55 protein-coding genes, 1 tRNA gene and 1 pseudogene (2 of these 57 cut by a window edge) are annotated in these 55,123 nt (G+C 68.4%); 33 read left to right on the forward strand and 24 right to left on the reverse strand.

Annotated features, from left to right (window positions below; all coding sequences use genetic code 11):
* The 6 genes in view from R1Z03_RS05445 to R1Z03_RS05470 are tightly spaced (at most 20 nt apart) and all read right to left on the reverse strand, a layout consistent with a single transcriptional unit that may run on beyond the window.
* A protein-coding gene (locus R1Z03_RS05445; protein WP_284429556.1) for a response regulator crosses the window boundary here: on the reverse strand, positions 1-681 show its 5' portion. It extends 1,299 nt beyond the left edge of the window; 681 of the gene's 1,980 nt are visible here — the first part of the coding sequence; the start codon lies at positions 679-681; the stop codon falls past the left edge of the window.
* Between the two features lie 4 nt (positions 682-685).
* On the reverse strand, positions 686-1,669 hold the full coding sequence (locus R1Z03_RS05450; RefSeq protein WP_317357528.1) for an ATP-binding protein: 984 nt from the start codon (positions 1,667-1,669) through the stop codon (positions 686-688).
* A 20-nt stretch (positions 1,670-1,689) separates the two neighbouring features.
* A complete protein-coding gene (locus tag R1Z03_RS05455) occupies positions 1,690-2,745 on the reverse strand; it encodes an anti-sigma regulatory factor (protein ID WP_317357531.1) in 1,056 nt (351 codons plus the stop codon).
* Positions 2,736-3,140 (reverse strand): anti-sigma regulatory factor, encoded by a 405-nt coding sequence (locus tag R1Z03_RS05460; RefSeq protein ID WP_272563946.1) that lies wholly within the window; start codon positions 3,138-3,140, stop codon positions 2,736-2,738. Before R1Z03_RS05460 ends, R1Z03_RS05455 begins: the two co-directional genes overlap by 10 nt.
* Positions 3,130-3,504 (reverse strand): STAS domain-containing protein, encoded by a 375-nt coding sequence (locus R1Z03_RS05465; protein WP_284409314.1) that lies wholly within the window; start codon positions 3,502-3,504, stop codon positions 3,130-3,132. Before R1Z03_RS05465 ends, R1Z03_RS05460 begins: the two co-directional genes overlap by 11 nt.
* Positions 3,505-3,517: 13 nt before the next feature.
* Positions 3,518-4,360: an STAS domain-containing protein gene (locus R1Z03_RS05470; protein WP_284428716.1), complete on the reverse strand. Its 843-nt coding sequence runs from the start codon at positions 4,358-4,360 to the stop codon at positions 3,518-3,520.
* Positions 4,361-4,930: 570 nt separating this feature from the next.
* On the opposite strand from R1Z03_RS05470, the gene R1Z03_RS05475 reads away from it, so the two are divergent.
* The 15 genes from R1Z03_RS05475 (at position 4,931) to hutG (ending at position 20,242) form a co-directional block, all read left to right on the forward strand.
* The gene (locus tag R1Z03_RS05475) at positions 4,931-5,896 is read left to right on the forward strand and encodes an ABC transporter substrate-binding protein (RefSeq protein WP_272563943.1); all 966 of its coding nucleotides are present in this window, start codon (positions 4,931-4,933) and stop codon (positions 5,894-5,896) included.
* A gap of 20 nt (positions 5,897-5,916) precedes the next feature.
* Positions 5,917-6,795 carry an ABC transporter permease gene (locus R1Z03_RS05480; protein WP_317357542.1) on the forward strand — a complete coding sequence of 293 codons (879 nt, stop codon included), beginning with the start codon at positions 5,917-5,919 and terminating at the stop codon, positions 6,793-6,795.
* Positions 6,792-7,577: an ABC transporter ATP-binding protein gene (locus R1Z03_RS05485; protein WP_284428715.1), complete on the forward strand. Its 786-nt coding sequence runs from the start codon at positions 6,792-6,794 to the stop codon at positions 7,575-7,577. The genes R1Z03_RS05480 and R1Z03_RS05485 overlap by 4 nt, the downstream gene beginning before the upstream one ends.
* Before the next feature lie 23 nt (positions 7,578-7,600).
* Positions 7,601-8,386 (forward strand): histidine utilization repressor, encoded by a 786-nt coding sequence (hutC, locus tag R1Z03_RS05490; RefSeq protein ID WP_284401831.1) that lies wholly within the window; start codon positions 7,601-7,603, stop codon positions 8,384-8,386.
* Positions 8,387-8,450: 64 nt separating this feature from the next.
* Positions 8,451-10,037 carry a histidine ammonia-lyase gene (hutH, locus tag R1Z03_RS05495; protein WP_284409322.1) on the forward strand — a complete coding sequence of 529 codons (1,587 nt, stop codon included), beginning with the start codon at positions 8,451-8,453 and terminating at the stop codon, positions 10,035-10,037.
* Between the two features lie 13 nt (positions 10,038-10,050).
* A complete protein-coding gene (gene hutU / locus R1Z03_RS05500; RefSeq protein WP_317357546.1) occupies positions 10,051-11,781 on the forward strand; it encodes a urocanate hydratase in 1,731 nt (576 codons plus the stop codon).
* Between the two features lie 123 nt (positions 11,782-11,904).
* Positions 11,905-12,654 (forward strand): IclR family transcriptional regulator, encoded by a 750-nt coding sequence (locus tag R1Z03_RS05505; protein ID WP_272563939.1) that lies wholly within the window; start codon positions 11,905-11,907, stop codon positions 12,652-12,654.
* A gap of 70 nt (positions 12,655-12,724) precedes the next feature.
* Complete coding sequence (locus R1Z03_RS05510; RefSeq protein ID WP_284401839.1) at positions 12,725-13,501, forward strand: glutamine ABC transporter substrate-binding protein; 777 nt, start codon at positions 12,725-12,727, stop codon at positions 13,499-13,501.
* 50 nt (positions 13,502-13,551) lie between these two features.
* Positions 13,552-14,220 (forward strand): amino acid ABC transporter permease, encoded by a 669-nt coding sequence (locus R1Z03_RS05515; RefSeq protein WP_284401841.1) that lies wholly within the window; start codon positions 13,552-13,554, stop codon positions 14,218-14,220.
* Positions 14,217-15,011: an amino acid ABC transporter ATP-binding protein gene (locus R1Z03_RS05520; protein ID WP_284428712.1), complete on the forward strand. Its 795-nt coding sequence runs from the start codon at positions 14,217-14,219 to the stop codon at positions 15,009-15,011. Before R1Z03_RS05515 ends, R1Z03_RS05520 begins: the two co-directional genes overlap by 4 nt.
* 40 nt (positions 15,012-15,051) lie before the next feature.
* Positions 15,052-15,915, forward strand: a complete 864-nt coding sequence (locus R1Z03_RS05525) for a phytanoyl-CoA dioxygenase family protein (protein ID WP_317357552.1) — start codon at positions 15,052-15,054, stop codon at positions 15,913-15,915.
* Complete coding sequence (locus tag R1Z03_RS05530; protein WP_317357555.1) at positions 15,912-16,532, forward strand: HutD family protein; 621 nt, start codon at positions 15,912-15,914, stop codon at positions 16,530-16,532. The genes R1Z03_RS05525 and R1Z03_RS05530 overlap by 4 nt, the downstream gene beginning before the upstream one ends.
* Before the next feature lie 47 nt (positions 16,533-16,579).
* A complete protein-coding gene (hutI, locus tag R1Z03_RS05535; protein WP_317357558.1) occupies positions 16,580-17,842 on the forward strand; it encodes an imidazolonepropionase in 1,263 nt (420 codons plus the stop codon).
* A 58-nt stretch (positions 17,843-17,900) separates the two neighbouring features.
* Positions 17,901-19,367, forward strand: coding sequence for a formimidoylglutamate deiminase (locus R1Z03_RS05540; protein WP_317357561.1), 1,467 nt, complete (start codon positions 17,901-17,903; stop codon positions 19,365-19,367).
* Between the two features lie 50 nt (positions 19,368-19,417).
* Positions 19,418-20,242 (forward strand): N-formylglutamate deformylase, encoded by an 825-nt coding sequence (hutG, locus tag R1Z03_RS05545; protein WP_284428708.1) that lies wholly within the window; start codon positions 19,418-19,420, stop codon positions 20,240-20,242.
* Positions 20,243-20,308: 66 nt separating this feature from the next.
* Here hutG and R1Z03_RS05550 read toward each other — a convergent pair whose 3' ends face one another.
* The gene (locus tag R1Z03_RS05550) at positions 20,309-22,255 is read right to left on the reverse strand and encodes a phosphatase PAP2 family protein (RefSeq protein ID WP_317357564.1); all 1,947 of its coding nucleotides are present in this window, start codon (positions 22,253-22,255) and stop codon (positions 20,309-20,311) included.
* A 157-nt stretch (positions 22,256-22,412) separates the two neighbouring features.
* Between R1Z03_RS05550 and R1Z03_RS05555 the strand changes: the two genes are divergently transcribed.
* Positions 22,413-22,667: a hypothetical protein gene (locus R1Z03_RS05555; protein WP_317357566.1), complete on the forward strand. Its 255-nt coding sequence runs from the start codon at positions 22,413-22,415 to the stop codon at positions 22,665-22,667.
* Positions 22,668-22,734: 67 nt separating this feature from the next.
* On the opposite strand, the gene asd is transcribed toward R1Z03_RS05555, so the two are convergent.
* Positions 22,735-23,586 carry an archaetidylserine decarboxylase gene (gene asd, locus R1Z03_RS05560; protein WP_317357567.1) on the reverse strand — a complete coding sequence of 284 codons (852 nt, stop codon included), beginning with the start codon at positions 23,584-23,586 and terminating at the stop codon, positions 22,735-22,737.
* Positions 23,587-24,037: 451 nt separating this feature from the next.
* Between asd and infA the strand changes: the two genes are divergently transcribed.
* A complete protein-coding gene (gene infA, locus R1Z03_RS05565) occupies positions 24,038-24,286 on the forward strand; it encodes a translation initiation factor IF-1 (protein ID WP_092739728.1) in 249 nt (82 codons plus the stop codon).
* A 73-nt stretch (positions 24,287-24,359) separates the two neighbouring features.
* A tRNA-Pro gene (locus R1Z03_RS05570) sits at positions 24,360-24,436 on the forward strand.
* A 110-nt stretch (positions 24,437-24,546) separates the two neighbouring features.
* Here R1Z03_RS05570 and R1Z03_RS05575 read toward each other — a convergent pair.
* A complete protein-coding gene (locus R1Z03_RS05575; RefSeq protein WP_317357569.1) occupies positions 24,547-24,828 on the reverse strand; it encodes a hypothetical protein in 282 nt (93 codons plus the stop codon).
* 145 nt (positions 24,829-24,973) lie between these two features.
* On the opposite strand from R1Z03_RS05575, the gene R1Z03_RS05580 reads away from it, so the two are divergent.
* Entirely contained in the window at positions 24,974-25,771 is a 798-nt protein-coding gene (locus R1Z03_RS05580) for a heparan-alpha-glucosaminide N-acetyltransferase (RefSeq protein ID WP_317357571.1), read from the forward strand.
* Between the two features lie 110 nt (positions 25,772-25,881).
* On the opposite strand, the gene R1Z03_RS05585 is transcribed toward R1Z03_RS05580, so the two are convergent.
* The 5 genes from R1Z03_RS05585 to R1Z03_RS05605 form a co-directional block, all read right to left on the reverse strand.
* The gene (locus R1Z03_RS05585) at positions 25,882-26,667 is read right to left on the reverse strand and encodes a peptidylprolyl isomerase (RefSeq protein WP_284428702.1); all 786 of its coding nucleotides are present in this window, start codon (positions 26,665-26,667) and stop codon (positions 25,882-25,884) included.
* A gap of 67 nt (positions 26,668-26,734) precedes the next feature.
* Positions 26,735-27,004 (reverse strand): BolA family transcriptional regulator, encoded by a 270-nt coding sequence (locus R1Z03_RS05590; protein ID WP_284428701.1) that lies wholly within the window; start codon positions 27,002-27,004, stop codon positions 26,735-26,737.
* A complete protein-coding gene (locus R1Z03_RS05595; RefSeq protein WP_317357575.1) occupies positions 27,001-27,588 on the reverse strand; it encodes a septation protein A in 588 nt (195 codons plus the stop codon). Before R1Z03_RS05595 ends, R1Z03_RS05590 begins: the two co-directional genes overlap by 4 nt.
* Positions 27,589-27,625: 37 nt before the next feature.
* Positions 27,626-28,039 carry a peptide-methionine (R)-S-oxide reductase MsrB gene (gene msrB, locus R1Z03_RS05600; protein ID WP_317357578.1) on the reverse strand — a complete coding sequence of 138 codons (414 nt, stop codon included), beginning with the start codon at positions 28,037-28,039 and terminating at the stop codon, positions 27,626-27,628.
* Positions 28,036-29,520, reverse strand: coding sequence for a protein adenylyltransferase SelO family protein (locus R1Z03_RS05605; RefSeq protein WP_317357581.1), 1,485 nt, complete (start codon positions 29,518-29,520; stop codon positions 28,036-28,038). The genes msrB and R1Z03_RS05605 overlap by 4 nt, the downstream gene beginning before the upstream one ends.
* A 187-nt stretch (positions 29,521-29,707) precedes the next feature.
* Between R1Z03_RS05605 and R1Z03_RS05610 the strand changes: the two genes are divergently transcribed.
* From R1Z03_RS05610 to R1Z03_RS05640, 7 genes and pseudogenes are all read left to right on the forward strand, one after another.
* Positions 29,708-31,348: a 3-(methylthio)propionyl-CoA ligase gene (locus R1Z03_RS05610; protein ID WP_317357583.1), complete on the forward strand. Its 1,641-nt coding sequence runs from the start codon at positions 29,708-29,710 to the stop codon at positions 31,346-31,348.
* Positions 31,349-31,497: 149 nt separating this feature from the next.
* A complete protein-coding gene (locus R1Z03_RS05615; RefSeq protein WP_284401886.1) occupies positions 31,498-32,733 on the forward strand; it encodes a branched-chain amino acid ABC transporter substrate-binding protein in 1,236 nt (411 codons plus the stop codon).
* Between the two features lie 85 nt (positions 32,734-32,818).
* On the forward strand, positions 32,819-33,772 hold the full coding sequence (locus R1Z03_RS05620) for a branched-chain amino acid ABC transporter permease (protein WP_284409351.1): 954 nt from the start codon (positions 32,819-32,821) through the stop codon (positions 33,770-33,772).
* A gap of 4 nt (positions 33,773-33,776) precedes the next feature.
* On the forward strand, positions 33,777-35,087 hold the full coding sequence (locus R1Z03_RS05625; RefSeq protein ID WP_284409352.1) for a branched-chain amino acid ABC transporter permease: 1,311 nt from the start codon (positions 33,777-33,779) through the stop codon (positions 35,085-35,087).
* Complete coding sequence (locus tag R1Z03_RS05630; protein ID WP_317357587.1) at positions 35,084-35,878, forward strand: ABC transporter ATP-binding protein; 795 nt, start codon at positions 35,084-35,086, stop codon at positions 35,876-35,878. The genes R1Z03_RS05625 and R1Z03_RS05630 overlap by 4 nt, the downstream gene beginning before the upstream one ends.
* A 3-nt stretch (positions 35,879-35,881) precedes the next feature.
* Positions 35,882-36,577, forward strand: a complete 696-nt coding sequence (locus R1Z03_RS05635) for an ABC transporter ATP-binding protein (RefSeq protein WP_272563916.1) — start codon at positions 35,882-35,884, stop codon at positions 36,575-36,577.
* Between the two features lie 104 nt (positions 36,578-36,681).
* Positions 36,682-36,876: pseudogene (locus R1Z03_RS05640) on the forward strand (aromatic alcohol reductase); the annotation flags it as partial.
* A 56-nt stretch (positions 36,877-36,932) separates the two neighbouring features.
* On the opposite strand, the gene R1Z03_RS05645 reads toward R1Z03_RS05640, so the two are convergent.
* The 10 genes from R1Z03_RS05645 to R1Z03_RS05690 form a co-directional block, all read right to left on the reverse strand.
* Positions 36,933-37,718: a nucleotidyltransferase domain-containing protein gene (locus R1Z03_RS05645; RefSeq protein ID WP_317357591.1), complete on the reverse strand. Its 786-nt coding sequence runs from the start codon at positions 37,716-37,718 to the stop codon at positions 36,933-36,935.
* 53 nt (positions 37,719-37,771) lie between these two features.
* Positions 37,772-38,161 carry a GNAT family N-acetyltransferase gene (locus tag R1Z03_RS05650; RefSeq protein ID WP_317357593.1) on the reverse strand — a complete coding sequence of 130 codons (390 nt, stop codon included), beginning with the start codon at positions 38,159-38,161 and terminating at the stop codon, positions 37,772-37,774.
* Positions 38,162-38,263: 102 nt separating this feature from the next.
* Positions 38,264-38,737: a GNAT family N-acetyltransferase gene (locus R1Z03_RS05655; protein WP_317357596.1), complete on the reverse strand. Its 474-nt coding sequence runs from the start codon at positions 38,735-38,737 to the stop codon at positions 38,264-38,266.
* A 186-nt stretch (positions 38,738-38,923) separates the two neighbouring features.
* Complete coding sequence (locus tag R1Z03_RS05660) at positions 38,924-39,724, reverse strand: amino acid ABC transporter permease (protein ID WP_317357598.1); 801 nt, start codon at positions 39,722-39,724, stop codon at positions 38,924-38,926.
* Positions 39,721-40,383 (reverse strand): ABC transporter permease subunit, encoded by a 663-nt coding sequence (locus R1Z03_RS05665; RefSeq protein ID WP_317357600.1) that lies wholly within the window; start codon positions 40,381-40,383, stop codon positions 39,721-39,723. The genes R1Z03_RS05660 and R1Z03_RS05665 overlap by 4 nt, the downstream gene beginning before the upstream one ends.
* A gap of 6 nt (positions 40,384-40,389) precedes the next feature.
* Positions 40,390-41,292, reverse strand: a complete 903-nt coding sequence (locus R1Z03_RS05670; RefSeq protein ID WP_317357603.1) for a glutamate ABC transporter substrate-binding protein — start codon at positions 41,290-41,292, stop codon at positions 40,390-40,392.
* Between the two features lie 160 nt (positions 41,293-41,452).
* Entirely contained in the window at positions 41,453-43,879 is a 2,427-nt protein-coding gene (locus tag R1Z03_RS05675; protein WP_317357606.1) for a molybdopterin-dependent oxidoreductase, read from the reverse strand.
* Complete coding sequence (locus R1Z03_RS05680) at positions 43,876-44,904, reverse strand: NrtA/SsuA/CpmA family ABC transporter substrate-binding protein (RefSeq protein WP_284428687.1); 1,029 nt, start codon at positions 44,902-44,904, stop codon at positions 43,876-43,878. The genes R1Z03_RS05675 and R1Z03_RS05680 overlap by 4 nt, the downstream gene beginning before the upstream one ends.
* Before the next feature lie 63 nt (positions 44,905-44,967).
* The gene (locus R1Z03_RS05685; protein ID WP_317357608.1) at positions 44,968-45,696 is read right to left on the reverse strand and encodes an ABC transporter ATP-binding protein; all 729 of its coding nucleotides are present in this window, start codon (positions 45,694-45,696) and stop codon (positions 44,968-44,970) included.
* Positions 45,693-46,565 carry an ABC transporter permease subunit gene (locus R1Z03_RS05690; protein WP_317357611.1) on the reverse strand — a complete coding sequence of 291 codons (873 nt, stop codon included), beginning with the start codon at positions 46,563-46,565 and terminating at the stop codon, positions 45,693-45,695. The genes R1Z03_RS05685 and R1Z03_RS05690 overlap by 4 nt, the downstream gene beginning before the upstream one ends.
* 243 nt (positions 46,566-46,808) lie before the next feature.
* Between R1Z03_RS05690 and R1Z03_RS05695 the strand changes: the two genes are divergently transcribed.
* The 7 genes from R1Z03_RS05695 to R1Z03_RS05725 all read left to right on the forward strand — a co-directional run.
* Complete coding sequence (locus R1Z03_RS05695) at positions 46,809-48,908, forward strand: 3-hydroxyacyl-CoA dehydrogenase NAD-binding domain-containing protein (protein WP_317357614.1); 2,100 nt, start codon at positions 46,809-46,811, stop codon at positions 48,906-48,908.
* 49 nt (positions 48,909-48,957) lie between these two features.
* The gene (locus tag R1Z03_RS05700; RefSeq protein WP_284428683.1) at positions 48,958-50,133 is read left to right on the forward strand and encodes an acetyl-CoA C-acyltransferase; all 1,176 of its coding nucleotides are present in this window, start codon (positions 48,958-48,960) and stop codon (positions 50,131-50,133) included.
* 17 nt (positions 50,134-50,150) lie between these two features.
* Positions 50,151-50,621, forward strand: a complete 471-nt coding sequence (locus R1Z03_RS05705; protein ID WP_317357618.1) for a PaaI family thioesterase — start codon at positions 50,151-50,153, stop codon at positions 50,619-50,621.
* 84 nt (positions 50,622-50,705) lie between these two features.
* A complete protein-coding gene (locus R1Z03_RS05710) occupies positions 50,706-52,556 on the forward strand; it encodes an acyl-CoA dehydrogenase (RefSeq protein WP_317357621.1) in 1,851 nt (616 codons plus the stop codon).
* 133 nt (positions 52,557-52,689) lie between these two features.
* Positions 52,690-53,481 carry an SDR family oxidoreductase gene (locus R1Z03_RS05715; RefSeq protein ID WP_317357624.1) on the forward strand — a complete coding sequence of 264 codons (792 nt, stop codon included), beginning with the start codon at positions 52,690-52,692 and terminating at the stop codon, positions 53,479-53,481.
* Positions 53,482-53,657: 176 nt separating this feature from the next.
* A complete protein-coding gene (locus R1Z03_RS05720; RefSeq protein ID WP_284427144.1) occupies positions 53,658-54,101 on the forward strand; it encodes a PaaI family thioesterase in 444 nt (147 codons plus the stop codon).
* 106 nt (positions 54,102-54,207) lie between these two features.
* A protein-coding gene (locus tag R1Z03_RS05725; RefSeq protein WP_317357627.1) for an NADP-dependent oxidoreductase crosses the window boundary here: on the forward strand, positions 54,208-55,123 show its 5' portion. The gene runs 101 nt beyond the window's last position; 916 of the gene's 1,017 nt are visible here — the first part of the coding sequence; it begins with the start codon at positions 54,208-54,210; its stop codon lies off the right edge, out of view.

Below are 55,123 nucleotides of genomic sequence, written 5' to 3' on the forward strand. Positions count from 1 at the left end.
GTCCGGGCGTTGCAGCGGAAACTCTCCCTGCCAGGGGTCGCCACGCTCGCCCCCCACGGTTTTTTCGGTGATGAAGTCCAGCCAGCCGGGCGGCGCAAAGTCGCTGATGGGGTGGCCCAGCAGTTCGTCGCGCGAGCGGTCCAGCAGCCGCATCATGGCGGGGTTGACATCGGTGAAACGGCCGTCGGGCTGGATCAGGCCGATACCCGCCAGCGCCTGGCTGTAGATGGCGCGAAAGCGCCGGTCGCTGCGGCGCAGGCCGTCTTCGGCCATGCGCGCACGGATCAGCGCCTGCAGCGTGCCCACCAGCAGCGCGGGCTCCACCGGGTGCGTGAGGTAGGCGTCGGCCCCCGCGTTCAAACCGGTCACCCGGTCTTCGCTGTGCACGTGGGCAGCGGACAGGTGCGTGACCGGCAGCAGGACCGTGGCTTCCTGCTGGCGGATGATGCGGCAGACCTCGAAGCCGTCGATGTCGGGCAGGTGCACGTCCAGCACCACGGCCGACACGCCGGTGGCCGCCAGGCGGATGGCCTCGGTGCCGTTGTCGGCCTCCACGGTCTGAAAGCCGGCGGCGCGGATGATCCGGACGGTGGAGTAGCGTGTGACCGGGTTGTCGTCCACCACCAGCACCGTGTGCGCGGCGCGGTCGATGGTCGTGTGGATGGCACTGACGTCCTGCATGCCGTTACCCATGGGCGCCGTCCTCGTTGGTTGCGGAGGCCCCAGTGGCCGCGGCTTCGTTGCCCGGCAGCCGCAGCGGCAGCGTCAGCGAGAACACCGAGCCGCTGCCCAGCGCGCTCTCCAGCGTGACCGTGCCGCCCAGCAGTTCGGCCAGCTGGCGGCTCACGGCCAGCCCCAGGCCGGTGCCGCGCAGACGCTTTTGCAGCGACGAGCCGATCTGCGTGTAGTCGTCAAACACGCTGGAATGGAATTCGGGAGCGATGCCGATGCCGGTGTCGGTCACCGAAAATCGCACCCGGTCTCCATCCACGACGCGGGCCGACACGCGCACCTCGCCCCGGGGCGTGAATTTGAGCGCGTTGGAGATGAAATTGCGCAGGATCTGCGACAACTTGCGGTCGTCCGTGTACAGCGGCGCGATACCCTGAGGCTCGTCGAAGAACAGGTTGACGTCCGGGTTGGTCAGCACCGGCCGGAACATCCCGCGCAGGGCCTGGAACAGATCCAGCATGTCGAACCAGGCAGGCGAGATTTCCACGCGGCCGGCTTCGATCTTGGCGAGATCGAGCAGGTCGTCCACCATGTCGGCAAACTCGTTCGCGGTGCTCTGGATGAATCCCACCTGGCGGGCCTGCTCGGTGTTGAGGGGCCCGTCCACATGGTCGGCCAGCAGCCGGGCGATGCTGCGAATGGAGTTGATGGGCGTGCGGAACTCGTGGCTCATGTAGGCCAGGAAACGGCTTTTCATCTCCGTGGCTTTTTGCAGCTGCTCGGCCTGCGCGTCCAGCTCGGAATACAGCGCGACCACGCCGCGGTTGGTTTCCTCCAGCTCGGCGCTCAGCTCCTGGACTTCCCGCTGGCTTTCGGCCAGGGCGGCGCGCAGCGCCTCGATGGATTCCTGGGGCGCAGCGGCGGTGGGCGGCGTCGGTGCCGGCGTGTCGGATGCCTGGAAGGTGCGGTCGGAAATGAGGTCGGAGGTGCCGTCCATGGTGTCTTTCGTGCTTCGGGTCACTCGATGCACTGCACCACCACCACGGTCGCGTCGTCGCGCGCCCGGTGGTGATCGCGCAGCAGCACGGCGGCCACCAGGGTGGGATCGCTGCCCAGCAGGCGCTGGATGCTGGCGGGATGCCAGCGGGTTTCGATGCCGTCGCTGTGTACGACCAGCAACGCATAGGAAGGCAGCTCGGTGGTGGTCTCCTGCGGCCGGCGCATGGTCAGGCCCACCGTGCCGTGCTGCGTGACGACCGAGCGGTCCGACAGGCCCGTGACCACGCGGGCCACCACGTTGCCAACGCCGGAACTGCGCACGGTGGCGGCCGTGGCATCCAGCCGCAGGCTGCACACTGCGGCGCCCCGCGTGGACTGCAGCTCGGCATGCATGCTTTCGATCTGCTCGCGCAGGTCGCCGAAGGGGGCCTGCAGGAACAGGTCCGCCGCCGCGCCGGACGCCTTGGCGGCCTCGCTGCCGTGGCCGAGGCCATCGGCCACGAACAGCGCGGCCCGGGGGCCGTCCAGGGCCGCGGCCCAGGCGTCGCCGCACACGGTCTCGCCCGCCAGCGGCAACCGGATAGCACCCACCCGCAGGGTCTGGGGCGGGGCGGCTGGCGCATCGCCGGCCTCGCGGTGCTGGCGCACGCGGGCCACGCACACCGTGCCCTGCGGTACGGAGGAGTGGATGTCGAAGTCGTCCGCCAGCCGCCGGACCGCGCCCAGCCCGGCGCCCTGCGTGCCGCCGGTGGAGTAGCCGTCGCGCATGGACAGCGGCAGGTCCTGGATGCCTGGCCCGTGGTCGATGGCAATCACCTCCACCAGGCCGAGCGCCGGCACGGCCGCGATCAGCAAGCGGCCTTCGCGGGCGTGCAGGTGCAGGTTGTTGGCCAGCTCGGTCACCACGATGGACAGGCGCCCGCTGTCGGTGTCGCCCCATTCCATCTCGGCGCTCGCGTGGGCGGCGAAGCGCCGGGCTTCGCCCACGCAACTGGTGTCGCCCATCGCGAAGGCCGTGTGCGTCCATCCCATCAGCAACTGGGGGGCGTTGCCCGTGGGGGCGGCTACTTCCATTTGGTGATGCTCACGCGGGTCCCTTCGCCGGGGGCCGTGTGGATGTCGAACTCATTGACCAGGCGCCGGCTGCCCGGCAGTCCCAGGCCCATGCCGCCGCCCGAGGTCCAGCCGTCGGTCAGGGCGAGCTTCAGGTCGGAAATGCCCGGCCCCTCGTCTTCGAAATGCAGTTGCAGGCCATGGCGGCCCTGCCGCTCCAGCGTTTCCCAGCGCATGCGGCCGCCGCCACCGTGCACCAGCGTGTTGCGCGACAGCTCGCTGGCCGCCGTGATGAGTTTCGTCTGGTCCACCAGCGAGAATTTCAGCTGAGTGCACAGGACGCGGACCGTCTGCCGGCAGGCGACGATGTGCTGCTCCGACGCGATGGGCAACGTGCCGGCGGGATCAGCGGACAAGGGATGGCTCCTGGCGGATGCGCTCCAGCAATTGCATTCCGCGCTCCACGTTGAGTGCGGTGCGAACGCCTTCCAGGGACAGGCCCAGTTCCACCAGGGTGATGGCCACGGCGGGCTGCATGCCGACCACCACCGTGTGGGCCGAGAGAATGCGCGCGATGCCGGAGATGCTGCTCAGCATGCGCCCGACGAACGAGTCCACGATTTCCAGGCCCGAGATGTCGATCATGACGCCGGTGGCGCCCGTCTTGGCGATGCGGTCAGCCAGGTCGTCCTGCAACTGCATGGCGGTGCGGTCCTGCATGTCCACCTGGATGGTGACCAGCAGGGTTTCGCCCATGCGAAGAATGGGAATGCGGTCCATGGGGTGCTCCGGATCAGGCGGCGCGCGTGATGCGCCAGCCGGTCTTCTGCAGCGCCAGCGACAGCGCGTCCGCCAGATTGGCGCGCGTGTAGATGCCTTGCAGGTCGATGCCCAGGTGCACGATGGTCTGTGCGATCTGCGGGCGGATGCCGCTGATGATGCAGTCCGCGCCCATGAGCCGGATGGCCGCCACGGTCTTGAGCAGATGCTGCGCCACCAGCGTGTCCACGGTGGGCACCCCGGTGATGTCGATGATGGCGAGTTCCGATTCGGTCTCCAGGATGCGCTGCAGCAGCGTTTCCATGACCACCTGCGTGCGGTTGCTGTCCAGGACGCCGATCATGGGGACGGCCAGCACGCCGTCCCAGAGCTTCACCACGGGGGTGGACAGCTCCAGCAGCTCTTCCTGCTGGCGGCGGATGATGTCCTCGCGCGCCTGCTGGAAGGTGTTGGCCGTGCGCTGGGCCAGCTGGTCGACCAGCGCCGTGGCGGACCACAGGGCCGGAACCAGGTCGGCGGCGGCGGGCACCGTCTGCTGCAGCAGCGTGAAGAGGGGCTTTTTCATGGCCTGGACGAACACGCTGGTGTCGCCCGCCGTCTGGCCGCGCGAGGCGCGCGAGCGCGAAAGCGCTTCGAGCGCCTCGTTCATGCCTTGCCAGGCCGGGCCATTGGGGCCTTGCGCGTCGCCGCCAGCCTGCAGCGCGCTGCGCAGCAGCTGCAGCAGTTCGCGCGCCTGCGCCGCCGTGGCGCGCTGGTGGGTGGGGTCTTGGGCGCCTGCCTCGGCCAGCCACTCGTCCAGGATGGCGGATTCGTGGGTTTCCAGAAGGGAAAGAAGGGCCGGGTGTTGCTGCTTCATGGCAGGGCGCTTTTCTAGATAAAAACAAATTCTAACGGGCGGGGCTGCACCGCCACGCGGGCTTGCCCTGCGCGGGCACCGGGCTTGTACCTACTTTCCGCTGGGCCGCGCCTGGGACGCACAGCGCTGGGGCAGTCGGTGGGGTGGCGATGCGCGGGATGCACCAGTCCGGGCCGTCGATGCGGGTCGCCGCCCGTTGCCGCACCGGGGGCTCCAGTGGCGGTGTGCCACCAAAGATAGAGGCTTTTGGATCGAAACAGGGCCGTTGCCGGGATATTTCCTTCCTTTGATGCTATGAAAATAATAGCATTGGCCGCAATGCCAGCGGAACGGGTCGCCACCGCGCCGGCCGGGCCCCGATCTTGCAAGCCCGCTTGTCACCCGGACCGGCGCGAGAAGTCGCCCGCCTCCGGGGCTCCCGCCCGGTGGGAATGTGTGTGCAAATGGGGCCCTGTGCGTAGTAACCCTGTATAGACAGGCCTGTCGCACCGCCATCATTCCGGGCGTCGGAGCAATGCGGCGCGTGCCTTCCAGGTGCGCGACTCGATCTTTTCTTGTGAGGAGCAGATGATGGGCCGATCGGTTTTGAAAATGGTGTCGCTGGCGGTGGCGGGCGTTTGTGTGGCGGGGCTGTCCCTGCAGGCCCAGGCGCAGAACGTGAAGATTGCGCTGGGCATGTCGGGCTGGACGGGCTTCGCGCCGCTCACGCTGGCCGACAAGGCGGGCATTTTCAAGAAGAACGGCCTGGATGTGGAACTCAAGATGATTCCGCAGAAAGACCGCCACCTGGCCCTGGCCTCCGAGGCGATCCAGTGCGCGGCCACCACGGTGGAAACGCATGTGGCCTGGAACGCCAACGGCGTGCCCATCGTGCAGATCTTCCAGATGGACAAGTCCTACGGCGCCGACGGCCTGGCCGTGCGCAACGACGTGAAGGGCTTCGCCGACCTGAAGGGCAAGACCATCGGCGTGAGCGCGCCGGGCACCGCGCCGTACTTCGGCCTGGCCTGGATGCTGAACAAGAACGGCATGACGCTCAAGGACGTGAAGACCGTCTCGCTCGAACCCCAGCCCGCTGCGCAGGCCTTCGTGTCCGGCCAGAACGATGCCGCGATGACCTACGAGCCCTACCTGTCCACCGTGCGCGCCAACCCGCAGGCCGGCAAGATCCTGGCCACCACCATCGACTACCCCATGGTGATGGACACCGTGGGCTGCGCGCCCACCTGGCTCAAGGCCAACGCCAAGGCGGCGCAGGCCCTGGCCAACTCGTATTTCGAGGCGCTGGAGATGATCAAGGCGGACCCCGCCAAGGCCAACGAGATCATGGGCTCGGCCGTCAAGCAAAGCGGCGAGCAGTTCGCCAAGTCGTCGGCCTACCTGCGCTGGCAGGACAAGGCGGCCAACCAGAAGTTCTTCGCCGGCGAGCTGATGCAGTTCATGAAGGAGTCGGTGCCCATCCTGCTGGAGGCCGGCGTGATCCGCAAGGCGCCTGAAAAACTCGAGGCCACCTTCGACGCCAGCTTCATCCAGTGATGGCACGGGAGCCCGCCACCATGCCCGCCACGACTGCCGCCCGCCACCCTGCCGCAGGGCCGTCCGCCAGCGCCCCCGCCGCGCTGCGGTCGGGGCCTGCCCCTGATCCCGTTCGCCGCCGCGCCATGGCGCCGCTTGAGCCCGTCAGCCCACGCGTCCGCTGGGTGCTGGGCCTGGCGTTCTTCGTGGTGTTCATCGCCGTGTGGTCGTTCTTCACGCTGGGCGGCTTCGTGTCGCCCACGTTCCTGGCCAGTCCGGCCACCATGCTCAAGGAAGGAGGCCTGCTGTTCACCGAATGCGGCTTTCACAAGGACATCGGCATGACGGTGTGGCGCGTGCTCGGCGGCTTCCTGCTGGCGGCTGTCGTCGCGGTGCCGCTGGGCATCGCCATGGGTGCCTGGAAGCCGGTGGAGGCGTTCTTCGAGCCCTTCGTGTCGTTCTGCCGCTACCTGCCGGCCTCGGCCTTCATTCCGCTGCTGATCCTGTGGGCGGGCATCGGCGAGGCGCAGAAGCTGCTCGTCATCTTCATCGGCTCGGTGTTCCAGATCACGCTGATGGTGGCCGTGACCGTGGGCGGCGCGCGGCGCGATCTGGTCGAGGCGGCCTACACGCTGGGCGCGGGCAACACGGGCATCGTGCGCCGCGTGCTCATTCCCGGCGCGGCGCCCGGCATTGCCGAAACGCTGCGCCTGGTGCTGGGCTGGGCCTGGACCTACGTCATCGTGGCCGAGCTGATCGGCTCGTCGTCGGGCATCGGCCACATGATCACCGACAGCCAGGCGCTGCTGAACACGGGGCAGATCATCTTCGGCATCATCGTGATCGGCGTCATCGGGCTGGTGTCCGACTTCGCCTTCAAGGCGGTCAACCGCCGCCTCTTCGCCTGGAGCACGCTATGACCGCACCGATGCTTTCCGTTCGCGGCGTATCGCGCACCTTCGCCGGTGCGCGCGGCCAGGCCACCCAGGCGCTGCTGCCGGTGGATTTCGAGGTGCGCGAGAACGACTTCGTCACCATCCTCGGGCCGTCCGGCTGCGGCAAATCGACGCTGCTGCGCATCGTGGCGGGGCTGGACTTTCCCACCGCGGGCGAGGTGCTGCTGGACGGCCAGCGCATCGACGGCCCCGGCGCCGACCGCGGCATGGTGTTCCAGAGCTACACGCTGTTTCCGTGGCTGACCATCGAGCAGAACATCCGCTTCGGCCTGCGCGAGCGCGGCATGCCCGAGACGCAGCAAAAGGAGCGGGCGGCGTACTTCATCGCCAAGGTCGGCCTGCGCGGCTTCGAGCAGCACTACCCCAAGCAGCTATCGGGCGGCATGCAGCAACGCACGGCCATTGCCCGGGCCCTCGCCAACGACCCCAAGATCCTGCTGATGGACGAACCCTTCGGCGCGCTCGACAACCAGACCCGCGTGCTCATGCAGGAGCTGCTGCTGGGCATCTGGGAGGCCGAGCGCAAAACGGTGATGTTCGTCACCCACGACATCGACGAGGCGATCTTCATGGCCAATCGCGTGGCGGTGTTCAGCGCCCGGCCGGGCCGCATCAAGACCGAGCTGGCGGTGGACCTGCCTCACCCGCGGCACTACCGCGTGAAGACCTCGCCCGAGTTCATGGACCTGAAGGCGCGGCTGACCGAGGAGATCCGCGCCGAGTCCATGGCGGCGGACCTGCATTGAGCCGCGGCAAGAAACCCGCCGACATGAACGCCGCCGCCCTCCGTGCCAACGCCGAAGCCGAATCCGCTGCCGCGGCGCCGGTGGAGCCCGCGCTGGCGCTGTACCAGCAGGTCAAGGAGTTCATCGCCCGCAAGATCCAGGACGGCTCCTGGCGCGCGGGCGACCGGCTGCCCTCCGAGAGCGAATTGGTGCTGCAGTTCGGCATGTCGCGCATGACCGTCAACCGCGCGCTGCGCGAGCTGTCCGAGCAGGGCCGCATCGTGCGCGTGGCCGGGGTGGGCAGCTTCGTGGCGGAGGACAAGCCGCAGTCCACGCTGCTGCAGATCGCCAACCTGGCCAGCGAGATCCGCCAGCGCGGGCACGACTACCGCTGCGACGTGCTCACGGTGGAGCGCGTGTCGGCCTCGATGGAGGTGGCCGCGGCGCTGGACCTGCGCACGGGCGAGTCGGTGTTCCATGCCGTGTGCGTGCACCGCGAGGACGGCGTGGCCGTGCAGCTGGAAGACCGCTACGTGAACCCGCGCGTGGTGCCCACCTTCGCGCAGCAGGACTTCACGCAGCTGCAGCCCTCGGAATTCCTGGTGCGCAACGTGCCGTTCGACCAGGTGGAGCACGTGGTCGATGCCGTGCTGCCCACGCCGGAGCAGGCGCAGCTGCTGGGCATGGAGCCCGCCCAGCCGTGCCTGCTGCTCACCCGCCGCACCTGGAGCCGCGGCGTGCCGGTGACCCTGGTGCGCTGCCTGCACCCCGCCTCGCGCTACCGTCTGGGCAGCCGCTTCCGGGCCGACGGCAATCCGGTGTTCGGATAGCGGGCCGCTGCTTTCATTGGCTTCCTTTTCGCTCGAACCTACTTGTATATACAGGATGAACTTGATGACCGATTCCTCCCCTGAAACCCTGGTGCTGCACCCCGGCCGCGTCACGCTGGGCGAACTGCGGCGCTTGAGCGCGGGCGGCGTGCGCCTGTCGCTGGACCCGGCCGCGCAGGCTGGCATGCAGGCCTCGCTGGCCACGGTGCAGCGCATCGTCGAAGAAGACCAGGTGGTCTATGGCATCAACACCGGCTTCGGCAAGCTCGCCAGCACGAAGATCGCCCACGGCCGGCTGGCCGAACTGCAGCGCAATCTGGTGCTGTCGCACAGCGTGGGCACCGGCGATCCGCTACCCGACCCGGTGGTGCGCATGGTGCTGGCCACCAAGGCGGTGAGCCTGGCGCGCGGCCACTCCGGCGTGCGGCCCGCCATCGTCGATGCGCTGCTGGCCCTGGCCAATGCCGACGTGCTGCCCGTGATCCCGGCCAAGGGCTCGGTCGGCGCCTCGGGCGACCTGGCACCGCTGGCCCACCTGGCCTGCGTGCTGATCGGCGAGGGCCAGGCCAAGGTGCAGGGCCGCACGGTGCCGGGCCGAGAGGCCATGGCGGCCATCGGTTGCGAGCCGTTCGTGCTCGGCCCCAAGGAAGGGCTGGCCCTGCTGAACGGCACGCAGGTGTCCACGGCCCTCGCACTGGCCGGGCTGTTCGGCGCCGAGAGCGTGTTCGCGGCCGGGCTGGTGTCGGGCGCGCTGTCGCTCGAAGCCATCAAGGGCTCAGTCAAGCCGTTCGATGCGCGCATCCACGAAGCGCGCGGCCAGCCGGGGCAGATCGCCGTGGCGGCCGCGGTGCGCGCGCTGCTGGAGGGCAGCGAGATCGATCCGTCGCACCCGCACTGCGGGCGCGTGCAGGACCCGTATTCGATCCGCTGCGTGCCGCAGGTGATGGGTGCGTGCCTCGATAACCTGCAGCATGCCGCGCGCGTGCTGCAGATCGAGGCCAATGCCGCCTCGGACAACCCGCTCGTGTTCTCCGAAACGGGCGACGTGATTTCGGGCGGCAACTTCCACGCCGAGCCAGTGGCCTTCGCTGCCGACATCATCGCGCTGGCGGTGGCCGAGATCGGCGCCATCTCCGAGCGGCGCCTGGCGCTGCTGCTGGACACCGGCCTGTCGGGCCTGCCGGCCTTCCTCATCCGCGACAGCGGCGTGAACTCAGGCTTCATGATCGCGCAGGTCACGGCCGCGGCGCTGGCGTCCGAGAACAAGTCGCTGGCCCACCCGGGCAGCGTGGACAGCCTGCCCACCTCGGCCAACCAGGAAGACCATGTGTCGATGGCCACCTACGCCGCGCGGCGCCTGACCGACATGGTGCGCAACACGGCGGTGGTGGTCGGCATCGAGGCCATGGCCGCCACCCAGGGCATCGACTTCGACCGCGTGCCCGCACCGGGCGCCGCCGCCACCCCGTGGCTGAAAAGCTCGCCGCTCATCGAAGCGCAGATCGCCGCCATCCGCGCGCGCGTTGCCTTCCTGGAGCAGGACCGCTTTCTCGCCACCGACATCGAGGCCATGCGCGGCTGGGCCCAGGAATCCGCCTGGCCCGCGCCCGTGACCGCCCACCTGCCCAGCTTCGTTTCCCAGATTTCGTGAAGGAGCCTTTGCCATGAACGCCAACGACGCCATCCTCTCCACCGCCGCAGCCCCGCTCGCCGACCCCCGCCATGACCCCACGCGCGTGATCCGCGCCCCGCGCGGCAGCCAGCTGAACTGCAAGAACTGGTTGGCCGAGGCCGCCTACCGCATGATCCAGAACAACCTGGATGCCGAGGTGGCCGAGCGCCCGCAGGATCTGGTGGTCTACGGGGGCATCGGCCGCGCCGCGCGCGACTGGGCCTGCTACGACCAGATCCTGTCGTCGCTCAAGGTGCTGGAGGCCGACGAAACCCTGCTGATCCAGTCCGGCAAGCCGGTGGGCGTGTTCAAGACGCACGAGAACGCGCCGCGCGTGCTGCTGGCCAACTCCAACCTGGTGCCGAAGTGGGGCACCTGGGAACACTTCAACGAACTGGACCGCAAGGGCCTGTTCATGTACGGCCAGATGACGGCCGGCAGCTGGATCTACATTGGCAGCCAGGGCATCGTGCAGGGCACGTTCGAGACCTTCGTGGAAGCCGGCCGCCAGCACTACGACAACGACCTCTCCGGCAAGTGGATCCTCACGGCGGGCTTGGGGGGCATGGGCGGCGCGCAGCCCCTGGCCGCCACGCTGGCCGGCGCCGTGTCGCTCAATATCGAGTGCCAGCAAAGCAGCATCGACTTTCGCCTGCGCACGCGCTACGTGGACAAGCAGGCGCGCGACATCGACCACGCGCTGGAGTTGATCCGGCAGCACTGCGACGCGAAGGAGGCCGTCTCCATCGCACTGCTGGGCAACGCGGCCGAGGTGCTGCCCGAACTGGTGCGCCGCGCGAAGGCGGGCGGATTGAAACCCGACCTGGTGACCGACCAGACCTCCGCCCACGACCTGATCCACGGCTACCTGCCCGCCGGCTGGACAGTGCCGCAATGGCAGGCCGCGATGAAGGACCCGGCGCAGCATGCCGCCCTGACGAAGGCCGCCGCCCAGTCGTGCGCGGTGCACGTGCAGGCCATGCTGGACTTCCAGGCCATGGGCATTCCCACGGTGGACTACGGCAACAACATCCGCCAGGTAGCGTTCGACGAGGGAGTGAAGAACGCCTTCGACTTCCCCGGCTTCGTGCCCGCCTACATCCGCCCGCTGTTCTGCGAGGGCAAGGGGCCGTTCCGCTGGGTGGCGCTGTCGGGCGACCCGGAGGACATCTACAAGACCGATGCCAAGATCAAGGAGCTGTTCCCCGACAACCACCACACGCACCGCTGGCTGGACATGGCGCGCGAGCGCATCGCCTTCCAGGGCCTGCCCGCGCGCATCTGCTGGCTGGGCCTGGGCGAGCGCCACAAGGCGGCGCTGGCCTTCAACGAAATGGTCAGGAGCGGCGAACTCAAGGCGCCCATCGTCATCGGCCGCGACCACCTGGACACCGGTTCGGTGGCCAGCCCCAACCGCGAGACCGAGGCCATGAAGGACGGCACCGACGCGGTGAGCGACTGGCCGCTGCTGAACGCGCTGCTCAACACGGCGGGCGGCGCCACGTGGGTGAGCCTGCACCACGGCGGTGGCGTGGGCATGGGCTACTCGCAGCATGCCGGTGTGGTCATCGTGGCCGACGGCACCGATGAGGCGGCCGCGCGCCTGGGCCGCGTGCTGTGGAACGACCCGGCCTCGGGCGTGATGCGGCATGCCGACGCGGGCTACGACATCGCGGTGGCCACCGCACGCAGGCAGGGCCTGAACCTTCCCATGGTGCGCTGAGGCCTGCGCAGGGCCGCCGGAAAACGGAATTTCGCCATTCCGCGAGAAAAAAGGGGAACCCCATTCCCAATGGCCGGGAATGGGGGCGTGTGCTCCCGGGCCGCTTCCTTCGATACTGAACGCATGACCCGAAGTGCATTGCCCAGCGCCGTTGCGACGTCCGACCGAGTGCTCCAGGTGCTGGCCGTGCTGGCCCAGCAGGGCAGGGCGATGGCCGCGACCGAGCTCATGGAGCACACCGGCATGGCGCGCAGCACGCTGTACCGCCAGCTCGCGCGCCTCAAGCGCTGGGGCTTCGTGCTGGAAAGCGATGGCGGCTATGCGCCGGGCCCTTTGAGCCTTCAGCTGGCCCTCGGCTTCGACCTGGCTTCGCACCTGGTGCGGCAGGCGCGCCCCGGCATGGTGGAGCTGTCGCAGCAGTCGCAGGAAAGCGTCGGCCTGATCGTCGCGGTGAACGACCAAGCCATCTGCCTGGACATGGTGGAAAGCCACCATTCGCTGCGCTGCTCGTTCGAAAAGGGTCGCAGCGTGCCGCTGCGCACGGGCGCTTCGGCCAAGTGCGTGCTGGCCCATCTGCCGCCCGCCGCGCGCGATGCGGTGCTCGACAGCCAGTGGGGCACGGGCACGCCCGAGCGCGAGGCCGCCCAGCAGGCGCTGGAGGCGATTCGCAAGGCCGGCTTCGCCACCAGCGAGAGCGAGGTGGACCCCGGCGTCTGGGGCTGCAGCGTGCCGCTGTTCGGCGCGTCCCGCCAGGCCGCGGGCGCCATCACGCTGATGGCGCCGGTGATGCGGGCCCAGGGGCAGGAGGCCGCGCTGATCCGCATGGTGGTCGTGGCGGCTGCCCGCATCTCGCGCCAACTCGTTCTGCACTGAACCCGGCCGCATCGTTTTTCTTTTCCCCTCGAGTGCCTTTCCCTTCCTCCCACCCCCACCGGAAACTCCCATGAACATCCGACGCAATCTCCTCCTGGCCAGCCTGGCCGCCGTGTTCGCCCTGGGCGCCGGCGCCGCCCGCGCGCAAGACAACGTGCTGCGAGTGGCCACCGATGCCACCTTCCCGCCGATGGAGTTCGTCGAGAACGGCAAGCGCACCGGCTTCGACGTGGAGCTGGTGGAGGCCGTCGCCAAGAGCATGGGCAAGCAGGTCGAGTGGGTGGACATCGACTTCAAGGGCCTGATCCCCGGCCTGATCTCGCGGCGCTTCGACATGGCCGTCTCGGGCATCTACATCACCGACGAGCGCAAGAAGGTCGTCGATTTCACCGAGCCTTACTACGCCGGCGGCCTGGTCGCCATGGTCAAGGAAGGCAATACCACCATCCGCAAGCCGGCCGACCTGGACGGCAAGAAGATCTCGGTGCAGGTGGGCACCAAGTCGGTCGCCTTCCTCACGCAGAACTACCCCAAGGCGCAACGCGTGGAGGTCGAGAAGAACCAGGAAATGTTCAACCTGGTGGACATCGGCCGCGCCGACGCCGCCGTCACCGGCAAGCCCGCGGCCTACCAGTACGTGCGCACCCGGCCCGGCCTGCGCGTGATCGAAGAGCAGCTCACCACCGAGGAATACGGCATGGCGCTGCGCAAGGACACGCCCGAGCTCACCCGCGCGGTGAACGCCGCGCTGGCCAAGCTCAAGGCCGACGGCACCTACGCGGCCATCGTGAAGAAGTGGTTCAGCGGCAGCGCCGCCACCACCGCGGCCACGCCGGCTGCCAAGTGAGCCGGCGGACCACCGCCGCCGACCGAATCGACAAGCACTGAATCCGAGCGATGGAACTCGACTTTTCCCCCGTGTGGGCCGGCTGGCCCCAACTGCTGGAGGGCGCGCTGGTGACCGTGGAGATCACGGCCGCCTCGCTGCTCCTGGGCTGCGTGATGGGGTTGCTGGTGGGCATCGGCCGCCTCGACCCCCGGCGCCGCATCGTGTATGGCCTGTGCACGGCCTATGTGGCGGCCATCCGCGGCACGCCGCTGCTGGTGCAGCTGTTCATCCTGTTCTTCGGGCTGCCGCAGTTCGGCATCCTGCTGCCGGCGTTCCTGTGCGGCGTGATCGGGCTGGGCATCTACTCGGGCGCGTACGTGTCCGAGATCGTGCGCGGCGCGATCCAGTCCATCGACCGAGGCCAGATGGAGGCCGCGCGCTCCATCGGCATGTCCTCGGGCGTGGCGATGCGCTGGGTGGTGCTGCCCCAGGCCGTGGTGCGCATGATTCCGCCGCTGGGCAACGAGTTCATCGCGCTCATCAAGAACTCGGCGCTGGTGTCGCTGCTGACCATCCACGACCTGATGCACGAGGGGCAGAAGATCATCAGCGTGTCATACCGCTCGCTGGAGGTGTACCTGGCCATCGCGGTCGTGTACTTCCTGCTCACCGGCGCTACCACGCTGGTGCTGCGCCACATCGAGTTGCGCCTGCGCGCCGGGGGGATGGTGCAATGACGCAGTCCCCATCGACCCAGGCATCCGCTGCGGATGCGGCACCCATCGTGCGCATCCGTGGCCTGCGCAAGGCCTTCGGCGAGCACGTGGTGCTCAACGGCATCGACTTCGACGTGCAGCCGTCGCAGGTGGTGGTGGTGATCGGGCCCAGCGGCTCGGGCAAGAGCACCTTCCTGCGCTGCTGCAACGGGCTGGAGCAGCCCCAGGGCGGGCGCATCGACATCTGCGGGCGCACCCTGGTGGACGAGGGCCGCATGCTGCCCGAGCGCGAGCTCAACGCGCTGCGTGAAGAGGTGGGCATGGTCTTCCAGTCGTTCAACCTGTTCCCGCACCTGTCGGTGCTCGACAACGTCACCCTGGGCCCGCGCAAGCTGCGCGGCGCTTCCCGCGCCGAGGCCGAAAGCCAGGCGCGCGCCTTGCTGGACAAGGTGGGCCTGGGCCACAAGGCCGCGGCCATGCCGGCCAGCCTGTCGGGCGGCCAGAAGCAGCGCGTGGCGATCGCCCGCGCCCTGGCCATGCAGCCGCGCGTGATGCTGTTCGACGAACCCACCTCGGCCCTGGACCCGGAGCTGGTGGGCGAGGTGCTGCAGGTCATGAAGCTGCTGGCGCGCGAGGGCATGACCATGATGGTCGTCACGCACGAGATGGACTTCGCGCGCGAGGTCGGCGACACCGTGGTGGTGATGGACGGCGGCGGCATCATCGAATCGGGCCCGCCCGCCAGGATCTTCACCGAGCCCACGCAGGAGCGCACCCGCGCGTTCCTGCAGGCCGTGCTGTCGCGCACTTGAGCGCCGCCCCCACCGAGCCGCCGAGAGTGAGGCCTTCGCCATGACGCTTTCCACCCCCCTGGTGCCCCCGCCCGACCTGCAGCAGCGGCTGCGCGAGCGCGTGACCGACGCCCTCGTGGCCGACTTCGCGCGCGACGGCGCGGTGTGCATCCGCCAGTTGCTCACGCCGGGCGAGGTGTCGCTGCTGCGCAGCGGCATCGACACCAACCTGGCCGCGCCCAGCCCACGCGCCAAGGTGGCGAGCCGCCCGGACGATCCGGGCCGGTTCTTCGAGGACTTCTGCAACTGGCAGGACATTCCCGCCTTCGGCCGCTTCATCGCCGAGACGCCCGTGGCCTGGGCCGCCCAGCGGCTCATGCAGTCGGCCAGCGTGCGGCTGTACCACGACCATGTGCTGGTCAAGGAGCCGGGCACGCGCCAGCGCACGCCCTGGCACCAGGACCAGCCCTACTACAACATCGACGGCACCCAGAACGTGAGCCTGTGGATTCCCGTGGACCCGGTGGCACGCGAGGCCACGCTGGAGTTCGTGGCCGGCTCGCACCGGGGGCCGTGGCGCATGCCGCGCACCTTCATGGACCAGCAGGCGCGGTGGTTTCCCGAAGGCTCGCTGGCCGAGCTGCCCGACATCGAGGCCGACCGCGCGGCGTTTCCCATCCTGGGCTGGGAGATCGCGCCCGGCGACGTGGTGTGCTTTCACATGCTGGCCCTGCATGCCTCGGGCGGTGTGCCCGGGCCGCAGCGTCGCCGCGTGTTCTCGGTGCGCTTTCTGGGCGACGACACGCGCCATGCGCCGCGCGCCTGGAAGACCTCGCCCGACTTCCCGGGCCTGGCCGACACGTTGCCGGCCGGCGCACCCATGGCGCACCCGCTCTTTCCGCTGCTGGTGGGGGAGGCGGGATGACGGCGGCGCTGCAGTGGTTCGACCTGTCGGCCATCGCGCCCACGCCGTGGAAGAACGGCGGCGGCGACACGCGCGAGCTGGCCTGCTGGCCGCCGGGCGCCGGCATGGACGCCTTCGAGTGGCGCGTGAGCGTGGCCACCATCGCGGCGCCCGGGCCGTTCTCGGCCTTCCAGGGCGTGCAGCGCCAGATCATGCTGCTGGACGGGGCCGGCGTGCGCCTGCGCGCCGAGGACGAGGGCATCGACCATGCGCTGGACGAGCGCTGGCAGCCCGTGGCGTTCGCGGGCGACCAGGCCATCGACTGCATCCCGCTGGGCGGCGCCTCGACCGACTTCAACCTGATGCTGCGGCATGGCCGCTGGCAGGGCGCAGTGCAGGTGCTGCAGAACGCGTGCGTGCCGGGCAGCACGCCCGCCGGCCTGTGCATGGTGCTGTCGGGCCGGTGGCATCGGGGCGGCGAGGTCTTCGGGCCAGGGCAGGGCCTGTGGTGGGCCGCCGCCGCGCCTGCCGGCGCCTGCGCCTCGCTCCAGCCGCAGGCCGGCGGGACCGATGCGCCGGCCATCGCCTGGGTGGCGCTGGTGCCGGGGTTTCAGCCAAATCGGGCGCTGGCACAATAATCACTAGGGCATACTGCTATGCATTTAATAGCAAAAGGGAGAATCGCATGACCGTGCCGCACCAGGACTTCGCCCACGCCCCCAGCGCCGACGGGGTCTGGCACACCCTGCACCTGGCGCCCGGGCTGGCGGTGGCCGACGTGCCGGTGCCCGACGGTGTGCCGGCGGCGCTGGTGGTGGAGCAGGGCGTGGTGCGCTGGGTGGGCCCGGAGGCCGCCGTGCCCGCGGCCCATGCCGCGTTGCCGCGCCACGCCGCGCGCGGCGCGCTGGCCACGCCCGGGCTGGTGGACTGCCACACCCACCTCGTCTACGGCGGGCAGCGCGCCAACGAGTTCGCCATGCGGCTGGCCGGCGCCTCGTACGAAGAAGTCGCCCGGGCCGGCGGCGGCATCGTCGCCTCGGTGCGGGCCACGCGCGAGGCCAGCGAAGACGAATTGTTCGACCTCGCCCTGCCGCGCCTGTCGGCGCTGCTCGACGAAGGCGTGTGCGCCATCGAAATCAAGTCCGGCTACGGCCTGGCGACCGCGCACGAGCGCAAGCAGCTGCGCGCGGCCCGGCGCCTGGGCGAGGCCACCGGCACCACGGTGCGCACCACGTTCCTGGGCGCGCACGCGCTGCCGCCCGAATACGCCGGCCGCAGCCAGGACTACATCGACGACGTGTGCCAGGAGATGCTGCCCGCGCTGGCCGCGGAAGGGCTGGTCGATGCGGTGGATGTGTTCTGCGAGCGCATCGCCTTCACGCTGGCCGAAACCGAGCAGGTCTTTCAGGCGGCGCAGCGGCTGGGCCTGCCGGTCAAGCTGCATGCCGAGCAGCTCTCCGACATGGGCGGTGCGGCGCTCGCCGCGCGCTATGGCGCCTTGTCGTGCGACCACATCGAGCACCTGTCCGCCGAGGGCATCTCCGCCATGCGGGCCGCCGGCACGGTGGCCGTGCTGCTGCCCGGCGCCTACTACACCCTGCGCGACACGCACCTGCCACCCATCGCGCTGCTGCGCGAGGCCGGCGTGCCCATGGCCGTCTCCACCGACCACAACCCCGGCACCTCGCCCGCTTTGAGCCTGCTGCTCATGGCCAACATGGCGTGCACGCTGTTTCGCCTGACCGTGCCCGAGGCGCTGGCCGGCATCACCACCCATGCCGCGCGCGCGCTGGGGCTGCAGGACTCGCACGGACTGATTGCCGCGGGGCGGCCGGCGAACTTCGTGCTCTGGCCCTTCAAGGAGGCGGCGGAGTTGGCCTACTGGTTCGGGCACAAGCCGGCGCACACCATCGTGCGGCAGGGGCGCATCGCCCGGGCGGCGGCTTGATGCACCGGTGGCCCCAATCCTTTTTCTCTTTTCCCATCTGCCCCGAGGCCATTGACTGATGCGCACCACCGTTCCATCCCCGCTTGCCGAGTCCTCTGCGCCGCGGACGCCTCCCGCTGGCGCCCTGTTCGCGCAGGACGCCTTGCTGCCCGGCGGCTGGGCGCGCGACGTGCTGCTGCAGTGGGATGCCGCGGGCCGGCTCACCGCGGTGGCGCCGGGCAGCGCCGCCGGCACCGCGCCGCGTGCGCCGGGCCCGGTCCTTCCCGGCATGCCCAACCTGCATTCGCACGCCTTTCAGCGCGCCTTCGCCGGGCTGACCGAATACCGCGCGTCCCAGCCCGACGGCGGGCAGGACAGCTTCTGGAGCTGGCGCAACCTCATGTACCGCTTTGCCGCGCGAACCACGCCCGAGCACCTGGAGGCGATCGCCACCTGGCTCTATGTCGAGATGCTGGAGGCGGGCTACACCGCGGTGTGCGAGTTCCACTACGTGCACCACGACGCGGCAGGCCAGCCCTATGCCGACGATGCCGCCATGTCGCTCGCGCTGCTGCGCGCCGCCCAGGCCGCGGGCATCGGCATCACCTTGCTGCCGGTGCTCTACCAGGCCAGCGGCTTCGGCGGCCGCGCGCCGCGCGAGGACCAGCGCCGCTTCATCCGCAGCACCGACAGCATGCTTGCGCTGCTGGAGCGCGTGGCGCCCGTGGTGGCCGCGCAGGGCGGCATCCTGGGCCTGGCCCCGCATTCGCTGCGCGCCGTGCCGCCCGACAGCCTGCGCATCGCGGTCGAAGGCCTCACGGCCCTGAGCCCGGCGGCGCCGGTGCACATCCACATCGCCGAACAGACGCAGGAGGTGGACGACTGCATCGCCTGGAGCGGCCAGCGCCCGGTGCAATGGCTGCTGGAGCATGCGCCGGTCGATGCGCGCTGGTGCCTGGTGCATGCCACCCACATGACGCCCGACGAATACGCGGGCGCCGCCCGCACCGGCGCGGTGGCCGGCCTGTGCCCCACCACCGAGGCCAACCTGGGCGATGGCCTGTTCGACCTGCCGCGCTGGCTGGCGGACGGCGGCCGCTGGGGCGTGGGCTCCGACAGCCATGCCTGCGTGAACGCGGCGGAAGAGCTGATGCTGCTCGAATACGGCCAGCGCCTGTCCCTGCGCCAGCGCAACGTGCTGGCCAGCCGCGCCCACCCCGAGGTCGCCACCGCCATGGCGCTGCAGGCAGTGCAGGGCGGGGCGCAGGCCAGCGGCCGGTGCACGCCCGGCGCTCCGGCCGGCATCGCGGTGGGCGAGCGTGCCGATCTGGTGGCGCTCGATGCGCAGCACATCGCGCTGCAGGGCCTGCCGCCCGACAGCATGCTGGGCGCGCACGTGTTCGGCAGCCATCGCACCTCGGCGCTGCACAGCCTCTGGACCGCCGGCACGCCGCGCGTGGTCGCGGGGCGCCACGCGCTGCACGACCGTGCCGCCGCCGCCTTCGTGGCGGCCCGCACGGCCACCATCACCCGCGCCGGGCATTGACCGACCGGCCGGCCCTCGGCTTTCGAAGCCCCCAACGCAGACCCGATCGCATGACCGCCACCCATTCCCCGCCACCCTTCACCTTCCACCAGGGCACCGCGCCGCTGCTCGTGTCCATGCCCCACGTGGGCACGCATGTGCCCCCGGACATCGCCGCGCGCTTCACCGACGAGGCCCGCCAGGTGCCGGACACGGACTGGCACCTGGAGCGGCTCTACGGCTTTGCCCGCGACCTCGGCGCCTCGATCCTGGTGGCCACGCACTCGCGCTATGTGATCGACCTGAACCGGCCGCCGGACGGCGCCAGCCTGTACCCCGGCCAGAGCGTCACCGGCCTTTGCCCGGTGGACACCTTCGACGACACGCCGATCTACGCGGAGGCGGGCGATGCGCCGGACGACGCCGAGATCGCCGCGCGCCGCGATGCCATCTGGGCGCCGTACCACGCGCAGCTGGCCGCCGAGCTGGAGCGCCTGCGCGCCGCCCATGGCGTGGCCATGCTGTGGGATGCGCATTCCATCCGCTCCGTGCTGCCGAGGTTCTTCGCGGGCAAGCTGCCGGACCTGAACCTGGGCACGGCCGAAGGGGCCAGCTGCGACCCGGCGCTGGCGCAGGCGCTGCTGCGCATCGGGCAGTCCGATCCGGCGTACACCGCGGTGCTCAACGGCCGGTTCAAGGGCGGCCACATCACGCGGCACTACGGCGATCCCGCGCGCAACGTGCACGCGGTGCAGCTGGAGATGACGCAGTGCAGCTACATGCAGGAAGCCTTGCCGTTCCACTACCTGCCCGAGGTGGCGGCCGGCGTGCAGCCCGTGCTGCACCGCATGCTGGAGGCGGCGCTGCAATTTGCCCGCACCCGGGTGCGGGCGTAAGGCCCGCCAGCAGCTGCCGGTCCGCGCCCGCCGCACCGGGGGAAGGGCGGCGGGGCGCCCGCGGCGTCAGGCCGCCGCGTCGATCCGAAGCTGCACGGAATCGTCCAGATAGATGGGCGTGACCTTGAAGCCGTTGACCGTGATGCTGCCGAACGTCCCGCGCACCGGGGCGCCACGCACCAGCGTGAGGGTCGATCCGACCGTCGGCGTGAAGCCCGAGCGGAAGGCGATGCGCAGGGTGCCCGCCAGCGTGACCGGGCCGGCGGCCTGCAGCTGGCCGGCGCCGTTGGCGCCCACGCGCAGTTCCAGCGTGCTGCTGCTGCCCAGGGTGAAGGCGCCGCCGATGGCCAGCTCCGCCGACGTGTTGCCGATCAGCGTGCCGCCGCTCAGGTACACGTCGCCTTGCCCCAGCGCGCTGCTGCTGTCGGCCCGCACGGCGCCCGCGGCCACTTCCGTGCCCCCGGTGTAGCGGTTCGCGCCCGCCAGCACGAGCGTGCCGCTGCCGCGCTTGGTGAGCTTGCCGGCGCCCGCGATGGGATTGCGCCAGGCGTCCAGTGCGTTGAAGCCGCCCTGCGCCGCGTCCATGGTCACTGCCACGTCGCCATTGAAGGCGCCGTAGCCGTCGCCGGCCGCGAACAGGTTCAGGCGCCCCCAGCCTTCGGCGTCGTCCAGCACCGGGTAGCCCGAGGCGATCGCGGTGGTCTTGAGCACCACGCGGCGCTGGCCCGCATCCAGGTAGGGGAAGCGTGTTTCCAGCAGCACCTCGGCGCTCTTGGGCACGACGGCCAGGCGCGTGGTGTCGCCGATGGGGGCGAAGCCGAACGTCATGCGGCGCAGGTACTCGGCCTGGTTGGTGGCGCGGTCGGCGAAACGGTCGGCCGTGGTGGCCTGCGAATGGGCGATCTGCAGGAATTCCTCCGGCGTGCGCGCACCCACCGCCGCCATCAGCGTGCTGCGGGCCTGGGCCACGGCAGCGGCCTTGCGCGGCGCGTTCACGCCGGTGGCGATGCTGGCGGCGGCCACGGCCTGGCCGTGCACGCGGCCGCTGATCACATCCAGGGGCGAGTGCATGCCGGCCAGGATGCGGCTTTCGCCCAACTCCAGCCCGCGCGCCAGCATTTCCTGGAACCGCTCCGGCACCAGGTAGGCCATGGCGATGGCATCGCGCACACCCTCGGCGGTGTGGCCGCTGGTGAAGCCGCCGTCGGTGGCTGGGGTGGTGCTCTTGGCGGGCACCAGGGCCGGCACGATCTGCACATTGGCGCTCCAGCGCCACGGGCGGGCGTATTTGTAGAAGCGCTTGGCTGGCTCGGTCGAGCCGTTGTCGCCGATGCCGCCGATGAAGTCCACCACCGTGCCGAAGCCCGCATTGGCGCTGCCGCCCACGCCAGCGTTGTTGCCGGTGTCGTTGTAGAGCACCGTGGTCGCATCCGCGGGAATGCCCGAAATGCTGGTCTTTTGCTGCGCCGCGGTGCGCCATGCATTGGTCAACGGGCCCAGGCCATCGGTCACGCTGTAGGCCTTGCCGCGCCGGTCGTCTTCGTAGGCCAGGCGTTCCTGGGCCGCGGTGCGGCGCGCCGTGGCGTCCACCACGTACTGGATGTTGCGGGTGTGCACCTGCGCGTTCAGCACCGTGCCGTCGGTCGCGTCGCCGGGAATGCCGGTCCAGGCCGCTGGCTTGATCGCGGGGAAGGCGCCGTTGGCATCGGCCGTGACGCCGGCATCCACCAGCAGCGTGCTGGGCTTCCAGATGTCGAGAAAGCCTGACAGCACCCGAACGCCGGCGTTGGTGGCCAGCGTGGCGTAGCGGGCATCGCCGCGCTGGTTGGTGAAGGCGAAGTCCACGAACGGGGGCGTGGTCGACTCATTGGGCACCGGCGCCGAATCGGCATACCCCAGGCCGCGCGGCGCATCCGGTGGTGCGGCATCGGAACCCCCGCCGCCACAGGCGGAGAGCGCGAATGCGGCGGCAAGCGCCAGGATCAGGGTGCGTCGGGGCAGGGGCAGCGTCATGGGGAGCAGGCAGGTTGGAAAGGCGAGGGCGAAAACGGGTGCGCGCAGGCCGCTCGCGGCCTGCTGCGGCTGCACTCTAGGGTCGCGCTGTGACAGCGCCATGACGCCGCACGCCAATCATTTCCCCGCAAAGGGCCGCAGCGGAGTAGCATGCGCCATGGACATCGCCCCCACCCTCGCGCCTGCGGTCGCGGAAAAGCCCGCAGCCCTGCCTGGATGGGGAGAGTTCTTTCACATGCCGCTGTTTCGGCCCGGCACCGCGGTGCGCATGGGCGACCAGTGGGAAACCGTGAGCCACGTGGCCCTGCGCCGCCAGGAACTGGCCATCTACCTCGTGGGCCACGAGGCGTCCGTCTCCCCCAGCCGGCTCTTCCTGGAACCCAGCGCGTTCACCACCGTGCGCAAGCGCTGAAGTCTCCCGGTATCCCGCTTCATGCAGGAGCCGGGCAGGCCGACTCAGGCCTGGGTCATCCAATCGCTCAGCCGGCCGACTGCTCGGCCATCGCCTCGCCCAGCCGCACGGGCCGGGCAGGGGCCCATTGCTCCGAAAACCGCACCGCACCGCGCTGAAACAGAAGCACCACGGTGGAGCCCAGCAGGAAGCGGCCCATTTCTTCGCCCTGGCGCAGCACGATCTGCCGGTCGGCATAGTCCCAGTGGCGCAGCTCGCCGCTGCGCGGCGGGTTGACCTGACCGTGCCACACCGTGGCCATGCTGCCCACGATGGTCGCGCCCACCAGCACGAGCACCATCTTTCCCAAAGGCGTGTCGAACACGCACACCACGCGCTCGTTGCGCGCGAACAGGCCGGGCACGCCCCGCGCCGTGACCGGGTTCACCGAAAAAAGGTCGCCCGGCACATGCACCATGCGCAGCAAGGTGCCGTCGCAGGGCATGTGGATGCGGTGGTAGTCGCGGGGGCTCAGGTAGATGGTTGCGAAGCTGCCGTTGTCGAACTGCGCGGCCAGCGCCGCATCGCCGCCCACCAGGGCCGTGGTCGAGTAGCGATGACCCTTGGCCTGGAAGATCTGGTCCTGGTCGATGAGACCGAACTGGCTGATCGCCCCATCCACCGGGCAGACCGCGGCCGCCGCGGCGAGCGGACGCACACCGGGACGCAGGGCGCGGGTGAAGAAGTCGTTGAACGTGGCGTATGCGGCCGGGCGGGGCTCGACCGCCTCGCTCATGTCCACCCGGTAACGGGCGATGAAACGCTCGATCGCGGCCGTGGTGCGGGGGCCGCCCTGCGCCCGTGCAAGCCGCCCCGCCAGCGCCGTCAGCGCCTGTTTGGGAAGTAGATATTGAGGCAGTACGGCAAGGCGGTCTGACAAGGTGGACTTCCTGAGCGGTTGGGGTGCGAGGCATTCTACCGAGCGCGCCTGCGGGGCCCGGCCGTGCGCCTTGACGCTGCATGCGCAGGCCATCTGGCGCCAGATGCCGAAACGAAGTCAGTCGGGGCTGCTGTCAAATCGATGCCATAACCACGGGGTGCAACCGGCCCGGTGCATCGGCCGGCGAGCGGCGCAGTGGTGTATCGGCACTATTCCACACGATTCCTTACTACGTTACAATGGTGCGGTTTTGCGCAGCGCCTCGCTGCCGCTGCTGTGTGTGGAAGCCGCCCCGCCGGCCTTTTCCGACCGATGCGCCATGGGGCGCAGTGACCACCCCCGCTTGCTGTGCACCGCGCCTGGATCTCTTGCGAGATGGGCCGACATTCCGGTTGCAGTTTCGCGCAGGCCCCGATACCTCCTATTACTGTTTGAAGATTGACTTGAAATCATGGCCAAAGAAGAACTGATTGAAATGCAGGGCTCCGTGACGGAAGTCCTGCCCGATTCCCGCTTTCGCGTCACGCTGGACAATGGCCATCAACTGATCGCCTACACCGGCGGCAAGATGCGCAAGCACCACATCCGCATTCTTGCCGGTGACAAGGTCTCGCTGGAAATGTCCCCCTACGACCTGTCCAAGGGCCGCATCACCTTCCGCCACCTCCCAGGCCGTGGCCCGGGCCCCTCGTCGCGGTGATTTGGAAAAAAACTGGCAAATTTCCTTGAATCTTCCAAATACGGCTGTGATGCAGGGTTAGAATACTAGTTGTCGGAGCGTAGCGCAGCCTGGTAGCGCATCTGCTTTGGGAGCAGAGGGTCGCGAGTTCGAATCCCGCCGCTCCGACCATTGATTCAAGGGGTTAGGTCATTTGACCTGACCCCTTTTGTCTTTTTGAATTTCCCTCTCCAGTATTTCCTTTGCTGCAGTTTCCCGCGTCCATGGCAGGCGCGAGAAGGTCAGCCCCGGGTGCGGAGCAGTCTCAGGATCCATTCGCGCTGGTGTGCCAACCGCTCCGCTTCTTCCTCTTCCATGAGGAAGGGTAAATCCGGCGCGCTGGCTTCGGGAATCGCATGCTCGAACACCATGCGCAATGCGGCAGGCTCTTGGTGCAATATCACCAGGGCCTGGGCCAGCATATTCAGCGGTTGCACCTGGGTCGTGACGTTGGCGAGTGCGCTTTTGAGCGTTCTGATTTCCTCGCGCAGCAGTTCTATTTCTGCTTGTGGATGATTGTCCATAATGCCTCCTCGGTCCCATGCTAGAAGGGGGCCATAAGGCCAACAAGCTGAAATTGCCTCCAGCACCACGGTAGGCCCACCCTGAGGCTCAGCCATGGCAGCGCCTGGACCGATCGCTCCACCATTTCCCACTCTTCCAAAGCACATGGCAACGTCCCGTCCGTTTTCCCCCTTTGGCTCTTCTACGCGCACCGGCGGCGCGCGCATGGAGGGCGTGGACGCCTTGCGGGGCGTGGCCATGGTGTGGATGACGGTCTTCCATTTCTGTTTCGACCTCAGCCACTTTGGGTACTGGCCGCAGAATTTCCGTGCCGATCCTTTCTGGACGACCCAGCGGACGGCCATCGTGGCGCTCTTTCTCTTTTGCGCGGGGCTAGGGCAGGCACTGGCCTCGCAGCAGGGTCTCGGATGGGCCCGCTTCTTCAAGCGCTGGCTACAGATCGTGGGATGCGCCCTGCTGGTCACCGCAGGGTCATCCCTGATGTTTCCGCAGAGCTTCATCCATTTCGGCGTCTTGCACGGGATGGCCGCCATGCTCCTCGTCGCGCGATGCACGGCGGGGTGGGGCGCCTGGCTCTGGCCTGCCGGCGCGATGGCCGTGGCACTTCCCTCTATCGCAGGGTGGGCGCTGACGGAGGGGCCGCTGGCGGCCGGGGCCCCCACGTTCAACGGCTATGCGCTCAACTGGCTGGGACTGGTGTCGCGCAAGCCTTTCACCGAAGACTACGTGCCGGTGCTGCCCTGGCTGGGCGTGATGTGGTGGGGCCTGGCGAGCGGGCAATGGGTACTGCAACAGCGCCCACAATGGATGATCGCCACTCTGCCCCGGGTGCTGTCGCCGCTGGCGGTGCTGGGGCGCTGGAGCTTGAGCTATTACATGCTGCACCAGCCAGTCATGATCGGCCTGCTCATGGCGGCATCCTGGGTACTGGGCCGTTCCTAGGAAAAGGGGAAAAGGCCCGGCCCCAAAAGTAGAACGCGGCCCGTGAGGCCGCGTCGAGACGAAAGCGTGTCGGCTTGGCAGGTGACTGCCAATCCGCCGGCTAAGAGCGATTATTCGATCTTGGCCTTCGTGCGCAGTTCTTCCTGGAACTTTGCCAGCTTCTGCTGCTGCAGTTGCTGCGCCACCTGGGGCTTCACTTCTTCCAGCTTGGGCAGCTTGGCTTCGCGCACATCGTCCAGGCGGATGATGTGCCAGCCGAACTGGGTCTTGACCGGCGTCTGGGTCATCTGGCCCTTGTTCAGCTTGACCAGCGCTTCGGTGAACTCGGCCACGTAGCTGCTCGGAGCCGACCAGTCCAGGTCGCCGCCACGGGCGCCGGATCCGGGGTCCTTGGACTGCTTCTTGGCGATGTCTTCAAACTTGGCGCCCTTCTTGATGGACGCGATGATGGCCTTGGCCTGGTCTTCCTTTTCCACCAGGATGTGGCTGGCCTTGTATTCCTTGCCGGTGTTGGCGGCAACGAACTTGTCGTATTCGGCCTGGATTTCGGCGTCGGTGACGGGGTTGGCCTTTTGGTAGTCGGCGAACAGTTCGCGGATCAGGATGGTCTGGCGGGCCAGTTCCATCTGGACCTTGTAGTCGGGCGAGGCTTCGAGGCCGCGCTTTTGGGCTTCCTGCAAGAAGATTTCGCGGGCGATCACTTCTTCCTTGATCTGGCCTTCGACCTCGGGGGTCACGGGGCGGCCGGAGCGTTCCACTTGCTGCTTCAGGACCTCGGCACGTTCCTTCGGAACGGCCTTGCCATTCACAACGGCGAGGTTTTGAGCGTAGACGGGAAAGGCCGTCGCGCCCAGCACGGCAGCGGCCACGAGGCCGGACAAGAGCTTTTTCTTCATTGGGGAGTCCACAAAAAGGAAATGAGTTGCAGCCGTTTGGGCCGCAAGTCCGACAAATAGGGCCGGATCAAAGAACTTCAATGGCTATGGCGTGAGCGCCCTGGTCAATAAATTCTTGCAGCGCATCATACACAAGGCGATGTTGTGCCACGCGGGGTTTGCCTGTAAACAAAGGTGACGAAATCCGCACCCGGAAATGGGTGCCGAAACCCGTTCCATTGGCCCCCACATGGCCTGCATGGGCGGCGCTTTCGTCCAGCACCTGCAGCGCGGAAGGGTTCAGCCGCTCCCGCAGGCGGGCCTCCATGGCCTCGGCGGTGATGGCCAGCGCCGTCATGGCTGCACGTCCTTGCGGGCCGCCTCGGGCGTGGTCTTGGGCACGGCCTTGGTGTCGTCTTCCTTCATATAGCGGCTCAGGTACAAAGCCTGGCCGATGACGAACACCGCCATCAGCCCGATGCCGCCGAACAGCTTGAAGTTGACCCAGGTGTCGGTGTCGAAGCGGTAGGCCACCCACAGGTTGACCAGACCCATCACGGCGAAGAAGCCGGTCCAGCTCCAGTTCACGGTGCGCCAGGCGGCGTCGGGCAATTCCATCTGCGCGCTCATCAGGGAGCGGATCAGGTTCTTGCGGAAGAACAGCTGGCCGATCAGCAGCGCCGAGCCCATCAGCCAGTACAGCACGGTGGGCTTCCACTTGATGAAGGTTTCGCTGTGCGAGAGCAGCGTGGCGCCGCCGAATACCACGATCACGCCCAGGCTCACCCACTGCATGGGCTCGACCTTGCCGTTCTTGTACCGCAGGTAGCCGATCTGCAGCACGGTGGCGGCGATGGCCACGGCCGTGGCCGTGTAGATGCCCCACAGCTTGAAGGCCGCGAAGAACAGGATGATGGGAAAGAAGTCGATCAGCAGTTTCATGGGGGAGGGCTGGAGCGTGGGCGGCCGTTGCCGCCGTTCAGGAGGAGCCGGGCTCGAAATCGAGCGATGCGGAGTTCATGCAGTAGCGCAGGCCGGTGGAGGCGGGGCCGTCCTCGAACACGTGGCCGAGGTGGGCCCCGCATTGTGCACAAACCGTCTCCGTCCGGACCATGCCATGGCTGCGGTCCACGATCTCCTTGATCGAGCCCGGCACCGCCTCGGAAAAGCTGGGCCAGCCGCAGCCGGCGTCGAATTTGGTGCCGGAGTCGAACAGCTTGGCGCCGCAGCACACGCAGTGGTAGCTGCCGTCGGCCCAGTGCGCTTCGTACTTGCCGGTGAAGGCGCGCTCGGTGGCGGCGTGGCGGGTGACTTGCCAGGCGACGGGCTCGGCGCCTTTGCTCTGCAGCAGGGCCTGCCATTCGGCATCGGTCTTTTTGATGGGAAAGGTCATGATGAGCAGCTGATTTCGATGGAGGAAGCCCAGTCGGGCGGGAAGTCGGCCCAGGCGTCGTGGCCCGGGTGTTCGTCGAACGGTTCGGCCAGCAGGGCCTGCAGGGTGTGAAGCGGCGCGAAGTCGCCTTGCGTGGCCGCGCGGATGGCCTGCTCGCCCAGGTGGTTGCGCAGCACGAATTTCGGATTGCATTTCAGCATCGAATCGGCCATATGCCGGGGATTTGATTGCCCTGGGTGCTCTGAAAATGATAGCAGCCACGCCTCCCAGCCCGCCCGGTCGATGAACAGGTCGCGCACGGGTTCGAAGTCGCCGCTGGCCACGGCATGCGACAGGCGCCGCCAGAAGATGGGGTAGTCGACCCCGCCTTGGGCGAGCAGGTTGAGCAGGCCGTCCACCAGCGCAGCGTCGCCGTCGTGGACGGCCTGCAGCCCGAGCTTGCCGCGCATGCGCTGCAGGAACGCGGCCGGGAACACGGTCTGGTAGGACGCGAGCGCTGCCTGCGCCAGCGCCACGTCCTCGATCAGCGGCAGCAGCGCCTGGCCCAGCCGGAACAGGTTCCAGTAGGCCACGTTGGGCTGGCGGTTGAAGGCATAGCGGCCCTGCGTGTCGCTGTGATTGCACACATGGCCCGGCACGAATGCGTCGAGAAACTGGAAGGGCCCGTAGTCGATCGTGAGGCCCAGGATGCTCATGTTGTCGGTGTTCATCACCCCGTGGCAAAAGCCCTGCGCCTGCCAGTGGGCGAGCAGTTCCGCCGTGCGCTCGCTCACCGTCTGGAGCAGGGCGGCGTAGGGGTTGCCGCCCGGCGCGTCCGGGCCACGGCACTCCGGGTAGTAGCGGTCGATGACGTAGTCGGCCAGCGTGCGCAGCTGCGGCAGCAGGTCGCGTGCCGCGAAGTGCTCGAAGTGCCCGAAGCGGATGAAGCTCGGCGCGGTGCGGGTCACGACGGCGGCGGTCTCCACCACCTCGCGCTGCACCGGGGCGGGCGAGCCGGTCAGGGCCAGCGCCCGCGTGGTGGGCACGCCCAGCGCATGCATGGCTTCGCTGCACAGGAATTCGCGGATGCTCGAGCGCAGCACGGCACGGCCATCGCCCCCCCGCGAATACGGCGTGCGCCCGGCGCCCTTGAGCTGTACCTCCAGGCCGCCGTCGGTCTCGCCCAGCAGGATGGCGCGGCCATCGCCCAGTTGCCCCGCCCAGACCCCGAACTGGTGGCCGCTGTACACCGTGGCCAATGGCTGCATGCCCGACAGCAGCGCGTTGCCCGAACACACCTGCAGCGCCGCGTCGGAGGCCAGCCAGGCGGCGGGCACGCCCAACTGCTGTGCGGCATCCAGGCTCGTGGCCACCCAGTGCGGGGCGGGGAGGGGGGTGGGCACCAGTTCGGTGAAGAAATCCGGGCCCAGCGCTGCAAAGCCGTTGCGCCATTCGAGGCTGGACGCGGGCGCCGTCGCGGCGGTGGGAAGGGGGGCGTTCATCTGCCGAATTGTCTCCGACCCGCTTTGCCACGCGCGGCGAGGGGGCTTGGGCGCCCGGGGCCGCGGCGGCGGCTGTCAAGCTGGCGACAGATGCGGGCGCGGTGAGTGGCGCCCCCAGGGCGGCAGCACACAGGGCGCACGGTAGGATGCCGCGGAACCATTCACAACGACAACCCAAGGAGCCAACATGCTGGGCCTGATGCAGAGTCAACCCTTGCTGATTTCCACGCTGATCGAATTCGCCGAGCGCCACCACGGCGACGTGCAGATCGTGTCGCGCCGCGTCGAGGGCGACATCCACCGCTACACCTACCGCGACATGGCGGTGCGGGCGCGGCGGCTGGCCAATGTGCTGGACGGCATGGGCCTGGCAGCCGGCGACCGCGTGGCCAGCCTGGCCTGGAACGGCTACCGCCACATGGAGATGTACTACGGCGTGAGCGGCTCGGAGCGGGTGATGCACACCATCAACCCCCGCCTGCACCCCGAGCAGATCGCGTGGATCGTCAACCACGCCGAAGACCGGGTGCTGTGCTTCGACATGACCTTTCTGCCCATCGTGCAGGCCGTGCACGCCAAGTGCCCCACGGTGCGCCAGTGGGTGGCGCTGTGCGATGCCGACCAGCTGCCCGCCGACAGCGGCATCCCCGGCCTGCTGAGCTACGAAGCCTGGATCGGCGAAGCCCCCGACACCTACGTGTGGCCCACGTTCGACGAGAACACCGCCTCCAGCATGTGCTACACGAGCGGCACCACCGGACACCCCAAGGCGGTGCTCTACAGCCACCGCTCGACCCTGCTGCACGCGTATGCCGCCGCGCTGCCGGACGTCATGGGCCTGTCGGCCAGCGATGCGGTGCTGCCCGTAGTGCCGATGTTCCACGTCAATGCCTGGGGGCTGCCGTACTCGGCGCCGCTGGTGGGCGCCAAGGTGGTCTTTCCCGGCCCGGCGCTGGACGGCAAATCGGTCTATGAGCTGATGGAGGCCGAGGGCGTGACTTTCGCTGCTGGCGTGCCCACCGTGTGGCAGATGCTGCTCAACCACGTGAAGGCGGGTGGCCTGCGCTTCGGCCAACTGAAGCGCACCGTGATCGGCGGCTCGGCCTGCCCGCCGGCCATGATCCAGTCGTTCCAGGACGACTACGGCGTGCGCGTGCTGCACGCGTGGGGCATGACCGAGATGAGCCCGCTGGGCACGCTGTGCTCGCTCAAGAACAAGCACCTGGCGCTGCCGCGCGGCGAGCAGATGCAGATCCTCATGAAGCAGGGCCGCGCGATCTATGGCGTGGACATGAAGATCGTGGACGGCGACGGCCACGAACTGCCCTGGGACGGCAAGACCTATGGTGACCTGCTGGTCAAGGGCCCATGGATCGTCGAGAACTACTACCGCGGCGAGGGCGATCCGCTGGTGCCCGATTCGCAGGGCCGCGGCTGGTTCCCCACGGGCGACGTCGCCACCATCGATGCCGACGGCTACATGCAGATCACCGACCGCAGCAAGGACGTGATCAAGTCCGGGGGCGAGTGGATCAGCTCCATCGACATCGAGAACATCGCCATGGCACACCCGGCCGTCGCCATGGCCGCGTGCGTGGGCATGCCGCACCCCAAGTGGGATGAGCGGCCCATCGTGGCGGTGGTCAAGCGCCCGGGCGCGGAGGTGACGCGCGAGGAACTGCTGCAGTTCTACGCGGGCAAGACCGCCAAGTGGCAGATCCCGGACGATGTGCTGTTCGTGGACGCGATCCCGATCGGCGCCACGGGCAAGATGCTCAAGGCCAAGCTGCGCGAGCAGCTCAAGGACTACCGCCTGCCGGGCCTGTGACGCACGCCAGTGCGGCGAGGGGGCGGCCGCGAGAGGCCGCCGCCCAGTCGCATGCGGGATAGCGGATAGGGTGAATCCCTGAGCATCTCCTCTGTGGCGTGCCTTACGCTGCGCCCTGTTCCATTCAAGAACCCAAGAGGAGACAAGCGATGAGATTTGCTATCAAGGCTGTAGCTGCATCCGCAATCCTGGTGAGCGCTGGCGGCGCGTTCGCTCAAAAGGGCGACACGGTGAAGATCGCCTGGCTCGACCCGCTGTCCGGCCTCATGGCGGCGGTGGGGACCAACCAGCTCAAGAGCTTCCAGTTCCTCTCGGAGGAGTTCAACAAGAAGAACGCGGCGGGTGTGAAGTTCGAGATCATCGGCATCGACAACAAGCTCAGCCCGCAGGAAACCACCAGCGCCCTGCGCTCTGCCATGGACCAGGGCGCGCGCTACGTGGTGCAGGGCAACGGCTCCGGCCCGGCGCTGGCCATCATCGACGCGCTGGAAAAGCACAACGCGCGCAATCCCGGCAAGGAGGTCATGTACCTCAACTACGCCGCCGTGGACCCCGACCTCACCAACAGCAAGTGCAGCTACTGGCACTTCCGCCTGGATGCCGACACCTCGATGAAGATGGAGGCCATGACCACCTTCATGAAGGACCTGCCCGAGGTCAAGAAGGTGTACCTCATCAACCAGAACTACTCGCATGGCCAGCAGGTCTCCAAGTTCGCCAAGGAGAACCTGGCGCGCAAGCGGCCCGACGTGCAGATCGTGGGCGACGACCTGCACCCGCTGGCCCAGGTGCGCGATTTCGCCCCCTACATCGCCAAGATCAAGCAGTCCGGCGCCGACAGCGTGATCACCGGCAACTGGGGCTCGGACCTGGCCCTGCTCATCAAGGCCGCCAACGATGCGGGGCTGGCCAACGTCAACTTCTACACCTACTACGGCGGCGTGACGGGCAGCCCCACGGCCATGGGCGCGGCGGCGGCGGGGCGCGTGTACATGGTGTCGTACAACCACCTGAACCTGCCCGGCGACATCGGCCGCGTGGTCACCGAATACAAGAAGAAGTTCAACGACGACATGTACACCGGCGCCGTGTACCACGCCTTCGCCATGCTGGATGCCGCCTTCGTGAAGGCCAAGTCCACCGACCCGGTGAAGGTGGCCCCCGTGCTGGAGGGCATGAAGTTCAACAGCTTCAACGGCGAGGTCGAGATGCGCAAGAGCGACCACCAGCTGCAGCAGGGCCTGTTCGTCTCCAAGTGGGAGAAGGCCGGCGGCAAGTACCCCAATGACGCGGAAAATACCGGCTACACCTTCGTGCCGGTGAAGTACTACGAGCCCTACGTGGCCAGCACGCCCACCTCGTGCCAGATGAAGCGGCCCTCCTGATCCGGGCATCCGATTTCATTGCTGTGAGACCTTGGGCCCGGGGTTCCTCGGGCTCTTTTTTTAACCGTGCGGGCGCTGTTCTTCGATGAATCTTGAGTTTTTCGTGATCTCGCTGCTCAACGGCGTCAGCTACGGGCTGCTGCTGTTCATGCTCAGTTCGGGGCTCACCCTCATCTTCAGCATGATGGGCGTGCTCAACTTCGCCCACACCAGTTTCTACATGTTGGGGGCCTACATCGCCTACACCTTGTCCGGCCTGGTCGGTTTCTGGGTGGCACTGTTCGTGGCGCCGCTGCTGGTGGGCGCGCTCGGTGCGGCGTTCGAGCGCTACGCGCTGCGCCGCGTGCACCAGTACGGCCACGTGCCCGAACTGCTGGTGACCTTCGGCCTGTCGTACCTGGTGCTGGAGGTGGTGCAGCTGGTGTGGGGCCGCTCCACCGTGCCCTACGGCCTGCCCGCGCAGTTGCAGGGGCCGCTTTTCACGCTGTACGGCACGCAGTTCCCGAAGTCGCGGTCGTTCGTGATGCTGGTGGCCCTGCTGATGCTGCTGTCCGTGTGGCTGCTGCTCACCCGCACGCGCATCGGCCTGGTGATCCAGGCCGCGCTCAAGCACCCCGACATGGTCGAGGCGCTGGGCCACAACGTGCCGCGCGTGTTCATGCTGGTGTTCGGCGGCGGCTGCGCGCTCGCCGGGCTGGCGGGCGTGATCGGCGGCAACACCTACGTCACCGAGCCGGCCATGGCGGCCTCGGTGGGCTCGATCATCTTCGTTGTCGTCGTCGTGGGCGGCATGGGGTCGCTGGCCGGGGCCTTCCTTGCCTCGCTGCTGATCGGCGTACTGCAGACCTTCGCGGTGGCGCTGGACTATTCGCTGGCGCATGCGCTGCGCGCGGCCGGCATGGCGGTGACCGAGCAGACCTTCGGCTGGCCGCTGCTCAAGCTCACCGTGTCGCAGGTGGCGCCCATCCTGCCGTACCTGCTGCTGGTGCTGATCCTCATCTTCCGGCCCAAGGGCCTGCTCGGCACGCGGGAGGACTGAACCCATGCGCTCCCACACCTCCTCGCCGCCGGCCTACCGGTTCAAGCCGCTCAACATCGGGCGCATCGTCATCTGGGGCCTGTTCGCGGCCGCGCTCATCGTGGCGCCCATGCTGTTCACCAGCAGCCTGGCGCTCACCATGCTGTCGCAGATCGGCTACCTCATCGTCATCTGCCTCTCGTACAACATGCTGCTGGGGCAGGGCGGCATGCTGAGCTTCGGCCATGCCGTGTACACCGGCCTGGGCTCGTTCATCGCCATCCACGCGATGAACCTGGCCGGCAAGGGCGCGGTGCCCATTCCGCTGGTGTTCATCCCGCTCGTGGGCGGGCTGGCGGGGCTGTTCTTCGCGGTGCTGCTGGGCTTCGTCACCACCAAGAAGTCGGGCACCACCTTCGCCATGATCACCCTGGGCATCGGCGAGCTGGTGGCGTCCATGGCGCTGATGTTCCCCGAGTTCTTCGGCGGGGAGGGCGGCATCACCACCGACCGCGTGTACGGCAAGGGGTTCATGGGCATCACCTTCGGCCCGGCCATCCAGGTGTACTACCTGATCGCGGCCTACTGCTTTGTGTGCACCGCGCTCATGTTCGCCTTCACCGGCACGCCGCTGGGCCGCATCCTGAACGCGGTGCGCGACAACCCCGAGCGCGTGGAGTTCATCGGCTACAACACGCAGCGCGTGCGCTACTTCGCCTTCATCATCGCGGGCTTCTTCGCGGGCGTGGGCGGGGGGCTGGCGGCGATCAACTTCGAGATCGTCACCGGCGCCGACAGCGTGAGCGTGCTGCGCTCGGGCGGCTACTTGCTGTTCACCTTCCTGGGTGGGGCCACCTTCTTCTTCGGGCCCATCATCGGCGCGGTGCTGCTGGTCTTCGCCTCGGTGCTGCTGTCCGAGCTGTCCAAGGCCTGGCTGCTGTACCTGGGCCTCGTGTTCCTGTTCATGGTGATGTATGCGCCCGGCGGCATCGCCAGCCTGATCATGATGAACCTGCGCGTGGCCAAGTACGGCCGGCTGCGCACGCTGTGGGTGTCGTACCTGGCCCTGGGCGGCACGGCCCTGGTGGCGGTGCTGGGCGCGGCCTGCATGGTGGAGATGACCTACCACCTGCAGCTCAATTCGGCGCTCGGGCCGCAGATGAACTTTCTCGGCGCCACGCTGAACGCGCGGGCCCTGTCCAGCTGGTTCGGGGCGGGCTTCGTGCTGCTGGTGGGCCTCGGCCTGTTCGAGACCGTGCGGCGCCAGTTCCTGCTGCAATGGGGCGCCATCCAGGAAGCCATCGAGCAGGACATCAAGCGGGGGGAGGCCGCATGAGCGTGATCCCCGTCAACACCCCCTATGCGCTGGAGTTGCGCGACCTGCACAAGCGCTTCGGCAAGACCGAGATCATCCGCGGCGCCAACCTGTGCGTGGCCCCGGGCGAGCGCGTGGCCATCATCGGCCCCAACGGCGCCGGCAAGTCGACGCTGTTCAACCTCATCAGCGGACGCTTCGGCGCCACCAGCGGCCAGGTGCTGCTGAATGGCCAGCGCATCGACGGCAAGGCGCCGTACGAGATCAACCGCATGGGTTTGTCGCGCAGCTTCCAGATCACCAACATCTTTCCCAAGCTCAGCGTGTTTGAGAACCTGCGCTGCGGCGTGCTGTGGAGCCTGGGCTACCGCTACACCTTCCTGCGCTTTCTCTCGCGGCTGCACGATGCCAACGAGCGCGCCACGCAACTCATGGAGCAGATCCGCCTGGACAAGAAGCGCGACACGCTGGCCATGAACCTCACCTACGCCGAGCAGCGCGCGCTGGAGATCGGCATCACCATCGCCGGGGGCGCCAACGTCATCCTGCTGGACGAGCCCACCGCCGGCATGAGCAAGAGCGAGACGGCGCGTTTCATCCGCCTCATCAAGGAGGTGACGGTGGGCCGCACGCTGCTCACCGTGGAGCACGACATGGGCGTGGTGTTCGGCCTGGCCGACAAGATCGCCGTGGTGGTCTACGGCGAGGTGATCGCCTTCGACACCCCCGAGGCCGTGCGCGCCAACCCGCGCGTGCAGGAGGCCTACCTGGGCTCGGCCGTGGCGGCAGCGCAGCAGGCGGAAGGACACTGAACCATGCTCAAGGTCGACAACCTGCACGCCTACTATGGCAAGAGCCACGTGCTGCATGGCGTCTCGTTCGGCGTGCAGCCGGGCGAGATCGTCGCGCTGCTGGGGCGCAACGGCTCGGGCCGCTCCACCACCGCCAAGGCCATCATGGGCCTGGTGGACTGGGAGGGCACGCTCGAATGGAAGGGCCAGCGCCTCGATGGCAAGAAAGCCTACGAGATCGCGCACCTGGGCCTGGGCTACGTGCCCGAAAGCCGCGACATCTTTCCCAACCTGACCGTGCACCAGAACCTGCTGCTGGGCCAGAAAGGCAAGGGCAAAGGCAGCCGCTGGAGCTTCGACGACATGTACGGCATGTTCCCGCGCCTGAAGGAGCGCCAGCACACCGAAGCCGGCGTCATGTCGGGTGGCGAGCAGCAGATGCTCACCCTGTGCCGCACCCTCATGGGCGACCCCGACCTCATCATCATCGATGAGCCCACCGAAGGCCTCGCGCCCAAGATCGTGGAGCTGGTGGGGCAGTACCTCATGGCGATCAAGGCGCGCGGCATCTCGGTGCTGCTCATCGAGCAAAAGCTCACCATCGCCATGACCATCTCCGACCGCGCGCTGGTGATGGGTCATGGGAGCATCGTCTTCGAGGGTACACCGCAGGGCCTGCGCGAGAACAGTTATGTGCGCAAGGAGTGGCTGGAGGTGTGAGGGGGGCGGGTGGGGTTGCTTTTGACGCAATCTGGGTATCCCCCAATTTCCGGATTTCGACGTGATCGGTCGCGGCAGCCTGCAGGACATCTTCGACGCCCGATTGGACTGAACGGTATCTGCTGGACCCGTTGGCGCTCGAGCCGCAGAACATGATGCGAAAGTACCGGTCGGCATTTGCGCAAGGACGGGGTGTTGCATGGGACAAGAGCGGGACGTTCAATCAGCGCCGCGCCATTCCCTTGACCGACGTGTCGTCTTGGATCAATGCAGTCCTTGCATTCGGCCGCCGCGAGTAGCCGGGTAGCCGCAGTCCAGTTCCGCAGAAAGCAGATGTTGGGGCGATGGTGGCTCGTCACAGCTCTTGCAGCATCAAGGCCGAGAAAGCTCGAAGGCGGTCGACGAAATCACTGGGAACGACCTGCAGCGGTTCGTCTCCGGGTGGCGCGGCGAACGAGTGGAAGAACGCTGCATGCTGCGCCATCTGCGGGTACGTTCTTACAAAAAGGGCAAGGTGGTCTTCGAGCGATTCCGGCCAAGAACTGGATGCGATGGGCCGAAGCATGTTGGTCGCACGAATCAGCTTTCTGGAAGCTTCCCTAGCGAGTCGGGCGATGGCGACGGGGTCTGACTCCGTTCCGATGCGATGCGCGTACCCATTCAGCACGTTGGAGAAATCTCCGTTCACTGCACGGGCGATTTTCCTGGACGGGATGAAGGGGCCGATGTCGCCAGCGAGGTCGTAGCCGTAGATGCATCGGCAATGATGCTTGAGCCAAAAGCCCCATCGGTGCAAGTTTTCTAGGGCCAACACCTCTTCGAGAAATCCCACGTCGAAGTCGACCTTCAAAACCTCGGGATGGCGGGTCTCCAGGGCCCGCCGTGCGGCTTCGATTTCTATGTCGTCTTGCAAGGCGGGTTTGCCAGCGAGCACCAGTACGACGTCCAAGTCAGAGCGCCCGAGTACCGCGTCGCCGCGCGCCACGCTCCCATAGAGGTAGGCGCTGTGGACTCGGTGTCCGAGAGGGCCAAGGAGCATGCTGCGAAGGTCGACGATCACCGCGAGAAAGGCGGCCTGGAGGGGGCCGTGCGCAACCGTGCGGATGTAGCCGTTCGCGTCGACGCCTATGGTTTCGGCCAACTTTGTCTCTTGAGGTGGATGGATGGCATGCTTTGAACGTCGACCGAAGGCAGTTATTGCCGCGAGCGTTCCATGGCGGTCGATGAGCTTCTAAAGCCCAGCTTCGCGAAGAATTCTGCAGCGCCTGTCCTTCCGGCCCGGAGCATCCAGGTGATGTTGGGGTCAGGCCCGGTAAGGCGTTCAACAAGTGCCTGACCAATGCCCCGTCGCCGATGGTGCTCGGCGACGACGACCATGGACAGATATCCGTTCGAAATCCCGTCGGTAATCGCGCGCGCGAAGCCAACGATTTCGTCGTCTACCACCGCAACGGCCGCGCGCTGAGACGCCGAAATCAGTCGGCTGAGGTCATTCACGTCACCGATTCGATGGGCCCACCCGCTGGTCGCAAGCAGACGATGGACCGCTTCGAAATCTGAAGCGGCGATGCCGCGAACCTGCATGTCTGTTTCTCCTGGGATTCGAGCCATTGCGTTCGTGATGTGAAGGTCTAGTTCTGGCCGACTGTAGCCGCTCGTGCGTGGAGCCTTCTCGGCTCGAAGCGGTCATGGCCGCTGTTTCTTCAGTCGGATGTCTCCACCACCAATCTCGACCTCGCTACCCCATCCGAGGTGACGATAGAGCCGCGCAGCGCGGCTCCCATTGGCGGTTTCGAGCCACGCGGCAGGGTGCCGCTCGAACAACGCGCGTTCACAAATCCGGGTCAGGCGCGAGCCTATCCCGCAACCCTCATGTTTGGGTAACACGAACAGGGCAAACAGGCACGCGTCGTCCAAGTCGACCATCGCGAAGCCAACGACTTCCTCATCGATGGTCGCGACCCACGCGCAAGGTGCGCTAGTAACGGCAAGGGCGATGGTTTCCGGCGTGACGCCTATCGCAGAAAGCTCGTCGGCAGTCATCGTGTTTTCTCCGACCGATGCCCTGACTTTGAACATTGCGCTCACGTCCGTGGCAGAGGCAGGCCGAATTTCTGGGGAAAAGTTTTTCATGAAGGAGTGAGTGGTCAGCCGCTTCAAGGTGAGTCGTCATTCCGCGACAGCAGTGATCATGCTTACCAAACAGCCTTTTGATGTGCGCCTCTGGCCGAATTCTGCCCTGCGAGGCGGGACACCCGAGGCCCGCAGCGGCCGCTCCGCTTGCACGTGCAGACGTCGGCTTTACAGCACACGCCACCGGCCAACCCGCGAGCCGAATGTTGCCGCTCAATGCACCGGCCGCCCCAGCCATTGGCTCGCCCTGGAGATCGCGTAATTCACCAGGCAGTACAGCGCCGCAACCACCAGGTACACCGGCACCAGCGAGTGGTAGTTGGCGATGAGCACCTTGGCGTTCTGCATGAGTTCGCCATAGGTGACGACGTAGCCGAAGGTGGTGTCCTTGACCACGATGACCAGTTGCGCGACCAGCGCCGGGACGATGTAGCGCAGCGCCTGGGGAAAGACGACGACGAAAAAGACCTGGACCTCGGTCAGCCCCAGGCTTCGCGCGGCGTCGGTCTGGCCGCGGGGAACGGCGAGCACGCCCGCGCGGTACACCTCGGCCACGACGGCGGCGGTGCTCAGGCCGACGGGCAGGGTCAGCATCCAGTAGGTGCTGAGTTTGATCCCGGCCGAGGGCAGTACCAGAAAGCACACGTAGATGAGCAGCAGCGTCGGCGTGCCGCGCAGGAACTCGATGGCCGCGGTGCTGGGCCAGCGCACGAGCCGCGACCGCGCCCGGCGGCCCACCATCAGTACGAGGCCGAGGGTCAGCGCGATGACGGCGGCCATCGCCGCCGAGGCCAGCGTGCCGAGCAGGCCCTTGGCCAGGAAGGCCCAGGTCGAGGGCCACGCGAAGAATTTCCAGAACCGGGCGTCGAGCTGCCCCGCCGAGTGGAACCGGAACGCGACCGCCGCCGCCAGCAGGAGCAGCAGGGCCGCCGCGGCCCCGCTTGCGACACGCGCGATGGTTTGGGCCCGGGGGCTGGGCGCCCCGAACAGGATGTCTTCGAGGGGGCGGCTCATCGCAGGATTCGCACCTTCTTTTCCAGGGCGGTGCCGGCCCAGGCGATCAGCAGCCCGGACGCCACGTACATCGCGGCGGCCACTGCGAACGCGGCCATGCCGGCCGCGGAGTCGTTGGCGATCTTGGACACGAGCGTGGTGAGTTCCCGGCCCGGAAACGGCACCTGCGATGCCAACGAGGTGGACAGCATCAACGCAATGAGCAGCGAGGTCATCGGTTGCACCACCGCGCGCAACGCCTGCGGCAGCAGCACCGCCGAGACGATGCGCATCGGGCGCATGCCCAGGCTGAGGGCGGCCTCGATCTGGCCGCCGGCCACGGTGTTGATGCCCGAGCGCAGGTAGTCCGCGGTGAACGCGGAGCAGACCAGTATCAATGTCAGGATGACGGCGGGCTCATAGTCGAACAGCACGTTCAGGTCGGGCAGCGCGAACACGATGAAGATCAGCAGCGCGACGCTGGGAATGTTGCGGAAGATCTCGACGTAGACGGTCAGGACGAAGCGCAGCGGCGGCAGCGGCAAGAGCCGAAGCACCGTCACGGCCATGCCCAGCACGAAGCCGGGCACGAACGACAGGACCGTGAGCTTCCACGTCAGCAAAAGGGCCTGCCCGAAGGCAGGCCCGTGGTCGGCCAGTAGCCGGGAAACCTCGCCCATCGGGGATCAGGGCAGGGCGGGGGGCGTCGGCACGGCGGTGCTGCCGGTGCGCTGTCCGATGGAAATGGTCCAGAGCTTGGCCCAGGTGCCGTCGGCTTCGATCTTCTTGAGGAAGGCATTAACGAAGGCCACGCCGTCCGAGCCCTTGGGCAGTCCGATGCCGTAGGGGTCTTGCGCACCGAAGGGGGCGCCGGCCAGTTTGGCGTCGCCGGTTCCCAGGCTCAGGGCGTTGAGCAGCAGCGTGTGGTCGGTCACGTAGGCATCCACACGTCCCTGGCGCAGGGCGTCCAGGGCCTCCTGGTGGGTCTGGAACTCTTGCACGGCCGCCTTGGGCGCGTACTGCGCCAGGATCGCGGGGCCCGTGGAGCCCGCCTGCGTGGCGACCTTCTTGCCGGCCAGGTCGTCGTGTGACTGGATGGTCTTGTTGTTCGCCTTGACCAGCACGCCGGCCTGCGAGGTGTAGTAGGGCCCGGCGAACGAGATCTTCTCGGCGCGGGCGGGCGTGATGGAATAGGTGGCGAACACCATGTCCACCTGACCGTTGATGAGCACCTGCTCGCGCGTGGCCGAGGTCACCTGCGTGAATTGGACCTTGGCCCCATCGCCCAGGATGTAGCGCGTGATGAGCTGGGCCAGGCCGGCGTCGAAGCCGCGCATCTTGCCGTCCTTCTCGTTGAGCAGCGAGAACAGGTTCGAGGTCTGCGTGCCGCCCAGGCGCAGGGTGCCGGCCTGCTTGATCTTGCTGGCCCAGGTGCTGGATGCGATGGTGGCCGCGTCAGCGACGGGGCCCTGCGCGACCAGCGCGTCGAACGCCGCGGTGTTGATGGGCGTGCCCTGTGCGAAAAGCGACCCGCTGGAGGCGATCGCCAGGGCCGCCACGGTGGATTTCAGAAGGGTTTTGATCGACATGCGTTCCTCTTGAATGGTGTGTTGTGTGAATCCGTGTATAGCACCGATCGCCGGACTGCGGCGCCACGGGCGCGTGCCAGCGGCGAGCATAGCCCGACTCGCCCTCGACATGCTCCGTCGGCATGTGTGCTATTTAATTGATAGCAATATGCCATAGTCACTATTGTGCTGGAGGCCAATTGGGGTGCAAGTCCTGATCGGGCTGGGGCTGGCTTGTGGCCGAATGGGCGAACGCTGCGTCCACTTCCAACCGCTGCGGCGGCTCGAATGCCGTCACCTCCGGCAACGGCCCCCGCCACAGCGTCACCTCCACCCGCGCGCTCTGCGCTGCGCAGCCCTGCGACAGGCTGGAACTGCCGACATCCGGCGTGACCAGGTTGGGGTTGCCATGCTTGTCCAGGCTGCCGGCCACCTGCGGGTCCAGCGGGTCGTACCAGGCGCCCGTGGCGATCTGCGCCACGCCGGGACGCAGGCCGTCGCTCAGAACCGCCCCGGCCAGGAAGGCGCCGTGGGCGTTGAACACGCGCACCACGTCGCCCCCGGCGATGCCGCGGCGCAGTGCGTCGGCGCGGTTCAACGTGATCGGCTCGCGGCCCTGCACCTTGGTGGCGCGGCTCACGCGGCCGTGGTCGTATTGGCTGTGCAGCCGCGCCGCGGGCTGGTGCGACAGCAGGTGGATGGGCCAGGCGGATGCCTCGGGCGCGAACCACGTGGCCTGGCCCGGGCAGTCGTCGTAGCCGAAACGGTCGATGGTCTGCGAGAACAGCTCGATGCGCCCCGAGGGCGTGGGCAGCGGGTGCGCGGCCGGGTCTTGTCGAAAGCGTTCCAGCAGCACCACGGGTGCGGAGGGCCGGGGCAGTTCGAGATGGCCGGCGCTCCAGAACGCGTCGAACGGGGGCAGGGCGATGCCCGCCGCTTCGGCGCGCGGGCGGGCGGCTTCATACAGGTGGCGCAGCCATTGCGCGGTGTCGCGCCCTTCGGTGTAGGCGGCCTCGAAGCCCAGCCGCCCGGCCAGCGCGCGGAAGATGGCGTAGTCGTCCCGGGCCTCGCCCACGGGCGCGATGGCCGCGCGCATGGCGATCATGCGCGGCTCGCTGGCGGCGCTGCCGATGTCGTCGCGCTCCAGCGAGGTGGTGGCGGGCAGCACGATGTCGGAGTATTGGGCCTGCGCCGTCCATACCTGTTCGTGCGTCACGATGGTTTCGGGCCGTTGCCAGGCCTCGATGGTGCGGTTCAGGTCCTGGTGGTGGTGGAACACGTTGCCGCCGGCCCAGTACAGCAGGCGGGCATGGGGGTAGCGATGGCGTTCGCCGTTGTAGTCGAACGGCTCGCCGGGCTGCAGCAGCATGTCGGCGATGCGCGCCACGGGAATGAAGGCGCCAACGGGGTTGTGCCCCTGCGGCAGGCGCGCGCCCGAGAAGCTGCCGTGCCCGCTGCCGATGTAGTTCATGCAGCCGTACCCCAGGCCGAAGCCGCCGCCGGGCAGCCCGATCTGGCCCAGCAGCGCGACCAGGGTGACGGCCATCCAGAACGGTTGCTCGCCGTGCCGCGCGCGCTGCAGCGAGTAGGTGCAGTTGACGAGGGTGCGCTGGCGGGCCATGCGCCGCGCCAGCGCCACGATGCGCTCGGCGGGAATGCCGGTGTGCGCGGCGGCCCACTCGGGCGTCTTGGCGGTGCCGTCGGCACCGTGGCCCAGCAGGGCGTCGCGCACCCGGTCGAAGCCCACGGTGTAGCGGGCGCAGAAGGCGGCGTCGTGCAGGCCTTCGGTGACCAGCACGTGGGCCAGGCCCATCATCAGCGCGGTATCGGTGCCGGGGCGGATCGGCAGCCACTCGGCCCCGGGCACGGCCGCCAGGTCGTCGCGCGCCGGGCTGATGTTGACGAAGGCCGTGCGCCCGCCCGCGGCCATGCGGGCCAGGGCCGGCGCCGCGCCGTGGTCACACGCGCCGCCCGGGCTCACCTGCGTGTTGCGCACGGGCAGGCCGCCGAAGGCCACGAACAGCTCGCAGTGCTGCGCCAGCACGTGCCACGCGGTGTGGTGCTGCAGCAGCGCGTCCATGCCATCGACGATGTGCGGCAACAGCACGCGGCCGGCGCCCAGGCTGTAGCTGTCCTTGCTGGCGATGTAGCCGCCGAAGCCGTTCAGGAAGCGGTGCAACTGGCTCTGCGCGTGGTGAAAGCGCCCCGCGCTCGACCAGCCGTAGCTGCCGCCGAAGAGGGCCTCGTTGCCGTGGGCCGCGCGCACACGGCGCAGTTCGCCGGCCACCAGATCCAGCGCCACGTCCCACGGCAGTTCGACGAAGGGCTCGCGCCCGCGCAGGTGGCCGCTCGTGTGGCGCGTGGCCGGGTCCAGGAAGCTGCGGCGCACGGCGGGCCGGCGCACGCGGGTGGGCGAGTCGATGGCGCCGGGCAGGGACTGGCCGATGGGGGAGGGCGCGGCGTCCCACGGCGCAGGTGCCATGCCGGTGAGCCGGCCGCCTTCGACGATGGGCCGGTACACGCCCCAGTGCGTGGCGGTGAAGGCGGCGTGGGCCGTCGGCGCCGGATTCGCAGAGTGGGGCGGATGGGTTCGCGGGGCGGTGCTCACAGCCGGGCCAGGTAGTCCTTGACCTGGACCTTCTGCGGCAGGATCTTGCGCTGCGACAGCCAGTCGGCGGCGTTCTGGAATTTCTGGATGAAGGCTGCGTCGTTCACGCCGTGCACCTCCCAGCGGCGCTTGAGTTGGAGCAGCGAGGCGCGCACGGCGTCGCTGTAGTTGGCGTCCTGCTGGTAGAGCGCCTCGGCCTCGGCCGCGTTCTGCGTGGCCCATTGGGCTTCGGCGGCGTAGGCCGCGTTGACGGCGTGCACGATGGCGGTGTTCTCTTCGGCGAATTTCCGGTGGGTGACGTAGGAGTTGAAGTCGATCAGGAAGTCGAGGTCGCGCCCCTCGAAGAACACGTCATGCGCCTTGTACTCGGTGCGGGCGATGTCCACGCCCGGGCTCCACATCGACCAGGCGTCGATCTTGCCCTGCGCGAAGGCGGGGCCGGCGTCTGGCGGGTTCAGGTACACGAACTTGACCTGGCTGCGGTCGATGCCGTGCTTTTCCAGGGCGGCCACGAGCAGGAATTCGCCCAGGCCCGAGCGGTTGACCGCCACCGACTTGCCCACCAGGTCCTGCACCTTGTCGATGCCCGAGCCGTCCTTGGCGATGATGGCCGTGCTGCGCGGCTCCACGATGGCGAACTGCGTGAACACCAGCGGCGAGCCCGCGATCATGGCCGCCAGAGCGGGCGTGGTGCTGCCGCCGAAACCGAAGTCGCTGCTGCCGCCTGTCACCGCCTGCAGCGACGGCGCGTGGTTGGGAAACGGCCCCACCCACTGCACCTTGATGCCGTCCTGGGCCAAGCGCTTTTCGAACGCGCCCCGCGTCTTGGCCAGGCCGGGCAGGCCGCCGCGGCCCCAGGCCAGGCGCACGGTGTCGGTGTTGCGCGCGGCCGGGTTGGCGGCGAAGGCCGGTGCCTGCAGCGCGGCCAGGCCGCCGGCCAGCAGGCCGGCCTGCAGGAAGCTGCGGCGGGAGGACGATGGGGCGTGGGGGGCGGCGAAAGCGTCGGTCGAAACGGCGGAGGTCATGGTGCGGGAGAAAGAAAAAGTCATTCGGGAAGCCATCGGAAGTCGGGAATCGGTGCGGGGGCCTCAGGCCTCGGCGGCCACGCCCAGCTCGGCCAGCAGGGCCTCGCGCAGCGCCACGGCGTGGGGGTGGGTGCGCAGGGTCTGCGCCTCGGGCGGCACGGCGTATTCGCCGGCGATGGCGCCTTCGCGCATCACCAGCACGCGGTCGGCCAGGGCGATGGCTTCGTCCACGTCGTGCGTCACGAGCAGCACGCCGGGCTGGTGGCGGCGTACCAGCGCCTTGACCAGGGCGTGCATGCGGATGCGCGTCAGGGCGTCGAGCGCGGCGAAGGGTTCGTCAAGCAACAGCAGGCGCGGCTCGCGCACCAGCGCACGGGCCAGGGCCACGCGCTGGGCCTGGCCGCCCGAGAGGTTGCGCGGCCAGTCGTGCAGCCGGTCGCCCAGGCCCACTTCGGCCAGGGCCTGCTGGGCCAGGGCTTGCGCGGTGTCGCCCTCCAGGCCCAGCGCCACGTTGCGCCACAGCGGCTCCCAGGGCAGCAGGCGGTGTTCCTGGAACACCACGGCCGGCTGGGGCGGACCGTCGATGCGGCCGCCGTCGATGGTGTCCAGGCCCGCCAGGGCGCGCAGCAGCGTGGTCTTGCCGCAGCCGCTCTCGCCCAGCAGGGCGACGAACTCGCCGCGTGCGATGGCCAGATCGAGCCCGTCGATCACCGTGCGCTCGCCGTAGCGGCGGCGCAGGCCGTGCACGGCGACGGCGGTGCCGGCGGTGGTGGGGGCGTGCGGCGCGCTCATCGGCCACCCCGCGCGGCGTAGTTGGGGTGCCACGACAGCAGCCGCCGCTCCAGCGCCCGCGCCACCGCGTCCGAAGCCACGCCGATGGCGGCATAGACCACGATGGTGAGCACGATCACGTCGGTGCGCAAAAACTCGCGGGCGTCCATGGCCAGAAAGCCGATGCCGGCCTCGGTCGCGATGGTTTCGGCGATCACCAGCGCCAGCCAGGCCACGGCCAGCGCGTAGCGCACGCCCGCCAGGATGGAGGGCAGGGCGCCCGGCAGCACGATGCGGCGGATCAGCGCGGCGGTGGACAGGCCGGTGACCCGGCCCACCTCCACCAGCTTGGGGTCCACCTGCCGGATGCCCAGCACGGTGTTGATGTAGATGGGGAACATCACGCCCAGCGACACCAGGAAGATCTTGCCCGCCTCGTCCACGCCGAACCACACGATGACCAGCGGCAGCATGGCCAGGAATGGCACCGCGCGCACCATCTGCACGCTGCGGTCCAGCAGGGCCTCGGCCAGCCGCGAGAACCCCACCAGCGTGCCCAGCGTGAAGCCGATGGTGCCGCCGATGGCGAAGCCCGTGGCCGCGCGCAGCAGGCTCACGCCCAGGTCGCTGATGAGCTGGCCCTGCAGCACCAGCTGCCACGCGGTCTGCGCCACGCGGCTGGGCGCGGGCAGCACCTGTGGAGACAGGGCGCCAGCGCGGGCGAACAGCTCCCACACCAGCACCAGGGCGAGCGGCGCCAGCCATGAAATCAGGGCCAGGCTGCGTGGGCTCCAGGGGCGTGGTGCCCGGCGCGCGGCCGGGGCGGCCGGCGCCGTGTGCTGCGTGCCGATGCGCGCCGCGGTGGGAAGGTGCTGTGTCCATTCGCTCATGGGAGGATCCTCTGCGTGCGGGAAAACGGCCGAGGCTACCGGCGCGCCCCGCACGGCGATACGAAGGAAAACCGACGTGCATATGACGTTTGCGTGCGAGCCCCGCGCCGGCGGGTGTCCCAGAGCGGACACCGGTAAATACCAGGCCGCCGTGCAAGGCCCCTAGAATGGAAAAGCACGATCGTTCGCTAAAGAGCCGCCAAGGCCCGCAGCGTTGTCTTTTCAAACCCGAGGAACAAGCGCATGACCGCTGAGTACCAAGTCCACGGCGATGTGGCCGTGATCACGCTCGACAACCCCCCCGTCAATGGCCTGGGCCATGCCACCCGCCAGGGCGTGGCCGACGGGCTGGCGCGTGCCAATGCCGACGCGGCCGTCCGCGCCATCGTCATCACGGGCGCCGGTGGGGCGTTCTCCGGCGGGGCCGACATCAAGGAGTTCGGCACCGACAAGGCGCTGCAGGAGCCCAACCTGCAATCGGTGATCCTGGCGGTGGAGAACTCGGCCAAGCCCGTGGTGGCGGCCATCCATTCGGTGTGCATGGGCGGCGGGCTGGAGCTGGCGCTGGGCTGCCACTACCGCATCGCCGCGCCGGGCTGCAGCGTGGCGCTGCCCGAGGTCAAGCTGGGCCTGCTGCCCGGCGCCGGCGGCACGCAGCGCCTGCCGCGCGTGCTGGGCGTGGAGGCGGCGCTCAACATGATCGTGAGCGGCGAGACGGTCAAGAGCGAACTGATCGGCTCCATCCCCGGCCAGAAGCTGTTCGACAAGCTGGTGGCCTCGCCCGAGGCGCTGGCTGCCGAGGCACTGGCCTTCGCCAAAAGCGTTGCCGACGTGCGTCCGCTGCCGCTGGTGCGCAACCTGCCGTGCAAGCACCCCGAGGGCGATGCGTACTTCCAGTTCGCGCGCAACATGGTCAAGGGCATGGCCAAGAACTTCCCGGCGCCCGCCAAGTGCGTGGACGCCGTCGAGGCCGCCACCAAGCGCAAGTTCGCCGACGGCATTGCCTACGAGCGGGAGCTGTTCATCAACCTGATGTGGACGCCCGAGTCCCGCGCGCTGCGCCACCTGTTCATGGCCGAGCGTGCCGCAAGCAAGATCGCCGACGTGCCCTCCAGCACCCCGAAGCGCGACATCCAGAAGGTCGGCGTGATCGGCGCGGGCACCATGGGCGGCGGCATCGCCATGAACTTCCTGAACGCCGGCATTCCCGTGACGATTCTGGAGACCAAGCAGGAGGCGCTGGACCGCGGCATCGCCACGATCAAGAAGAACTACGAGTCGCAGGTCAAGAAGGGCAAGCTCAAGGAAGACAAATACCAGCAGCGCATGGGCCTGCTCGCCACCACGCTGGACTACGCCGACCTCAAGGACGCCGACCTCATCATCGAAGCGGTGTTCGAAGAGCTGGGCGTGAAGGAAGCCGTGTTCAAGCAGCTCGATGCCGTGGCCAAGCCCGGCGCGATCCTGGCGTCCAACACCTCCACGCTGGATGTGGACAAGATCGCCGGCTTCACGAAGCGCCCGCAGGACGTGGTGGGCATGCACTTCTTCAGCCCCGCCAACGTGATGAAGCTGCTGGAAGTGGTGCGCGGCCAGGCCACCGCCAAGGACGTGCTGGCCACGGTGATGGCCCTGGCCAAGAAGATCAAGAAGACCGCCGTGGTCTCGGGCGTGTGCGACGGCTTCATCGGCAACCGCATGATCGAGCAGTACAGCCGCCAGGCGGGCTTTTTGATCGAGGAGGGCGCCACGCCGCAGCAGGTGGACAAGGCGGTGGAGAAGTTCGGCTTCGCCATGGGCCCGTTCCGCATGGGCGACCTGGCCGGCAACGACATCGGCTGGGCGATCCGCAAGCGCCGCTACCAGGAAAAGCCCGACATGAAGTACAGCAAGACGGCCGACCTGCTGTGCGAGATGGGCCGCTACGGCCAGAAGACCGGCGCGGGTTGGTACGACTACCAGGCCGGCAAGCGCGATGCGATCCCGAGCGAGGTGGTCAACCGCATGATCGAAGAGCACCGCAAGGCCCTGGGCATCACGCCGCGCAAGATCTCGGACGAAGAGATCGTGCAGCGCCTGGTGTTCTCGCTGGTGAACGAAGGCGCGCACATCCTGGAGGACGGCATCGCCGGCAAGTCGGGCGACATCGACATGGTGTACCTCACCGGCTACGGCTTTCCGATCCACCGCGGCGGCCCCATGCACTACGCCAACGAGGTCGGCCTGTTCAACGTGGTGCAGGCCATGAAGCGCTTCGCGCAGAACCCGCTGGACGACGCGAAGTTCTGGGAGCCCGCGCCGCTGCTGGCCCGGCTTGCCGCGGAAGGCAAGGCCTTCTCCTGACCCGACCGACCGCACCGCACGTGTCCCCCCGAATCCCAAGGAATTGCACATGACCTCCGCAGTGATCGTTTCCACCGCCCGCACGCCGCTCGCCAAGAGCTGGAAGGGCTCGTTCAACATGACCCACGGCGCCACGCTGGGCGGCCATGCCGTGCAGCACGCCATCGCGCGCGCCGGCATCGACGGCGCGGAAGTGGAAGACGTCATCATGGGTTGCGCCAACCCCGAGGGCGCCACGGGCGCCAACATCGCACGCCAGATCGCGCTGCGCGCCGGCCTGCCGGTCAGCGTGTCGGGCGTGACGGTGAACCGCTTTTGCTCGTCGGGCCTGCAGACCATCGCCCTGGCGGCGCAGCGCATCATCGCCGGCGAGGCCGACGTGTACGTGGCCGGCGGCGTGGAGAGCATCTCCTGCGTGCAGCAGGAGATGAACCTGCACATGCTGCGCGACCTGGCGCTGGCCAAGGCCAAGCCCGAGATCTACTGGAGCATGCTGGAGACCGCCGAGCAGGTCGCCAAGCGCTATGGCATCGGCCGCGACGCCATGGACGAATACGGCGCCGCCAGCCAGCAAAAGGCCTGCGCCGCGCAGGCCGCGGGCTTGTTCGACGACGAGATCGCTCCCATCACCGTGACGGCCGGCGTGGCCGACAAGGTGCGCGGCCTCATCACCCAGCAAGTCACAGTCAGCAAGGACGAAGGCACGCGCGAAGGCACCACCAAGGAAGGCATCAGCGGCATCCGCCCGGCCATGCCCGGCGGTGTGATCTCGGCCGGCAATGCCAGCCAGTTCTCGGACGGCGCCGGCGCCTGCGTGCTGGTGAGCGAGGACTACGCCAGCCGCAAGGGCCTGAAGCCCCTGGGCCGCTTCCTGGGCTTCGCGGTGGCGGGCTGCGAGCCCGACGAGATGGGCATCGGCCCCGTGTTCGCCGTGCCCAAGGTGCTCAAGAAGCTGGGCCTCACGGTGAACGACATCGACCTGTGGGAGCTGAACGAGGCCTTCGCCGTGCAGGTGCTGTACTGCCGCGACAAGCTGGGCATTCCCGCCGACCGCCTGAACGTGAACGGCGGCGCCATCGCCCTGGGCCACCCCTACGGCGTGAGCGGCCAGCGCCTCACGGGCCATGCGCTCATCGAAGGCAAGCGCCGCGGCGCCAAGCGCGTGGCGGTGACCATGTGCATCGGCGGCGGCATGGGCGCGGCCGGCATCTTCGAAGTGCTGTAACCGCACGGGGCACGCCCATGGCCGCGCCACCCGTCACCGTGCCGCCCGAGGCCTTTCTGGCCATGGGCCGCGAGGTGCTGGCGGCGCAGCCCTTCAGCGTGCTGCTGGGCGCCGAACTGCACGCGTTCGCCCCGGGCGGGAGCGAACTGCACCTGCCCATCACCGAGCAGATCCGCCAGCAGCACGGCTTCGTGCACGGCGGGGCGGTGAGCTACCTGGCCGACAACGCGCTCACCTACGCGGGCGGCTCGGCGCTGCGGGTGCCGGTGGTCACCTCGGAGTTCAAGATCAACTACGTGCGGCCCGCCGTGGGCGAGCGCCTGGTGGCGCGCGCCCAGGCCGTGCATGCCGGGGCGTCGCAGGCGGTCTGCCGCTGCGACGTGTTCGCGGTGCAGGGCGGGGTGGAAAAGCTCTGCGCCATCGCCCAGGGCACCATCGTGGCCCTGCCATCGCATGCCGCGCCTTCGCCACCGGCTTCGCCCGGCTGAACGCCGGTGGTGGTTGTTTACTATTATTTTTGTAGCTGTATGCCGCCGCATTCATTGCGGTGAAGCCTTATTCGATGCCCCATCATGAGCCTGCGCACCACGGTTGATTTCTTGCTCTACGACTGGCTGGACGCTCCCGCGCTGCAGGCGCGCGAGCGCTTTGCCGACCATTCGCGCGAAACCTTCGATGCGGTGCTGGACACCTGCGAGCGCATCGCCCGCGAAAAGTACGCCCCGTTCAACCGCCTGGTGGACACCGAGGAGCCGCGTTTCGACGGCGAGAAGGTGATCCTGCCGCAGGCCACGCACGAGGCGCGCCGCGCCTATGCCGAGTCAGGCCTGCTGGGCGCCGCGCAGGATTACGAGCTGGGCGGCATGCAGCTGCCCTACACGGTGGAGGCGGCGGCCAACAGCTTCTTCGCCGCGGCGTCGGCCAGCATCGGCTCCAACCTGCTCACCTCGGGCAATGCCAACCTGCTGATGGCGCACGGCACGCCAGCGCAGCAGCAGGTGTTCGCGCACAACGAATTCAACGGCCGCTGGGCCGGCACCATGTGCCTGTCGGAGCCGCAGGCAGGCTCGTCGCTCTCGGACGTGGCCACGCGCGCCGTGCCGGACGCGGACGGCGATGGCGGCGGCGATGCCTGGCGGCAGGACCCGCTGGGCCCGCGCTACCGCCTGACCGGCAACAAGATGTGGATCTCCTCCGGCGACCATGAGCTGACCGAAAACATCGTGCACCTGGTGCTGGCCAAGATCCCCGGGCCGGATGGCAAGCTGGTGCCGGGCACGCGCGGCATCTCGCTGTTCATCGTGCCCAAGCGGCTCGTCGATGCGCAGGGCCAGCTCACGGGCGTGCGCAACGACGTGGCGCTGGCGGGGCTCAACCACAAGCTGGGCTGGCGCGGCACGACGAACACGCTGCTCAACTTCGGCGAGGGGCGCTACCCCGTCGAGGAGCGCGCGGGCGCCATCGGCTACCTGGTGGGGCAGCCGGGCGAGGGCCTGAAGTGCATGTTCCACATGATGAACGAGGCGCGCATCGCCATCGGCATGGCCGCGACCATGCTGGGCCTGGCCGGCTACCACGCCAGCCTGGACTACGCGAAGAACCGGCCGCAGGGGCGGCTGCTGGGCAAGGCCGGCAAGGACGCGAGCGCCCCCCAGGTGCGCCTGATCGAGCATGCCGACATCAAGCGCATGCTGCTGGCGCAAAAGAGCTACGGCGAGGGCGCTCTGGCGCTCAACCTGTACTGCGCGCGCCTGGTGGACGAGCAGCACACCGGCACCTCGCCCGACGCCGACGAGGCGCGGCTGCTGCTGGAGGTGCTGACGCCGATTGCCAAGAGCTGGCCCAGCGAGTGGTGCCTGGAGGCCAATTCGCTCGCCATCCAGATCCACGGCGGCTACGGCTACACGCGCGACTTTCCCGTGGAGCAGTACTGGCGTGACAACCGCCTGAACATGATCCACGAGGGCACGCACGGCATCCAGGCGCTGGACCTGCTGGGCCGCAAGGTGCTGATGGAAAACGGCCGGGGCCTGCAGCTGCTGGCCGCGCGCATCAACGCCACCGTGGAGCAGGCCATCCAGCAGCCCGCGCTGGCGGCGCACGCCAACGCGCTGGCCCAGGCGCTGCAGCAGGTGGGCGCGGCCACCAAGGCCGCCTGGGCGACGGGCGAGCCCACCGAGGCGCTGGCCAACGCCGTGCCCTACATGCAGGCCTTCGGCCACACGGTGCTGGCCTGGGTGTGGCTGGACGTGGCCCTGGCCACGCTGCGCGCCGATGCCGCGCAGGCCGCGCCCGCGAGCGTGGGCCGCCTGGGCGCAGCGCGCTACTTCTTTCATTACGAGCTGCCCAAGATCGGCGCCTGGCTGAACGTGGTGCGCACGCGCGACGACACTTGCGCCAGCCTGCCGGAAGACGCGTTCTGACCGCGCCCGGCCATCGCTCCCGGGACACCGCCGGGCGCCGGTCCGCAGCACAATGCACCGGCGCCGCGCGGATCGGGCAACGTTCAGGCAGGCCGCGCCGGCCCCCCATCACCACCAACGAGGAGACCCCGACATGACCCGCACCATCCAACAACTGTTCGACCTCTCCGGCAAGACCGCGCTGGTCACCGGCGGCTCGCGCGGGCTGGGGCTGCAGCTGGCGCAGGCGCTGGGCGAGGCCGGCGCGCGCATCGTGCTCAGCTCGCGCAAGGCGTCCGATCTGGAGGAGGCCACGGCCACCTTGCAGCAGGCCGGCATCGACACGCGCTGGATCGCCGCCGACTGCGCGCAGGAGGCCGACATCCGCCGCCTGGCCGACGAGACGCTGCAGCGCGTGGGCGATGTGGACATCCTCGTCAACAACGCCGGTGCCGCCTGGGGCGCCCCGGCCGAGGACCACCCGGTGGAGGCCTGGGACAAGGTGATGAACCTGAACGTGCGCGGCTATTTCATCCTGAGCCAGCAGATCGCCAAGCGCAGCATGATCGGGCGGCGCAGCGGCAGCATCATCAACGTGGCCTCCATCGCCGGCCTGGGCGGCAACCCCAGCGGCATGAACACCATCGCTTACAACACCTCCAAGGGCGCCGTGATCAACTTCACCCGTGCGCTGGCCGCCGAGTGGGGCAAGTACAACCTTCGCGTGAACGCCATCTGCCCCGGCTTCTTCCCGAGCCGGATGACGGTGGGCACCCTGAAGGCCATGGGCGAGGAAAAGCTCGCCAACCATGCGCCGCTCGGACGGCTGGGCGACGACGAAGACCTGAAGGGCCTGTGCGTGCTGTACGCCAGCGATGCCGGCAAGCACATTACCGGCCAGTGGCTGGCCGTCGATGGTGGCGTGAGCATCGTCACCGGAGGCTGAATGTGGCCCCCACGGTCGCGCACTGCGTGTCGCTCCCTGCCCCCCGAGGGGGCCGCGTTTCGCCTTGGGGCGGCCCGGCGGCGAAACCTCCGCTACCCCTCGGCGGCACTGGTGAGGCGGGCGGTGTGTTTTCGTGGCTATGCTTTTCGTCTTTCCAATGATTCCTGGAGTGCCCTGTGCTGAGTTTTGGTGTCGAAATTCCTTTTGTCGATGAGCTGGGCTTCACGCTGCACCACATGAAGGGTGGCGCGTCCGAGCTGCACTATGAAGCGCGGCCGGAGCACATGAACTCGTTCGACGTCACGCACGGCGGTGCCTCCATGACGCTGCTGGACGTGGCCATGGCCACGGCGGCGCGCAGCGACACGCCCGACTTCGGCGTCGTCACCATCGAGATGAAGACCAGCTTCATGCAGCCCGCGCGCGGCCCGCTGGTGGCGCGGGGGCGGCTCATCCACCGCACCGTGTCCATGGCCTTCACCGAAGGCACGGTCACCGATGCGGAAGGCCGCGTGTGCTGCCACGCCACCGGCACCTTCAAGTACGTGCGGCGCAAGCCCGCTACGCCCGGCGCACCCGACGGCGCGGGCGCCACGGAGGGCGCACTGCCCACCGATTGACCCACCCGCCGCCAACCCGCCAGGGTTCGGAGCCCTATCGCCTGCCAGCGCAATGAAAACGCCGGCATGCTGCTATCAAAAAAATAGTCAATCCAAGGAGTCCAACATGCCCAGCAACGAACAGATCCTGCTCGACAACCGCCCGCAGGGCGAAGCCGCCACCAGCAACTTCAAGCGGGTGACCACCGACACGCCGGCCCTGAAGGACGGCGAGGTGCTGGTGCGCCACCACTACCTCAGCCTGGACCCGTACATGCGCGGCCGCATGAACGACAGCAAGAGCTACGCGGCCAGCCAGCCGCTGGGCGAGGTGATGATCGGCGGCACGGTGGGCGAGGTGGCGGAAAGCCGCCACCCGAAGTTCGCCGTGGGCGACAAGGTCGTCGGGATGGGCGGCTGGCAGCAGTACAGCGTGGTCGATGGCAACGCCCCCGGCATGCTGCGCAAGGTCGATACCACCCACGTGCCGCTGTCGCACTACCTGGGTGCCGTGGGCATGCCGGGCGTGACCGCCTGGTACGGCCTGGTGAAGATCATCGCGCCCAAGGCCGGTGAAACGGTGGTGGTGAGCGCGGCCACCGGCGCGGTGGGCAGTGCCTTCGCCGCGCTGGCCAAGGCCCGCGGCTGCCGCGTGGTCGGCATTGCCGGCGGCCCCGAAAAGTGCAAGTACGCGACCGAGGAACTGGGCTTCGACGCCTGCATCGACCACCGCGAGCACGGCGACCTCAAGGCCATGTCCAAAGCCCTGAAGGAAGCCTGCCCGGACGGTATCGACGGCCACTTCGAGAACGTGGGCGGCTACATCCTCGACGCCGTGCTGCTGCGCGCCAACGCCTTCGCCCGCGTGGCCGTGTGCGGCATGATCGCCGGCTACGACGGCCAGCCGCTGCCGCTGCAGAACCCCGCGCTGATCCTGGTGAACCGCATGAAGATCGAAGGCTTCATCGTGAGCGAGCACATGGAGATCTGGCCCGAGGCGCTCAAGGAACTGGGCACGCTGGTCGGCTCCGGCCAACTGCGCC

It is taken from the genome of Acidovorax sp. BLS4 (assembly GCF_032929295.1).
GTDB lineage: Bacteria > Pseudomonadota > Gammaproteobacteria > Burkholderiales > Burkholderiaceae_C > Paracidovorax.

Bases quoted from the DNA above. Each gene is read 5' to 3' on its own strand.
- R1Z03_RS05710 (WP_317357621.1), top strand. From the start codon at position 50,706: ATGAGCCTGCGCACCACGGTTGATTTCTTGCTCTACGACTGGCTGGAC.
- R1Z03_RS05520 (WP_284428712.1), top strand. From the start codon at position 14,217: ATGACGCAGTCCCCATCGACCCAGGCATCCGCTGCGGATGCGGCACCC.
- R1Z03_RS05685 (WP_317357608.1), bottom strand. From the start codon at position 45,696: ATGAGCGCGCCGCACGCCCCCACCACCGCCGGCACCGCCGTCGCCGTG.
- R1Z03_RS05695 (WP_317357614.1), top strand. From the start codon at position 46,809: ATGACCGCTGAGTACCAAGTCCACGGCGATGTGGCCGTGATCACGCTC.
- hutI (WP_317357558.1), top strand. From the start codon at position 16,580: ATGACCGTGCCGCACCAGGACTTCGCCCACGCCCCCAGCGCCGACGGG.
- R1Z03_RS05550 (WP_317357564.1), bottom strand. From the start codon at position 22,255: ATGACGCTGCCCCTGCCCCGACGCACCCTGATCCTGGCGCTTGCCGCC.
- R1Z03_RS05620 (WP_284409351.1), top strand. From the start codon at position 32,819: ATGAATCTTGAGTTTTTCGTGATCTCGCTGCTCAACGGCGTCAGCTAC.
- R1Z03_RS05470 (WP_284428716.1), bottom strand. From the start codon at position 4,360: ATGAAGCAGCAACACCCGGCCCTTCTTTCCCTTCTGGAAACCCACGAA.
- R1Z03_RS05555 (WP_317357566.1), top strand. From the start codon at position 22,413: ATGGACATCGCCCCCACCCTCGCGCCTGCGGTCGCGGAAAAGCCCGCA.
- R1Z03_RS05690 (WP_317357611.1), bottom strand. From the start codon at position 46,565: ATGAGCGAATGGACACAGCACCTTCCCACCGCGGCGCGCATCGGCACG.
- R1Z03_RS05450 (WP_317357528.1), bottom strand. From the start codon at position 1,669: ATGGACGGCACCTCCGACCTCATTTCCGACCGCACCTTCCAGGCATCC.
- R1Z03_RS05465 (WP_284409314.1), bottom strand. From the start codon at position 3,504: ATGGACCGCATTCCCATTCTTCGCATGGGCGAAACCCTGCTGGTCACC.
- R1Z03_RS05475 (WP_272563943.1), top strand. From the start codon at position 4,931: ATGGGCCGATCGGTTTTGAAAATGGTGTCGCTGGCGGTGGCGGGCGTT.
- R1Z03_RS05510 (WP_284401839.1), top strand. From the start codon at position 12,725: ATGAACATCCGACGCAATCTCCTCCTGGCCAGCCTGGCCGCCGTGTTC.
- R1Z03_RS05595 (WP_317357575.1), bottom strand. From the start codon at position 27,588: ATGAAACTGCTGATCGACTTCTTTCCCATCATCCTGTTCTTCGCGGCC.
- R1Z03_RS05515 (WP_284401841.1), top strand. From the start codon at position 13,552: ATGGAACTCGACTTTTCCCCCGTGTGGGCCGGCTGGCCCCAACTGCTG.
- R1Z03_RS05670 (WP_317357603.1), bottom strand. From the start codon at position 41,292: ATGTCGATCAAAACCCTTCTGAAATCCACCGTGGCGGCCCTGGCGATC.
- msrB (WP_317357578.1), bottom strand. From the start codon at position 28,039: ATGACCTTTCCCATCAAAAAGACCGATGCCGAATGGCAGGCCCTGCTG.
- R1Z03_RS05625 (WP_284409352.1), top strand. From the start codon at position 33,777: ATGCGCTCCCACACCTCCTCGCCGCCGGCCTACCGGTTCAAGCCGCTC.
- R1Z03_RS05635 (WP_272563916.1), top strand. From the start codon at position 35,882: ATGCTCAAGGTCGACAACCTGCACGCCTACTATGGCAAGAGCCACGTG.
- R1Z03_RS05605 (WP_317357581.1), bottom strand. From the start codon at position 29,520: ATGAACGCCCCCCTTCCCACCGCCGCGACGGCGCCCGCGTCCAGCCTC.
- hutU (WP_317357546.1), top strand. From the start codon at position 10,051: ATGAACGCCAACGACGCCATCCTCTCCACCGCCGCAGCCCCGCTCGCC.
- R1Z03_RS05485 (WP_284428715.1), top strand. From the start codon at position 6,792: ATGACCGCACCGATGCTTTCCGTTCGCGGCGTATCGCGCACCTTCGCC.
- R1Z03_RS05715 (WP_317357624.1), top strand. From the start codon at position 52,690: ATGACCCGCACCATCCAACAACTGTTCGACCTCTCCGGCAAGACCGCG.
- hutG (WP_284428708.1), top strand. From the start codon at position 19,418: ATGACCGCCACCCATTCCCCGCCACCCTTCACCTTCCACCAGGGCACC.
- R1Z03_RS05540 (WP_317357561.1), top strand. From the start codon at position 17,901: ATGCGCACCACCGTTCCATCCCCGCTTGCCGAGTCCTCTGCGCCGCGG.
- hutC (WP_284401831.1), top strand. From the start codon at position 7,601: ATGAACGCCGCCGCCCTCCGTGCCAACGCCGAAGCCGAATCCGCTGCC.
- R1Z03_RS05700 (WP_284428683.1), top strand. From the start codon at position 48,958: ATGACCTCCGCAGTGATCGTTTCCACCGCCCGCACGCCGCTCGCCAAG.
- R1Z03_RS05505 (WP_272563939.1), top strand. From the start codon at position 11,905: ATGACCCGAAGTGCATTGCCCAGCGCCGTTGCGACGTCCGACCGAGTG.
- R1Z03_RS05680 (WP_284428687.1), bottom strand. From the start codon at position 44,904: ATGACCTCCGCCGTTTCGACCGACGCTTTCGCCGCCCCCCACGCCCCA.
- R1Z03_RS05575 (WP_317357569.1), bottom strand. From the start codon at position 24,828: ATGGACAATCATCCACAAGCAGAAATAGAACTGCTGCGCGAGGAAATC.
- R1Z03_RS05615 (WP_284401886.1), top strand. From the start codon at position 31,498: ATGAGATTTGCTATCAAGGCTGTAGCTGCATCCGCAATCCTGGTGAGC.
- hutH (WP_284409322.1), top strand. From the start codon at position 8,451: ATGACCGATTCCTCCCCTGAAACCCTGGTGCTGCACCCCGGCCGCGTC.
- R1Z03_RS05705 (WP_317357618.1), top strand. From the start codon at position 50,151: ATGGCCGCGCCACCCGTCACCGTGCCGCCCGAGGCCTTTCTGGCCATG.
- R1Z03_RS05525 (WP_317357552.1), top strand. From the start codon at position 15,052: ATGACGCTTTCCACCCCCCTGGTGCCCCCGCCCGACCTGCAGCAGCGG.
- R1Z03_RS05455 (WP_317357531.1), bottom strand. From the start codon at position 2,745: ATGGAAGTAGCCGCCCCCACGGGCAACGCCCCCCAGTTGCTGATGGGA.
- R1Z03_RS05590 (WP_284428701.1), bottom strand. From the start codon at position 27,004: ATGACGGCGCTGGCCATCACCGCCGAGGCCATGGAGGCCCGCCTGCGG.
- R1Z03_RS05650 (WP_317357593.1), bottom strand. From the start codon at position 38,161: ATGCAGGTTCGCGGCATCGCCGCTTCAGATTTCGAAGCGGTCCATCGT.
- R1Z03_RS05660 (WP_317357598.1), bottom strand. From the start codon at position 39,724: ATGAGCCGCCCCCTCGAAGACATCCTGTTCGGGGCGCCCAGCCCCCGG.
- R1Z03_RS05480 (WP_317357542.1), top strand. From the start codon at position 5,917: ATGCCCGCCACGACTGCCGCCCGCCACCCTGCCGCAGGGCCGTCCGCC.
- R1Z03_RS05630 (WP_317357587.1), top strand. From the start codon at position 35,084: ATGAGCGTGATCCCCGTCAACACCCCCTATGCGCTGGAGTTGCGCGAC.
- R1Z03_RS05610 (WP_317357583.1), top strand. From the start codon at position 29,708: ATGCTGGGCCTGATGCAGAGTCAACCCTTGCTGATTTCCACGCTGATC.
- R1Z03_RS05585 (WP_284428702.1), bottom strand. From the start codon at position 26,667: ATGAAGAAAAAGCTCTTGTCCGGCCTCGTGGCCGCTGCCGTGCTGGGC.
- R1Z03_RS05530 (WP_317357555.1), top strand. From the start codon at position 15,912: ATGACGGCGGCGCTGCAGTGGTTCGACCTGTCGGCCATCGCGCCCACG.
- R1Z03_RS05665 (WP_317357600.1), bottom strand. From the start codon at position 40,383: ATGGGCGAGGTTTCCCGGCTACTGGCCGACCACGGGCCTGCCTTCGGG.
- infA (WP_092739728.1), top strand. From the start codon at position 24,038: ATGGCCAAAGAAGAACTGATTGAAATGCAGGGCTCCGTGACGGAAGTC.
- R1Z03_RS05580 (WP_317357571.1), top strand. From the start codon at position 24,974: ATGGCAACGTCCCGTCCGTTTTCCCCCTTTGGCTCTTCTACGCGCACC.